Here is a 56,740-nt window from a genome sequence, read left to right as displayed (position 1 = left end):
ACAGCGTTAGCACACCAAAAGATGGGCTAAGTGGTGAGGTAGTTTTATTTGAAACTCTCGATGAGCTGATTGCCGCGCCAGACAATAGCTTAAAAGGTAAAATAGCTTTTATTAATTACCGCATGAACCGCGACATTGATGGTAATGGCTATGGACCTGCGGTAAGAGCTCGTAATAGCGGCGCCGTAGAAGCGGCTAAAAAAGGCGCTATCGCCTATATGATGCGCTCGGTCAGCACCAGCCACCACCGCTTCGCGCACACTGGCGGCAGTCACTATAAAGCGGGCGTGACAAAAATCCCGTCCACAGCAGTTGCCAACCCAGATGCGGATCAGCTAGCACGCCTTATCAACTCAGGTCATGCCGTTAAAGTCGCGCTAAATATTCAAACCGAGGACTTAGGTGAAGGAACCAGTTACAACGTCATCGGTGAATTCACGGGCACCGAATTTCCAGAGCAATATGTCTTAATTGGTGGTCACTTAGACTCTTGGGATCTGGGTACTGGTGCACTCGATGATGGCGCTGGTGTTGCATTAACGATGGCAGCAGCAAAGCACATTGCCGATGTAAAACGCCCTAAACGTAGTGTCCGCGTAGTCCTATTTGCAGCAGAAGAACTCGGTCTCTGGGGAGCAAAAGCTTATTTTAAAAAGCATCAGGCAGAATTAGACCGCATTGTGGCCGCGTCAGAGTCCGATTTTGGTGCAGATGTAGTGTATGCGTTTGAGTCAAACGTAAATGCCGCCTCTTTACCAGTTGTGCGCGAGATTGCAAAGCAGCTAGCGCCGCTCGGCGTTACTTATATTGGCAAGAATAGCGCACATGGTGGTCCTGACTTAATTCCGCTGAAAAATGCCACATCGGCGCCAATCTTCGCTTTACACCAAGATGGCACGGATTATTTTGATTATCACCACACAGCTGATGACACGCTTGATAAAGTCGATCCGGCAAAGTTAAAGCAAAATACCGCTGCATACGCTGTATTTGCCCTAATGGCAGCCGACGCCAAAACGAAAATGGCAGGGAAATAAAATCTTACACTTATGGGGACAAGTACACTTGTCCCCTACACTCAAGTTGCCTACCTTAGACATACCCACACCTAACTAACTAATAGAATATGGAAATCAAAAGCGTATTTTTTTCCTTTTACGACACAATATTCAACGTTATCAGTAAATATAAAGTTGCCGTGTCGGCACTGATTGTGGTCACTATTGCACTTTACTTTTATAACCAACATCAACAACAAATCGCTAGTTATCAAACATACTTAGCATCCCCACAAATCGATGACCTGATTATTTTCGATGCTGGTAAAAACATAGGGCAAGCTTATGATCCGGCTTTTCAGGTCTTACAAATTACTGAGCTGACAGATGACAACATTGAAGTAAAGGAAAGCGCCTACACTTACCGTACGATGCGTAACATCACCCGAGATATCCGTGTCAGCATGCTAATGACCGATCACTATTTTAAACCACAAAGGCTGACGCTAGAAAAAGATAACCTATTAGACTTACTTGACGATGACACCATAGTCTCAGTCTACAGACCCGTCGGGATCCATGTGCTTGGCGGCGTTGTTAGACAACGATTTAAAAAGCCGAAGCCGCTATACAATGGACCTAAAATTTCAGCACAGAATCAAGAAGCAATTCACGCTTACAGCCAAGGAAACTTTGAAGAAGCAAAAACGGGATTTGCAGCAGCGGCTAAAACCGGCAACCCTTGGGCACAATATAACTATGGGACAATGCTTCGCGATGGTGAAGGCGGTGCAAAAGACATTAAAAAAGCGATCCACTGGCTTAAACTTGCTGCCGAGCAAGGTAATCATAAAGCACAAACGGCTCTGGCTAAGTTATGCCAAGACCACCCTTGTTAACTGTGACTTTGCTTGTGATACTGCATAGTCAAAACGTTTGCTTCAAACTCTTGTTGTGCCACAGGCTTAGAATGAAAATAGCCTTGTGTCATATCACACAGTAAATTCTTTAAAAACATGCATTGTGCAGGGGTTTCAACCCCTTCCGCAATGACCCTTAAGTTCAATTTATGCGCCATCAAGATAATCGCACTGACGAGCGCTTTATCTTCTTCATCTTCAGGTAAATCACGAATAAAGGTTCTATCAATCTTCAATTTAGAAAGCGGGAAGCGCTTGAGGTAACTCAACGATGAATATCCAGTACCAAAGTCGTCAATTGCCAGTTCTACGCCCATTTCTCTTAATGCTTTTAACTGTGACAATATTTTGTCTGAGTTTTCAACCAGTACCGACTCTGTGATTTCCAATGTCAGATATTTTGCTTCCAGTTTGGTATCTCTAAGTACCTTCCTTACTAGCTCGACCATATCTTGGCGTTTAAACTGGATACTAGAAACGTTAACTGCAATAAATAAGGGTCTACCGTAGTTGTCTTGCCAGGCTTTAACTTGAGAACAAGCGTGATACAGCACCCACTCTCCAATGGGTAAGATAAGGCCTAGTTCTTCGCAAACGGGAATAAACTGCTCGGGTGAAACATGGCCCAGCAACTCACTTTTCCATCTTAACAACACCTCGCAGCCAACGAGGTCGCCGCTGCCAAGCTGTGAAAAAATGGGCTGGTACACCAGTGATAATTCTCGATTAGACAGGGCTTTATGCAAAGCACTTTCTAACACACTACGCGCTTTGGCATGTTGATGCATCGCTGAAGTATAGAATTGAAAACAGTCGCGACCATGTTCCTTGGCTTTATACATTGCACTGTCGGCATTACGGAGCAAAATTTTTCGATCGGTGCCGTCATCTGGGTAAAGCGTGATCCCCATACTACCGGATACATAAGCTTCGTGCCCTTCCAAATGAAAAGGATTGGCTAACGCACGTAAAATCTTCGTCGCAACCAGCTCTAAATCACTGATAGAACTTATATCTTGTAACAATAAAGCAAATTCATCCCCACCTAACCTTGCAACGGTATCAGAGCTGCGCACGCACTCATTAATACGGTTTGCTGCTTCTTTGAGTAATAGATCACCAATATGGTGCCCAAGCGTGTCATTCACTGCTTTAAAGCGGTCAAGATCGATAAAACAAATAGCAAAGCGCTCTTCTAGCTGAGCTGCTCGTTTTAACGCTAAATCAAATTTAACGTGATAATGATGGCGATTTGCAAGGCCCGTTAAACTATCAAAGTTGGCTTGCTGCCACATCAACTGTTCATTACGTTTTCTCGAGGTAATATCGCTGAATAGAGCTACATACATATCAATTTCCCGAGCTTCATTAAATACTGCGGATACCTGCAGCCAACTCGGATAAATTTCACCATTTTTGCGCTTGTTCCAAATCTCTCCTTCCCAATGGCCTTTATTAACCAAGTCATCATATAACGCGTTGAAAAAGCGCTCATCGTGACGTCCAGAATTCAGGATTGCCGGCGTTTCCCCAATCACTTCATCCATGCCAAAGCCTGTAATTTCGCTAAATGCGCGATTTACCATTTGGATTTGATTATGTTTGTCGGAGACCAACACGCCTTCCGTGGTTGTCGCAAATACCGTACTTGCCAAGCGCTGTTCTCTTTCGTTCTCAAGCTCTTCCGTAATATCCTGAATAACATAGATAAAACCAAGCTTTGCTTGCGTTTCGCTTACGACAGGGGCACAAGAAACCCGAACATTGCGATAGCCAAAACGCGCATCAAGTTGACACTCAAGCGTTCCTTCCGTTAGCAGCTTTTCACTATCAAGCACATCAAATAAGGTATAAATAGATTTTGATTTTAACGATTCTAAACTATCAAAATCCTTTAACACTGAGCCATTAGCGGCTTCAATGTGATGAGTTTCATCCGTAAACACCAGATATGCTTTAATACCATCAAAAATGGCACTAAGTTTCGCACCTTGGTCTTGTGCTCGCTGATTGGAGCGCCTTAGCCTGACCAAAACGGTCATCAATACCGCCATAGATAGAATAAGCACAGCAATTACCGCAGTTAACAAAATGACCTGTACCATATTGGCTTGCTTGATTTTTTCAGTCTGCAGCATGACCTGTTGTTCAAGATTGGCTTGGTAATGCCAAAGATCTTGCTGTAGCTTACGCTGCTCACTCATATCTTGAATGATAGAAAGTAACCTAGGTTTGCCATCGCTATCTTCAAATGGTGTCGAGTGAACACTTACTGTTTTCACACTACCGTCTGCAGTTTGATGTTGGAAGATAAAATAGTTACGGCCTTCATTTAAAGCCGCTTGACGCTCATTGGCAACCTGCTCGGCAGTAAATAAGTTGATATCTTGAATGACTTTTGATTCTAGTACCGCCTCGCTATAACCATAGAATGCGGCAGCAGCCTTATTGGCATCCAAAATTTTTCCAGACGTGGGCTCGATGATCAACATCACCGCGCTATGATTAGAAAAAGTATAATATGGTAACTCGTTAGCTGGTGCTGAAATACAAAACAGCAACAGCAGCCCCCCGAGCAATTTTGACATCAACTTCAAACTCAGACCCCTCAGGATATCGTTTTATGCAACCGCGGCGACTATAGCGCAAAGGGTATGTGAGCTACATCGAAAGTCGATTTTTGCTTGTTTCATATCAAAACAACTCAACACACACATCTTTTTATAACAATTTATACACTTGCTCCGGCGTACTGACAAGCCGATAAGTTCTGAAAGTGTAGTCTATTTCAAAATACTGTAGACGTAAAAGTGAGTCACTAAACCTTTTTACCATCCCATCCGTACAGCTAGGAAAAATATGCCTAGTTGATATACTAGGCCAAACTCAACTCATAGTGCGCCGATGAAATACCAAGACTTACGAGATTTTATAGCCCAGCTTGAAAAACAAGGAGAACTTGTTCGCGTCAAGCAGCCCATTTCCACCAAACTAGAAATGACTGAAATTGCAGATCGAACGCTGCGAGCAGGTGGACCCGCTATCCTATTTGAAAACCCTGTAGGTTATGACATTCCGGTACTGGCTAACCTATTTGGCACACCAAAGCGCGTTGCAATGGGGATGGGACAAAGCGATGTCAGTGAGCTAAGAGAAGTCGGCAAGTTACTCGCTTTTTTAAAAGAACCCGATCCACCGAAGGGAATTAAAGAAGCCATTGGCCAGCTACCGGTATTCAAACAAGTGTTGAATATGCCAGCCAAGGAAGTGAAAAAAGCGCCATGCCAAGAAGTCGTATTGAGCGGTGATGAGGTCGATCTCACGACACTACCTATTCAACATTGCTGGCCTGGTGATGCCGCACCTTTAATTACATGGGGGTTAACGGTAACCAAAGGTCCTTATAAAAAGCGTCAGAACCTAGGGATTTATCGTCAGCAGCTATTGGGTAAAAACAAAATTATTATGCGCTGGCTATCACATCGCGGCGGCGCGCTTGATTTTCAGGAGTGGTGCAAAGAGTATCCGGGCGAACCGTATCCGGTATCGGTTGCACTTGGCGCTGATCCGGCGACGATTTTAGGTGCGGTAACCCCTGTTCCCGATACGCTAAGCGAATATGCATTTGCAGGTCTACTGCGTGGTAGTAAGACACAGGTCGTTAAATCTATTTCTAACGAACTGCAAGTACCAGCGAGTGCCGAAATCGTCTTAGAAGGATATATTCAACCGGGCGAGCTTGCGCCAGAAGGTCCATATGGCGATCACACAGGCTATTACAATGAAGTTGACGACTTCCCTGTAATGACTGTCACGCATATAACGCATCGCAAAGATCCAATTTATCACAGCACTTATACTGGCCGCCCACCTGATGAGCCAGCCATTCTTGGTGTTGCCCTCAACGAAGTATTCGTGCCGATTTTACAAAAGCAATTTCCGGAAATCGTCGATTTTTACCTTCCACCAGAAGGCTGTTCATACCGCATGGCGGTCGTCACCATGAAAAAGCAGTATCCGGGGCATGCTAAACGCGTGATGATGGGCGTATGGTCTTTCCTTAGACAATTTATGTACACCAAGTTTGTCATTGTTTGCGATGATGATGTAAATGCTCGCGACTGGAATGATGTGATTTGGGCGATAACCACACGTATGGATCCCGCAAGAGACACCACCTTAGTTGAAAGCACGCCTATCGATTATCTCGATTTTGCTTCTCCTGTGTCCGGCCTTGGCTCTAAAATGGGTATGGACGCAACCAACAAATGGCCGGGTGAGACCGACCGTGAATGGGGCGAGCCTATCGTTATGGATCCCGAGGTTAAACAACGCGTTGACGAAATTTGGGATACCCTAGGGATCACCATCAAATGACATATATCATCTAACATTGTGCACTCAGCTATGCTAGAGTGCACAGACTTTAGCCACGTGCTTAATAAAGGTAACACATGCAAGTATTAGCAGCAGAGGTTGTCTCAATTACACCTCTTACGGAATTTGTTCACAAAGTTATATTAAAACCTGAAGAAGCGGTGCAATTCGAAGCCGGCCAGTATCTGCAATTGGTACTTGGTGAAAAAGACAAACGTGCTTTCTCAATTGCCAGCAGCCCTTCAAAAACAGAGCAGTTAGAGCTACATATCGGTGCTTCTGGCGCTGACTCTTATGCCATGCAGTCACTAGATCACCTACGTAACGCTTTTGATACAAAGCAAACCGTTGCATTAGAAGTTGGTCTTGGCGTATCTCAGATCCGTGTTGATCAAGCGCGTCCACTAGTACTCCTTGCCGGCGGTACTGGATTTTCTTATGTCAAATCTATGGCCGATCACTTGGCTGAAACAGGTTACGACCAACCAGTATTATTTTACTGGGGTGTAAAAGAAGAAGCTGCGCTATATGCAAAAGCGGAGATGGAAGCTTGGGCCGCCTCAAATAAACACTTTCAGTTTATTCCTGTGGTAGAAAATGCCAGTGAAGCATGGAAAGGCCATCGTGGTTTCGTTCATCAGGCTGTGATGAAAGATATCGTTTCTTTAGAGCCGTACAGCATTTATATGGCAGGCCGCTTTGACATGATTGGCATTGTGCGTGATGACTTTATCAATCATGGTGCTGAGCGCGACTTTATGTACGCCGACGCTTTTGCGTTTATTAAATAACCTCGGCTTCAGTTAAGTAGCCAGAGCGTTATTCAATGTGTGGCAGGTCTTTGTCACACATTGAAAAAACAGAACAAACCAATCAAAACAATCCATTTTACCAAAACACTTTCACCCGCTACTCTCATATTACACACAGACACCGCGAGAAGTATGATGAGTAAACTCTATGTTCGTGACATCATGTCACCTGATTTCCCACTGTTAACCGCCGAGACCGAGCTAACCGACGCGATTAGTTTGCTACAAAAGCATCATTTAATTGGTGCACCAGTGATAGATGCGCAGCGTCATCTTGTTGGATTTATTTCAGAGCAGCAGCTACTCAAGCCTTTGCTTAATTCCAGCTACTTTTGTGATGGTAAAGTACAGCTGAGAGACTTACTGGCTACGCCTGCCCTCAGTATCGAAGCTGCAACAACCGTTGTCGACCTTGCACAACGTATGCAGCAAAATAGTCCTAAGGTTTATCCCGTACTCAATGAAGGCAAAGTGATTGGAATTGTGACACGCAGCCAAGTCGTTGCGGCGCTAAAAGAGAGTTATCTTAGCTGTGCGGGGTGATCCCACACAGCAATTTCAGCCTACGCTTTCTTTGCAAGCAACGCTTTTTTATCAGCTTCACTTAAAAAGGCAATCTCAACCGCATTGCGCTGCGCTTTATGGATATCACTCAAATCTAAACCTGCCGCCGCAGCTGCATGGCTATACTCGTTATCCAACTCGATACCTTGAACCGCTGGGTCATCAGTATTGATGGTTGCCAATACACCATGATCTAAAAATGCTTTCAATGGATGCGTGGTTAAACTTTCGACAGTGCTTGTTTGGATGTTACTGGTTAGGCAAGACTCGATCCCGATACGATTATCACGTAAATAGTCCATCAAAGCTGGGTCATGGATTGCTTTAACTCCGTGACCGATACGTGTTGCACCAAGTTCTTTAATGGCTTGCCAGATACTTACCGCGCCCTCAGCTTCGCCAGCATGTACCGTCACCCCAAGGTAAGCATCGCGAACCTGCTTATAATGTTCAATAAACAGCTCGCCAGGGAAGCCCAGCTCGTCACCCGCGAGGTCAATCGCAACCAACTGCTCTTTAAAGGCAAGTAGCGCGTCTAGCTCATATTGGCATTTCTCAACACCAAATGTGCGTGACATAATCCCGATCAGGTTAACCTTAATGTCTTGGCCTTTAACTGCACTTTGTACACCGTCGACTACGGCTTCAACAACGCCCTGCGGGTGTAGATTATGGGTTTTTGCCATGTAGTAAGGACTAAACCTTAGCTCTGTGTAATCAATACCTTGTGCAACTGCGTCGGCAACATTTTCAATCGCAATACGGCGACAAGCATCGTAGTCACCTAGTACCTTTACGCCCCAATCTAGTTTTTCAAGAAACGCCATTAGATTAGGTGCATTGTCCAACACTTGAACATGTGGGCGTAGACCTTCGAGATCCGTTGCCGGTAAATCCATATTAAACTGCTGGCCAAGTTCTAAAATCGTTGTAGCACGAACGTTACCATCTAAGTGGCGATGTAAATCTAATAGTGGGAGTGTGTTATTGATCATAAGAGACTCGATTTGCAGTTAAAATTTTTGGGATCATACGCACCTAAACTGAGATAGCAAGGACATATGTCAGAATTGAGTATAGCTAACTTTAATGCAAAAAAGCCTGCACATTGCTGCGCAGGCTTTTCGTTACGATTTTGCGATTAAATACGCTTTCTCGTAGGTATGCATTTTTTCGTAGGCAAGCTGTGCTTGCTTACTCCAGCGCGCTTCCCAAGGGTTTGCGCTTAAGGAATCAAAGATCTTCGCAGCAAGCTCATAATCCCCCTCAGCATTGCAAAGGCAAGCCAATGAGAACAGCAACTCCTTGTCATCTGGATGTTTTTTCAATTGCTGCTGCAGTGCTAATTTGAGTTCATTACTACTTTGCGTGCTGTGTTGCAGATAGTCCGCTAACTGGTGATATTGGCCTTGTTTAAGCAGCTTCTTGAGCTCGCCCAACACTTCCGCTATGCGTCCCTGTTGCAGCTTCACTTTATTAAGGGCTGGTATTGCATGCGCTTTTACTGCCTTAGGTAGCATATTAAACAAAGTGTCTGCTTGCTCTGGGGCTATTACAAACATGCGCTCGAACACACTCTGCCACTGCGTATCACTCCAGTTGAGCTTTTTGTGCCACTTCGCGATTTGTGCAGCGGCCAGCTCGGGTTGCTTAGCCTGCAGGCAAGCTAAAATGTAACCGCTAAGCACCGCTGAAGTTGGTTTAGCCGCAGACATTTTATCATCAAGTAAAGCCAACGCCTGTTCACTATTATTTGCCTCTAGCCATAGTGCCGCGAGCTGCCCTTGGTTGTCATCCGATATAGCTTCTAGCTCAGTATTTGCTTTGACAACATCTCCTTGCTTTAACGCCGCTTTGGCTGCGATGGCACGCACATAGTCTTGGCGTTCATCCGGCTGCGGCGTTTTCGTCAACAAGGTTGCTGCTTGTTCCACTTCGCCGTTAATAAATAGCCACAAACTTTCGTTCCATGCTTGTTGCGCTTTTAGTTTACGCTTTCTGGAAAAATGACCTTTCGTATTGACAAGGCGATGCCACGACCAACGCACTACCTTACCCAACAACACTAAAGCGGTGATGACAAGCAACAACAAGATAGTGAAAGACACTATGCTGCCTTCAATCGTGGTTTGATTGAACGAGATCAACACATAGCCTTTCTCATCAATGAGCAAATGACTGGCGGCTAGCGCGATAAAGATAAGCGCGAAGGTGATGATTTTTGCCATCATTTTAGCCACCCTTTTACTGCTGCAGGGGTGGCAAGCTCAATCGACTCTTGGCGCTGAACTTCACTGCGGCTCAGCTTGTTTAAAGCCTGCTGCATCGCGCTCACAGGCGCGTGTTGCGTATCAAAATAACGCGCCAATGTGTCGGCTGCACTATCAAGCGCACTGAAGTAAATGCTCGCCTGTTGATCCATTAATGCGGTTTGTGCTTGGGTTAAATAAGCACGCAGCTGCGTGCGTATAAGCAGCTGCTCGTTTTTATCGAGCAGTGGGTCTATCACCACTTCATCATGGTGACGTATGGTAATAAAGTCATCAACCAATCCCTGCCAAGAGCGCTTTAAGTTCGCTTGCCAATCATCAACCTGTTGCGATAGCGCAGCATCTTCACTCGCTGCTTTTTGCGGAATTTGCTTAGTTTTGATCGTTAGCGTATCAACTTGAGACAATAAACCATGAAGCTCAAAGTAAAGTGACTCCGTTTGCGGCTTAGGCAAGGCCTTCAAAGCGGCAATGTCTTTAGCAATCGCCTGCTTAACAGCTGCCGTGTTGGACTCAGACTCTAAGCTCTCTTGCAAGCGCTGCAGGATAGCAATTGCGCCAAGATAATCTTGCTCTGCCGCAACTTTAAATGCAGCAAGGCGCTGTAAATACAATGCCTCAGAGGCCACTGCACCGCTTACTTGCTGCTGCGCCTTGGCAAGCGTCTGCGTTAACTGGGTTTCCACATGTTGCTGCTGCTCAGCCAATCGCTTTGCGACATTGTCTTGCAGCGAATCAAGCACATTTTCTACTCGTTGAAGTTGCGACTTAGCACCACTCAGCTGCGTGTTTAATAGCTGATTTTCAGCGTTAATCGCTTGGTTAGCTAGCAACGCTTGCTGCAACTGTTGTTGCTGTTGCAAATAAACATAGCCAGCACCAGCACCACTACCCAGCGCCACTAATAATGCAAGGAGCGCAACCTTACTCACACCAGCCTTCGCGTGATGTGGCGTTACGGTTTGCTCTGCTGCTTTTGCAGCTTGCGGGGTATTTGTATTCTTTGTTTGCGATTCAGACTGAGTCATTTTGCGCCCTTGCTGCTTGGTATAGTCGATGATACTCCCTGCGATGGCACGATTATCAGGGCCATGACATACCACAATTTGAGACTGTTCGATGTTATAGGATTGCTGTACATGCTCAGCAATACGTTGGCTCACAACAAAGAAAGTGCGCTGAGCCAACCAATCTTTACTTGCTGACGACTGCGTATTAAAAATCGCATCCGCTGCACTATTACTGGTAATGACTATACCTTCAATCTGCTGGCTTCGCCAGTGGTCTAACCAGCCATCTGCATTGTCTTTTACGGCAACACGTTCATAAACCACTAGACTGTCAAGGATGGCACCTCGCGCTTTTAAAGTTTGCGCAATGACGGGACGCCCGCCTTTCCCTTTGACCAACAATACACGCTTGCCCTCAACAGAGGACAGCTGCGGGAGTGCAAGCAAGCCTTCGGAATCAGGTTGTTTAGGATATTTAGCCTTGATATTTAGGGTCTGCTGGATAGCATCGGCCGTGCCCTCGCCAACAGCAAAAGCTGCGCAATGTCCGGCTAATGGCACTTCTAGTTGGTGAAAGTATCGCACCGCATCTGGCGAGACAAAAATAGCTAACTCGGCTTCGCTTATCATTGCTTTGGCGGTGTCACTCACCGCCACTTCATTAAGCTGCAATACAGGGCAAATCACTGAGCTAATTTGCTGCTGTGTCAGTAACTCAGATAAAGGTTCTGATTTGCCAACGGGTCGAGTTAGCACAACTTTCATTTAAGCGTCCCTATAAACCTCAGCAAGAATTTTATCTGCACCTTGCGCAAGTAAGGATTCTGCCAATTGAATTCCAAGTTGCTCAGCCTCTGCAACCGTACCAGAGCATTCGCCGCGCAAGATTTCGCTGCCATCGACAGCACCTACTAAGCCGCGCAAGTGCACCTGATCGCCCGAGACTTCTGCATAAGCGCCGATTGGAACCTGACATCCCCCTTCCAAACGGCGGTTCATTGCGCGCTCGGCAAGTACACGAATACGTGTATCAGTGTGTTCCAGTGGTGCGAGGAATGCTTTGGTTTGAGCATCATCGCTACGACATTCGATACCGACAGCGCCTTGGCCATTGGCCGGTAATGAATCTTCAGGTTCAATATAACTTGCGATTCTATCCACCATTTCTAAACGGATAAGTCCCGCCGCGGCCAAAATAATGGCATCAAACTCACCCGCATCTAGCTTGGCTAGGCGAGTATTCACATTACCGCGTAAGTCTTTAATGATTAAGTCCGGACGAGCCGCTCGAATTTGACATTGGCGACGCAGGCTTGAAGTGCCAACCACAGCGCCCTCAGGCAACTCTGCAAGTGAGGTATAAGTATTTGACACAAACGCGTCTCTTGGGTCTTCGCGTTCGCAAATAGTATGCAGCTCGAGCCCTTCAGGGAAATCAACAGGTACATCTTTCATTGAATGCACTGCAATATCTGCGCGCCCTTCTAACATGGCCTGCTCAAGCTCTTTGACGAACAACCCTTTACCGCCAATTTTTGCCAGTGGCGTATCTAAGATCTTGTCGCCTTTCGTCGACATCGGCACGAGCTCTACTTTTAGATTCGCATGGTGTTTTTCAAGCTCTGCCTTCACAAATTCGGCTTGCCATAGCGCTAAAGCACTTTTGCGCGTTGCAATACGTAATATGGAAACTTGTTCTGTCATGATTTGCCTTTCATTTATTGCAGCGTTATTGCCGCTGCAAATAGTTAACTATGTGGTGATGGCAGTCGGTCACATGCTGCCATACACAATACTGCGAGTAAGATTATTGCTGACTGTTATCCACAATGCGGAACGTCTTTTGGGCAAGCAGTTGTCCAGACTGCGTCACCACCTCAACACGCCAATCTCCGGTTTGACTCGGCATGACGTTCTTACTTGAATAAGTACGATAGCGCGCGGCTTGGATCGGCAGCTCCACTTCTGCCATCAACTCGTCTTGATGGAACCACAGGTGCGACACCACTTGATCTTTAAGCGCGTGTACTTCAGTGAAAAAGTAAAGCTTGTCACTAAACTGAGTGGTCGCAATCACGTCTTTCAACACGTTCGTTGGTTCGCGGTCGTCAATCATAGTAGTGAGTACAGCGCGGCTGATAAATTGCGTGTCGATTTTTGCCCCTAGCGCGACACTGGCTATGCGCGCTTCAGCATCAAATTGATTTTTAGCTTCAGCCCTTGTTTCTGTTTCTGTTTCTGTTTCTGTTTCTGTTTCTGTTTCTGTTTCTGTTTCTGTTTCTGTTTCTGTTTCTGTTTCTTCAGAAGCTTGTTGCTGTTCCTGGTCTAACGCAATGACTTGAGCGACCTCTATTGAGGTCGTCGCGGCACCAGTAGGGGTGAGTTCGGGCGTCGTTAACACGCTATCGGGTGAGGTATCCGCACTTAGCAGCCCGACTTCACGATCCACATTAGAGTCTACTGGTGCAGGAGAGTCATTCAGTGATGTATCGGTTTGCGCAATGGTAGCATGTATAGGTACTGCCACTTGGACATCGTCTTCATCTGCGTTGACGTTATCCACAACACCGTAAACCCCCGCGGTTGCAATGCCAGCAAATGCTGCCGTTGCCATAAAAATGCGTTTCCAGTGCCATTGATAGGTCACCGCTGAGGGCTCTGAGGGTTGCTTACTCACCGACGTTTTTATGACAATCTTTTGTGACATTGCTTTGCTCCTGTATCTGTCACCAGTACCTTATACCACTTAATATTAATCGCTCAGTCTCGTAATTAACCAAGCGCGAATGGCTTTTAACTCTTCAAGACATACCTGATGCTCCATTGGGTAGTCTTGCCAGCTCACTTCATAGCCTTGCTGTTGTAACGTGTTAAATGCGTGCTCACCTGCAAACATAGGCACGACAGGATCAGCACTGCCATGCGCCATAAAAATAGTAAGCTCGCTTTGCTGTGCTTCTGCACTGAGCTTTTCAGGCACACACATATAAGTTGATAGTGCCATGACACCAGCCAATTTAACAGTTAAACGCGGTGCAAGATGGAGCGCAATCACGCCCCCTTGAGAAAATCCGGCTAGGATAATACGGTTAGCTGGAATACCTTTATCTAACTGTGCCTGAATTAACGCTTCAACCTGAGCTGATGAGTCTCGCACACCTTGCTCATCCGCTCTTTTATCCAGATCAAATGATTTAATGTCATACCATGCACGCATCACCATACCACCATTTATAGTGACCGGCTGCTCTGGTGCATGTGGAAAAATAAAGTGTGCACCCAATTCGTCAGGCAGGTTTAACTCAGAGGCAATGGGTAAAAAGCCGTTACCTGAATCACCTAAACCATGGAGCCAAATAATACTCGCTTTATGCTGTCCTTTGGCAGGATAATCTACAAACTCCAACATTAATCGTGCTGCCACTCTATTGCGATATTTGCCTGTTTAGTCGCCGCGTCGCTCATAAATTGCCAAAACTCAGCACCTGAACGATTATCAATCCACTGATCGCCACGCAACTCAAAGTGATGACCATTAAACTTAGTCGCCACCCAGACTTGGTGCAATGGTGCTTGTTTATTGATAACAATTTTGCTCTTGTCAGGGAAAATAATTTCTAGAATTCCCGATGCTGATTCGTAATCTAAATCAGCGTCACAATCATCGATCTGCTCTTCAATAGTCAACATTAGCGCATCGGCTAACTCATGATATTCACTTTCTGTCATCGTGATTTCCTCTTACTGACGCACTGCGGCATGGTGCCTAAGCTTAACTCGCTATTTGAGCAATTTGATGAAGACGAAATTTCAATAGCGAAAAGCTGCTTTTTTTATCAATTCTGTTACTCTGCGATTATAAAGGCACTGACACGAATTATCTAATGAAAGCGACACCTTATAAATTTAGCGTAACGGCACTTGTTTTTACTACTTTAATCGGATTATCGGGTTGCGGTCAAAGCGGTCCGCTTTATTTGCCTGAACAACAGGCTAAGAAATCAAACCAACCGAAAGCAGCACAAGCAAACCAGCCTGAAGCAGAACAACAGGAGCGTTAAAATGGATTATTTCAATTATCAAGATGGCGAACTATTCGCTGAAGATGTCGCCATAACCACAATCGCCGAGCAATATGGCACTCCTTGCTATGTCTACTCGAAGAAGACTTTAGCACGGCATTATCACGCTTTTACGGATGCCGCAGCCGGTCATCCCCACTTAGTGTGCTACGCAGTAAAGGCGAATTCAAATATCGCCGTGCTGAACGTCTTGGCTCAGCTTGGTTCTGGTTTTGATATCGTGTCGAAAGGTGAACTTGCGCGAGTGCTAAAAGCAGGGGGAGATCCTCAAAAAGTGGTTTTTTCTGGTGTTGCGAAAACGGAAGATGAAATCGCGTTTGCGCTTGAGACTGGGATTAAATGCTTTAATGTTGAGTCGATTGCAGAGCTTCATCGGATCAGTGAAGTGGCAACCAGACTGGATAAGATTGCGCCAATTTCATTGCGCGTAAATCCTGATATTGATGCAAAAACTCACCCTTATATTTCAACTGGGTTAAAAGAAAACAAATTTGGTATTGATATCAAAGCCGCATTTGATGTTTACCAGCTCGCTTACGCCTTACCGGGTTTAAAAGTGGTTGGGATTGACTTCCACATCGGCTCTCAGTTGGTTGAGGTTAATCCATTTTTAGCGGCGTTAGATAAAGTGCTGGCTCTAATTTCTCAACTCGAAAAGGCGGGAATTTACTTGCATCACCTCGATATCGGTGGCGGTCTTGGCGTGCCTTATGACGGTGAAAAGCCGCCGCATCCGAGTGCTTACGCTGCAGAGATTAAAGCGCGATTGGCGCAGTTCAATGATCTAGAACTCATTTTTGAGCCTGGTCGAGCGATTGCTGCCAATGCCGGTGTGCTGGTGACTAAAGTCGAATTTATTAAGCCAACCGAGCATAAGCATTTTGCCATTGTTGATGCTGGCATGAACGACATGTTACGACCATCGCTTTATCAGGCTTGGCAAAATATCGTACCAGTCACACCGCGAGACGACGTTGACGCGATAAATTACGACGTGGTTGGTCCAGTATGTGAAACGGGTGACTTTCTAGGTAAAGACCGAGTACTTAAAATTAAGGCTGGTGACTTATTAGTACAGCGCAGTGCAGGCGCGTATGGCTTTACCATGAGTTCAAATTACAACTCACGCCCCCGCTGTGCAGAGGTCATGGTTGATAACAATCAACACCATCTAATCCGCCAAAGAGAGCCGTTAGAATCTCTGTGGCAATTTGAGCAACTACTGCCACAATAATCGACTTGGATACGTCCTAGGGATGCAAAGCAAGGCTTAATGCCAAGCCGCTTCCCTAGTCGAGGTATCCATGGCAAAGTATTAGCAAAGTGAGGCCATGGTTTTATACCAAAAGATAACCACTCTATGTTTATAAACTTTTCAAAAATGCATGGTTTAGGCAACGACTTTGTGGTGATAGATAATGTCACCCAAAATGTGTTTTTGTCTCGAGACCAAATTAAGAAGTTAGCAGATCGCCACTTTGGAATTGGCTTTGATCAGCTGTTGATGGTTGAAGCGCCTTATTCCCCGGACTTAGATTTTCATTATCGTATTTTCAATGCCGATGGTAACGAAGTAGAGCAATGTGGTAACGGTGCTCGCTGTTTTGCTCGCTTTGTCCGCATGAAGGGCTTAACGAACAAACACAAGGTTTGTGTCTCAACAAAGGGCGGCAATATCACCCTGTATACCGAAAAAGACGGCCAAGTTACCGTGAATATGGGCAAACCGAACTTTAACCCACAAGCCATTCCGTTTCGTGCAAACAAACAAGAAAACACCTATATTTTAAGAGCCGACGAACATACGGTGTTTTGTAGCGCGGTTTCTATGGGCAATCCTCATGGCGTGATTATTGTCGATAGTGTAGAAACCGCCGAGGTAGCTACACTTGGGCCACTCCTTGAACACCATGAACGTTTCCCACAAAAGGCCAATATTGGCTTTATGGAAGTAGTTTCTCGTGAATACGTTAAGCTACGTGTTTGGGAGCGCGGCGCTGGCGAAACGCTTGCCTGTGGCACAGGAGCATGTGCTGCCGTAGTTGCAGGCATAATGCAAGGCAAGTTAGAAGAAACCGTTAGGGTCGACCTACCAGGTGGCAGTCTTCAAGTGCGTTGGGGCGGTCAAGGTCAAGTAGTGAAAATGACCGGACCGGCGGAGCATGTTTTTGATGGGCAAATCGCAATATGACCATAAAAGAAGCAAATTCAACTGAACAATTAGTCATTGAGTACCTGCGCAAGCATCCTGATTTTTTGCTCAGGCACCCTTATGTGCTATTGGATTTGCAGCTACACCACCAGCAGCAAGGGCTTCCAAACCTTGCTTTGCACCAACAGCGGATGCTCCGCGATGAAGTCAACTCACTACAGCAGCAGATCAAAGACATGGTCCATTATGCAAAAGCCAACGAGCTGGTTTTCAAGCAATTGAGTGAATGCCAATTGGCTATCATGCGTTGTACTGAGTTGAGTGCAATCAATCATACGTTAGCACAGCGCTTTGAGGACCACCCGGACATCCAAGCATGTAAACTCATCAACATCGATGATACGCTTTTGGAACTAGTGTCAGCTAAACTGAGCAGTAACAACTGCTACTTAGGACGACTCAGTCAGTCACAAGCTGAACTCTTGTTTGCCGATATTGAAGTAGGATCGGTAGCACTTTACCGCGTTGATGCGTCAGACAAAGGTCGCTTTATTCTGGCCTTTGCCAGCCGCTCACCAGAACACTTTTCGCCACAACACGACAATATGTTGATCACCGCTTTTATTCAAACATTATCGCTTAAGCTCGAAGCGCTGGCATGAGCCTAACTCCACTATCGGAAGATTGGACGCAACCAGTAACCGCCTTTATGGCACACTTGCGCCACGAAAAGCACTATTCAGAACATACACTAACCCAATACAACACTCAGCTTATTCAAGCAGCGCAGTATTTTTGTGACCACGCCTCTTCTTGGCTAGAAGTCAGTGGCGAGCAAATTCGCCGCTACAGCATGAAGCTTCGCGGTCAAAATTACAGCCCAAGAACTATCAACCTTAAGCTCAGTTGTATTCGGAGCTTATATAAATTTCTCAAACTCAAGTCACAATCACAACAGGCTGTCGTCAATCCCGCACAAGGGATCCGAGGCCCTAAGTTTCAAAAGCCACTCCCAAAGAACCTTGATGTTGACCAAATGGGGCAACTTCTGGAAATTCAGGCAGATGACGCGCTTGCCATTCGTGATAAAGCCATGATGGAATTAATGTACTCTAGTGGTTTGCGATTAAGCGAGTTGGTTGGCGCAAACCTATTGGATGTCAAAGACGGTGAAATACGCGTGCTTGGTAAAGGCGGCAAGGAGCGTGTTGTGCCTGTCGGCGGCAAAGCGCTAAACGCACTAGCTGATTGGCTCAAAATAAGGCCGCAATTTGCAACATTGGAAGAACCTGCGCTTTTTGTGAGCAAATTAAAGCGCCGGATCAGCCCTCGCCATGTCCGCGCAAGAATGAAAGAATGGGGGTTGAAACAAGGGGTTAGTACACCTATTCACCCCCATAAACTGAGGCACTCGTTCGCCAGCCACATGCTAGAATCCAGCGGTGACTTGCGCGCGGTACAAGAGATGCTTGGACATGCCAGCTTATCAGCCACACAGGTCTACACCCATTTAGATTTTCAACATTTAGCAAAAGTGTATGATAGCGCTCACCCAAGAGCGAAAAAGCAAAAAGACGAGTAACAATGCGATTCAATAAGCCCATTTCAGACATTGCCGCCATCAGTTTTGATTTAGACGATACGCTATACGATAACAGGCCTGTTATCATTGCGGCCGTTAACGCCATGACAGCGCACCTGAATGCTATTCCCGAGTGGCAAGCGAAAGGGGGATCATTCTGGTCTCAATGTCGAAACGAAACACTCAAACAAAACAGTGCGCTTGCAGAAGATGTGACAAAGTGGCGTCAAGTGGCACTTGAGTGGGGCTTCACAGCACTGGGGTTTGATACCGCAACAAGTAAACAGCACGCGCTACAGGCCTATCAAGCCTTTGCCGATGCCCGCAGTAATATCACGGTCAGCGACGCCGTCATCAACCTGCTTGCTCAGTTACGCAGTCAATATCACATCATTGCTATCACTAATGGTAATGTCGAGATAGATAAATTTAATCTTCGCGATAGTTTTGATTTAGTGCTTCGCGCCGGAATTGATGGCCGCGCCAAACCTCACCCTGAGCTTTACCAGCTTGCCTGCCAGCATTTTAACCTTGCACCACATCAACTTCTGCATGTTGGCGATAGCTTAGATACCGATGTGCAAGGAGCACACCGTGCCGGCTGCCCTAGTGTTTGGCTTCGCAATCAATTTGCGCCATACCAGTACAAAGGATTGGCTAATGTGGAAATCGATGACATACAAATGTTAAAAAAGATGATGTAATGTTTCCTTTCATGCGGTTGCATTCGGTGCTTGAATAACGTACTAATATTGACTTCCAAAAAACGATAATAATGGAAGTGAAATATGTCATCACAGGACACAACAAGTGATACAGGCTTTTTTGGTCATCCAAAAGGCCTGCAAACTCTGTTTCTCACCGAGATGTGGGAACGAATGAGTTATTATGGCATGCGCGCCATGTTAGTACTTTTCATGACGGCCACCTTACAGCAAGAAGGCCTTGGCTTCACCGTTGCCTCCGCTGCTGCAATATATGGCCTCTATACTGGCTCGGTTTATTTCTTAGGTCTACCGGGAGGTTGGATAGCAGACCGTTTATTGGGTGGCCAACGTGCGGTTTGGTACGGCGGCATTATCATCATGTGCGGCCACATCATTCTTGCCATCCCAAGTCAATTTTCCTTTTTTGTTGGCCTTATCTTTGTTGCCAGTGGCACTGGTTTATTAAAACCCAATATTAGCGCTATGGTTGGCCAGCTTTATAACGATGAAGATAACCGCCGCGATAGTGGTTACGCGATTTACTATATGGGGATCAACCTAGGGTCTGTGATCGGCTATGCGGTATGTGGCTACTTTATGGAAAACGTTGGTTGGCATTGGGCCTTTGGTGCAGCCGCGGTGGGCATGGCAATCGGTTTAGTCAATTATCGCCTAACAGACAAACACATCGCTACCGTTGGCAATGCGCCAACTAACCCAATGACGGGGAGTCAAAGTGCTAAAGCTTGGGGTGCGATTGTTTTAGTCATTGCGGCTGTTGCAGCAATAACGGCAGCGGCGTTTGCAGGTGTTTTTGTGATAAACCCCGTAGAGCTCGCAAAATATGTCGCGATAGCTTTTACTGTCACTTTCTTTTTGTATTACGGTTATATCTACTTTGGCGGTAATCTTGATGCCGATGAAAAGCGCCGGATGTGGGCACTCTTTTTGGTTTGCGTTGCGTCCACTTGTTTTTGGTCTGGTTTTGAACAAGCAGGCTCATCGCTTAATCTATTTGCCCGTGATTACACCGACAGATTAATCGGCAGTTTTAGTATTCCAACCGCTTGGTTCCAATCGGCCAACGCTTTTTTCATTATCGTGTTATCCCCTTTCTTTGCTGCGCTTTGGATTAACTTGGCTAAGCGCATGATCACGCCAACCTATAGCGTGAAATGTGCGATAGGCCTTATCATCATGGCGAGCGGATTTATTGTGATGTTTTTCGCTTCCCAATATGCAGCTCAAGGCCTACAAGTAGCACCAATGTGGTTGATCACCACTTACTTTCTGCACACCGTGGGTGAACTTTGTTTAAGCCCAGTGGCGTTGAGCGCAGTAAGTAAGTTATCTCCCAAACGTTTTGCTGGGCAAATGATGGGGGTTTTCGTACTCACCTACTCCATTGGTAATATCTTCTCGGGTCTGCTCGCTGGTAGCTTTGATCCTAATAATATCGAAGACTTACCAAATCTATACCTACAAATTGCGCTATTTACTATCGGTATTGGTGTATTTGTCGGTGTACTTGGTCTAAAAACCAAGCATTGGGAAAAGCAATCTGAAAAGCCGCTCACAGAGCAAACGGCTTAAATGAATTGAAGATGTAGGAGTGATGGCTTCTACATCTTCTCAAACTCAGCAGAAACAAGCTGGCCGTCATAAGATTTGAAGTGGCCAACCCAATCAGAGTTTACTACTTCTATCATGCCATATAGATTTTCAATCGAGCCTATTTGAGATGCGCGACTTTCAGGGTCAAGATAATTTACCCCATAGAATTGCCAAGGAGTAAGTACATTCGATATCACGCTCAATCCAGATAAATTAGCATTGCTTAACGACCAACTCTCTAGCAGCTTAACTCCTATCACTCGGCCAAATTGGCTTTGTTCAATTAACTGATTACACCCGGTGTAAAATAGCGTTTGTTTATCTATGCCACGCCATTGCATTAAGCCGCCCTGATGCTTTGTAATAAAAGCTTTGATGTCTTCTTGACCACTCCAGCATGCAGGAGCAATTGGTTTCGCAATCTCTGTTTTGCCTATGGTTAGGGCAGATAATTTGGTCTTCGGATCGGTAGTATATCTTCCCTCGACAAAAAACTTAATGTCAGGAAACTTTTCCTTAAGTGCAGAAACTGTCATCTCATCCAAGTCACGGTTTGCAATTTGAGTTTGCTGGTGACTTAGTGGTGTCGCAAGATCAACATCATAAATATCAATTAGATTTGCAAGACTGATAGGAAGAAGATTGAATGCATATTGGTACCCGACGAGCTTATCATGTTCAAATAAAAACGCGTTATTGCGACCAATAAATGCAAACTTTTGATAAGCATTAATAGGCCATTGCATCGTAAAACGGCCTATTTTTTCTTCCGCTTGTGAAAAAGAGTCTCCGAGCTTAATACCAAATACTTGGTCAGTAGTAACAGAAGTATCAAGTACCTCTGTTAGCTTTGGCTTGAGTCGACTTTTGTTCGGATCAATCGTTGTGTTATAAGTAATTGAATGGGTCGTTGGTTTGGATGAAAAAACAGCACCAGATATCAGCTCAGTGTTTTTTGCTGTAAGTACTTCAGTATAATGACAAGATAAAACGGGCTGAGCTACAACTTTCCCGGATACAACAGCTCTTTTCGACCACCCATCAGCCGTTCTTTTGAATGAAGCATTTTTAATAATTATACCTTTCTCAAACGCTTTAGCTTCTTCAGATAACGCGTCAAATAGTGACAATCTAACATCGTCAAACAGCGCTGTGACAACATCCGATAACTCACCATTACTCGCCTCTTGTCCCCCCAACAAACGCATTGACTTTGAGCTTTGCTTGTATATTTCAATGGGCGCTTTACTTTCATCAATGACACAATCACTATTTTTCGCAAATATTTGGGTCGCACTCACTTGCACACTCACCGCAAACAAACCAGCTAGCAAAATATTTTTTTTCATTTTATTGTCCCTTTTTTAGCCTTATCTCAACCTTAGCGTAATCCGATACAAATCTGTAGTTTTTCTTCCGACTTTGCTACTGTACTGACTCTTTTAAAAAAGGATGCTGTTTTCTATGTCTAAAGTCATGATCACTGGTGCAACGGGCTTGCTTGGCCGCGCACTTTGCCAAGAGCTAAGTAGTACCCACGAGATTTTAGGATGTGGCTTTAGCCGAGCAGCCGCGCCACTTCACAAACTTGACTTGGCTGACCACAGTTCGGTTTTAGATTTCTTAGATAACCACGGGCCAGAGATACTTATTCACGCAGCAGCAGAGCGCAGGCCAGAACAATGTGAGCGAGACCAAGCGGCAACGCTTACGCTCAATGTTGCGGCAACCGAGTTCTTAGCCCAAGCCTGCCGCGAAAGAGATATTCGATTTTTCTTTATTAGTACTGACTATGTGTTTGACGGCACCTCAGCACCTTATGTTGAAACAGATATCACTAATCCTGTGAACTTCTACGGCCAAACCAAGCAAGCTGCGGAGCGCGCAATCCTCGCAGACAGCGCATCACATACCATAGTACGAGTGCCTGTATTATACGGGGAGGTAAAAACGCTGGAAGAATCCGCGGTAACCATTATTGCAAAACAGCTGTTAGCCAACCCCGCTTCAAGTCACGATAATTGGGCCATTCGCTACCCCACCCATGTTAATGATATTGCCCTAACGCTCAAAGATGTTATCGCACAGCCTAGCCTTGGTGGGATTATTCATATCAGTGGCAATCAAGCATTCACTAAGTATGAAATGGCGCAGGTCATGGCGCAGGCTTTGCGGCTACCGACCCAAGATCTCATGCCGCTGAGCCAACCGAGTGACGATGCCACAAGGCCACAAAATTGCGCTCTAAAAGACACGAGGTTGATTATTTTGGGGATTTCTCACCACCGCGATTTTGCAACCGCTGTGAGTGAAGTGCTCACAAAACACAGATAACTTTTAAAACAGGTTATTACGACCAAAGGGCACTTCTAATGTATTGTCATTGGCTGATACTGGGTGCCCTACCATCTCGCCATAAGCGCTTTGATGCCTAATCACCATTTCCATGTAGCTAATATCAAGCAGGCGTTTTTGAATTTGCAGCGGGTTATGTGCTTTTAAAAACTCGCCATTTTCTTCCGTGACATAATATTCCACATTATTAATAAGCACACTGACTTGATAAAGCGCTAAATCGATGGAATGCACTATTACCTTTTGCAGCGGTTGATGTTGTTTTAACTTTGAAAACGCAATGGCCATTGATATTCCCCATGCATAGATCCAAACAGTCTGTTGCCCTACAATACGCGCTGTTATCTCTTTTTGATCATGTGAATGTCTATGTCCTATCCGATGCGTTTGGCCAAATATCTCAGCCACTGCGGTGTTTGCTCTAGGCGACAAGCGTCTCGCTTAATTGATAGCGCAAGAGTGACCGTAAATGGCCGCTTGGCAAACCATATAGATCACATCAATTTGACCGATTGCATTATGGTCGATGGTGAACCGGTCGCGCCGCCACAAACGAGAAGACTCTTTGTTTACCATAAACCCGTGGGTATAGACTGCAAAGTGAATCCAGATGACCCTGCCAGTATCTACCATGTACTACCAAAATCGTGTCGTGTGTATCCAATAGGTCGGTTAGACAAAGACAGCAGGGGGCTACTACTACTCACCAATGATGGGGCACTGTGTCAGCAGTTAATCCACCCTGACCATCATCAAGAGAAAGAATATGAGGTGCAAGTTGACAAGCCTCTAGACCCAGATTTTTGCCTTAAAATGGCAGCCGGCGTGCCAGTGAAGGGCCAAATAACCCTCCCCTGTACCGTTGAGCAAATCGCACATGACCGCTTTAGAATAGTGTTACGCCAAGGACTCAATCGCCAGATCAGAAGAATGGCACATTACTGTGGTTATCGGGTTATCGACTTATACCGAGTGCGTATCGCAAACTTAGCATTGACACAGCTAGAGGTTAACTCCGCTGAAGTGAAAGAGATTTCAGCAGAGTTAATTCAGTTGACCTAAGTGTAGAGTCACGCAAAGGACGACTATAAACCACACACCACAATAATGGCGATAGCACAGCCGAGTCCTAGCGCCCAGACAATGGAGCGCAGCACGTCAATATTCGCCCAATACAGCACACAATATAATGCTCGAGCGACAATATGGCCTATAGCTAGCCATTCGACCAGAGGAGTGTAGGTTTGGGTGCCAAACGCAACGGCCAAGGCGACAGCAAACACGGCTAATGACTCAAAACAGTTTTGATGTGCGGCCAGCGCTCTTGCCCCCAGCCCAGTTAGTTTCTTTTGCTGTTCACGCGGGTGCTTGTTGTCGTAGCCCCCTTCTTTATTCATCGCCACTGCCACAGGGATTTTGGCAAAATAAGGTAGTAAGATGGCAAGAATTGCACAGATGATTAGTATACCCACAAGATACTCCTTCAACCTTTTGATTATTCAACTCAGTAGAGCAGAATAGCGTTAAAAAGAAAAGCCATAAGTGAATACGTAATACCCTAACCTATGGCCCAATCTTGTAGCATCGACGTTAATCATATCGTGATACTGAAAATTGAACATGTGGCAAATTGCCGCAGTACGCCAACCACAAGAATGCTTCCGTAGCACCTTGAATACACATTGAATTATTTTCACTATCACGATAATTCATTTATTCAGACTCGCTCCTATCCGGTATGCTGATACACATTCGAGCATTGTAGAGTCACCTCTCATGTGGATTTTGTTCACCTTACTAGCTGCTTTTTCTCAGGCTTGGCGAAATGCTTTTCAAAGCAAATTGAGTGAAAGCGCCTCCACAGCCAGCGTCACCTTAGCAAGATTTATTTTAGCCAGCCCACTTGCGGGGCTATATCTTTGGAGCCTTTATCAGATCGCTCCTGCAGAATCGCTCATCATTAACGATGACTTTTTAGCCTTTGTGCTGGGTGCCAGTGTCATGCAAATCATCGCGACGGGGTTAATGGTGGTGCTATTTAAGCAAAATAATTACGCCATAGGCGCTGGACTTGCGAAGAGTGAGGCACTCGTGGCGGCAATTTTGGGCGTACTCTTTTTTGGCTCAAGCTTAACTTTACTCGGTTGGTTTGGTGTCTTTATCGGTGCTATCGCGGTGTTGTTATTGAGCGGTTTTAGCCTGCGTGCTTTCAATGGCAAAACTGCACTAGTGGGACTAGCCTGTGGAACAAGCTTCGCGCTTACTTCTCTTTGGGTGCGTGAAGCCAGTATCGCATCGGGCCTACCTTTCCCCCACAGTGCAGCCTGGGTGTTATTATTAGTGCTGGTTTGCCAAACTGTGATGTTGAGTATGTATTTGACAATGCGCGAACCACACTCTTGGCGCGTGCTGTGGCAACGCCGCAAACTGACGCTGGCCATTAGTGTTAGCAGTTGCATCGGTTCTATAGGTTGGTTTAGCGCAATGAGCCTTGAGCATGTCGCCTACGTGAAAACACTCGGCCAAATCGAAGTGTTTTTCACTTTGCTTATCTCATTCTTGTGGCTCAAAGCACCAGTAAAGAAGCGCGACTCAATGGGACTCTTACTCATCGCCGTCGCGGCTATTTTGGTTATGCTAACTTAAGTACCACAACCCCACTGATGATAAGTAACACGCCCAAGTAGCGCATAAAACTACTTGGGTCACCGTAGAAAAAGATACCCACTAAGAATGTGCCTGCCGCGCCAATACCTGTCCACACTGCATACGAGGTACCCAGTGGAATTTGCTTTTGCGCCAGCCATAACATCCAGCCGCTCAAGGCCATAAAACCAACGGCTATCACTATGCCTAACCAACGAGTATCGGCTTGTTGCGCCATTTTCAGACCAACGGGCCAACCTATTTCAAACAGGCCAGCCATAATTAAATAAACCCACGCCATACTATTTTTGTTTCAACTCCACAGAATACAGGTCTTTTCTTCGGTCTCGTAAATTACGCACCGTTCCTTCACTATGCAATATTTTGAGTTTATCTAAATCTAAGTCACTAAATAACAGCATTTCCGTATTTGGTGTTGCTTCGTTGAGCGCGGCATCATGAGGAAAAGCAAAGTCCGATGGCGTCAACACCGCTGACTGCGCGTACTGCACATCTAGGCTTTCTACCTGTGGTAGGTTACCAACGCTTCCAGCGATAACCACGTAGCATTCGTTTTCAACCGCACGGGCCTGCGCGCAATGCCTTACCCTTAAATAGCTGTTTTTCGTGTCAGTCCAAAATGGTACAAACAAAATATCCAGCCCTTTTTCAGCCATGATCCGCGATAGCTCTGGAAATTCCACGTCGTAGCATACTTGGATCCCTACTCGGCCCGCATCTGTATCGAACACCTCTATTTTATCACCGCCTTTGATAACCCAATCGTAGTCTTCGTGAGGGGTGATATGAATTTTACGTTGTTCATCCACTTTGCCAGAGCGATGACATAAGTAACTGACGTTATAGAGCTTGTCGCCCTCTAGTAGCGGCATAGAGCCGGTGATAATATTGGCATTGTACTCAATCGCCATTTGCGACATAGCGGCTCTAAACTGCTCGGTATACGTCGCCAACGCACGAATTGCTTCGGTCTGATTTCTATAGCTTCCGAGACCCATTAGTGGCGCGTTAAAAAACTCAGGGAAAAGGATAAAGTCACTTTGGTAATCCGAGACCGTGTCCACAAAATACTCAACTTGTTTCATTAGCTCCTCTACCGATTCCACCCGGCGCATTTGCCACTGAACAGCCCCCACTCTGACGATGGTTTTCTTGCTTTCGATCACGGTATCGGTGGGCTCAAAGAGAATGTTATTCCACTCAAGTAGGGTCGCATAGCCTTCGGAGTCCTGATCTTCCGGCAGATATTGCTTAAGCAATCGCTTTACTTGGAAGTCGTTGGCAAGTTGGAAGCTTAGAATGGGGTCGTGTAATTCTTTATGGTCGACTTTGTTGATATACTCCATTGGCGACATACTGCCACGGAATTGCTTATAAAGCGGAATACGGCCACCTGCTAAAATCGCACGCAAGTTGTACTGACGACAAAGCTCTTTACGGGCATCATACAGTCGTCGACCAAGACGTAGACCACGATGGCTTTTGGCTATCACTACGTCCAGCCCGTAAAGCGCATCAGCATTACTATCACTAAAAATTCGGCTATGCGCGTCAACAATGTCTTCATAGGTATGCGGGTTAGAAAAGGTTTGATAGTCAACTTGAACACTCAGCGCGATACCGACGAGACGCTCACCGTCTTTGACACCGATCTGTCCCTCAGGAAACTGGTCAATCAACCTAAATATCGTATGACTAGGCCACGCACCACCGAGATCTGGGTAGGCTTCATCCATTAATGATTTAACCTGATCGTAGTCAGACTTTTCTAGGTTACATAGCGTGATCCGCGCTTTTTCTACAGACATATCAACTCCAAAGCTTTTATTATCTACCTATCTCTCACTCTACTACAGCCAACCTTGCTGGATGCTGAGCGAATAACCTGAGCTTAGGTCAAATAGACGGCAAATCACAATAGAGCTTCTATACTTATTTTATTGTGAATACCACAAGAGCTTACGTTTGACTAAATACCACCCTTATAGCAAACCAGACCAAGTAGAAGCATTAAAATTTGCATTATTACGACGTGTGGCCGCGTATTGCATGTGGCTACACGCAGGCCTCATTGGCGTCTTTTGGCATTTAGAGGTGAACATACTTGCTTTGGTAAACGTGGGTAGTGTGCTGATGTGGTACGCTGGCATTAAACTCATTGATGCGAGTAAACCCTCGATTGCACTGCGGGTTTTCTGCCTTGAAGTCGCCATCCATGCGACGCTGGTGTGTGCCTATCTCGGCATGTCACTCGGGTTTCAGTACTATCTCTGGACAGTGTCTTGCCTCATGCTGCTAGATTACCAACTCAGGTTACGTAATGCCGTGATTTATTCCGTTGTGTTGATCACGCTATTCGCAGTCTTAGAATTATTGTTTGGTGATGTTGCCTATCAATATCGCTATCAACAGTTAATTCCCTATGTCCATTTTGCCAATGTGCTCATATGTGGTATTCCAATGATCTACACAATCAGCCACATACGTAAAATGACAGTGCAACAAAGAGACAAATTAGAAGAACTCGCTGCACACGACCCGCTCACACAAATGTTCAACCGTCGCTATGCGCGCGAGTTAATCACCCATGCTAAAGAAAACTGTATCTCTACTCACTCTCCTTTATGTTTGGTGATGGCGGATATCGACCACTTTAAAAAAATCAATGACACCTTTGGCCATGACAAAGGAGATCAAATTTTAAAAAGTGTGGCCGAAACAATCAAAGCACATATTCACCCTGCAGACATTGCAGTTCGTTGGGGTGGTGAAGAGTTTTTAATCGTGCTCGCGCCTTGCTCTAGTGGAGAAGCAATGCAGCGCATGGAAAAACTACGACGAGCCGTCGAGACCACCAGTTTTGAAAACGACATTCTTAAAGTCACCATGAGTTTTGGCGTTGCAAATTGGGATCCTAGCCAAACTTTTGAGGTCGTCATTCAACACGCGGATGCCGCACTTTACGACAGCAAACATTCAGGTCGTAACCGTGTTACCGCAGCACCGATTTTGCGTGTATCGGAGGGCGTAAGTTAACCCCCTCCGATACGTTCAGTGCAAAGCATTACTTAGGTGAAATGACTATCTGGTGAGTTAATTCACCAGGTAGCAAGGGGGTATTCTCTCCTTCGGCATAATCTGCAAATCCAGATCGATAAAACGGCGATAACGGATGTCCACTTTGGCCACCAGCAACCGTTAAAATTGCATTTTGTAAATGACCTGGTTGTGCGATAAAGCGTTGCGATGCGCCGAATGATTTACCCTGCACCGCAGGCATAAAGGTATCACCAAAAGCTTGTGCGGTTGGCATATCTAGCAAACCACTCAGCATTGGCATTTGTTTTGAGAAAGGATGCTGCACCTTGAGTGCATTAACATCCCCCCAGCGCCAAGCGGCCATATTACTGCCATATTTTTCGCTAAGTTGCTGCTTGGCAAGCTTGTAAGCAGCCAACTCTAACTCAAGCCAAGAACCATGCTCGCCCAACCAACTATTTGGCTGCTCGGTTAAGAGCTGCCAGAGTGAGGGCTCAAGATAACGCTTAACCGGCTTCATCGACAATTTTTGTGTGTTTAAGTGCTGCTCCAAGGGTGCGAAAAGAGTGTCGATCAGTGCGTTGCGGTAGGCTTTTACTAAGGTGTAACCGACTGAATCTGCACAAGCACAAGCCTGCCAGTCATTAAGGAGCGAAATATCATTTTCAAAAGATGCGGAATGTTGGTTTTGCAATAGGGATACTAAGTGCTCGTGCCACGGCGCTAAAAACTTGGCGCGATTGTCCAATTGCAGCTGATAGAAATCCGCTTCCGTAAATTGTTGCTGACCTAACAGTCCATCGCGGATCTGCACGGCACGTGCACCTAACGCATAGCCGCCATCACCAAACCTTTGATTATCTGCAACTGAAACCACGCGAGAGTTAGCCGTCCACAATTTACCGTTTTCAGGGTTTTGCACAACCGGGCGAACTTGTTCGTTGTGCTGCCACGCTTGCTCATATTGCTCTGTATTCAACGCCGTGTCATGAACCATTTTGCGTGCAGGAATAGCCCCCATCGGCGTCCAAGCAGCTGCGCCTTTACTGTCTACCACCATCAAGTTTTGTACAGGGATCCCTACCTTTTTGGCATGTTCTGTTGCTTGCTGAACTTCAGTTAATCGCTCAAGTTGCACAAGCTCTAGGTTTACGGCATAGGGTTGATGAGCAACCCAACTCAGCGCTAGCTTCTTATCTCCAAGTTGTTTAACGGGACCAAATGTACTCATTTCCAATTGATAGGTATGGCTTTTGCCATCAGGCAATTTAATTTCTTCAGCAATGAACTGCGTCTTGGCGTCTGCGTCAAGCTCAATCCAATCAGCTGTATCTAAATAACCATTGGTGAATCCCCACGCTATGCGATTATTGCTTCCAACCACAATGGCTGGAGCGCCCGGTAACGACACCCCAGTTACCTGAATTGCATGGCCCTGATCCTGATAATTAAGCTGGGCACGATACCAAATCGACGGCACATTTAAGCCAAGGTGCATATCGTCGGATAACATTGCCGAACCTGTCTTTGTAAGCGCACCTGTTACGGCCCAATTATTACTGCCGTAAAGCGGCACATCAGCAATATGTGATGGCTGAGCTTGCACGATTTGTTGCTGTAATGCAGGAATAGTAACTGGGGATGCCGTAAGTATACTGTTATCCAAAGCAGCCTGATATTGACTAGGCTGCAAGATAAAATCGAGCATATCTTGACCATATTGCTGCTTAAGCGCAATTAAGGTTTCATCGCGCTCATAAGTACCTGCTTGCAAGTCTAGATACATGCTAAAAATAGTGAGTAAGCTGTCTTCTGGCTGCCATGGTGCAGGAGTTGCACCTAGAAGCAGGTATTCAAAACTGGTGAAGCCAGCTTGTACTCGCCCATCGTTCACCCCTTGTGTATAACGCTCAAGGATTTGCCTATGCGCCTCAGGTAAGGACATCACGATAAGCTTTGCCCGTTTTCTGAATTGATGGAATCGCATGCTTTCATCAAGGCCAATGGCCGCCGAGCCAAATAACTCACTCAATTCACCTGCGGCATTGCGACGCAGTAGATCCATTTGAAAAAAGCGGTCCTGACCATGTGCAAAGCCCAATCCATACGACGCATCTGCTCGGGTGTCAGCCGACACCACAGCTTGCCCCATGGCATCGCGCGCTACCGTTACTGTATTATCAATCTCCGATGTACTACCTTTACCATCCAGTGCGGGCAAACTTAGCGCAAGTAAGCCATATATACTTGCAGTACCAAGCAATACCAGTAACAGCAGAGCGACAACAATTCGTTTAATCCAAGTAAGCATGACCATCCCTTAACAATGTATCCAGTGCTAATTTATGCCTAGAAGATATAGCATGTCATTGGCTAATAAACCAATATTCTCGACTTTGTCACAGTTATAAGACAATCAAGTTAAAGCATTTTATTTTGGTTAATTAGATTTCGCTTTGCGAGGACTGAACTATAGTTAAATCATCGTCTTCAACACAGAAGCACCATGATCTCTGAACTATCGACATCACCACTTAAATTTCGCTTTGTGAAATATAGCTTCTGGCTTTTGCTAGTCGTTATCATCGCAGTGGCATGGTATGTTGATCAAGTAAACTATCGCCGCTTAATCGCGATAGAAAAGAGTCGTTCGACCGAAGAGGTGAATGTCTATCGCACCAAAATAGAAGGTATTCTGGCAAAAAATGTTCAACTGGTCAGAGGGCTAGGCATTGCCCTTTCTGGTCAATCCGAACTCTCTCAAGCTCGCTTCGAACAGCTCGCAAAACCCCTATTCGATAGTAGCCAAATTCTTCGTAATATCGGAGCGGCTCCAAATATGCGGCTCGACTATATTTACCCATTGAAGGGCAATGAAAAAGCCTTAGGCTTAGACTATCAAACCCATCCGACGCAAAAATACGGCGCGTTACTCGCCAAAGAAAGTCGCGAAATCGTGATGGCAGGTCCACTAGAGTTGCTGCAAGGAGGCACAGGTTTAATCGCAAGAGTTCCCGTTTACACTGACAAAACTCATTTCTGGGGATTACTCTCTGTTGTGCTCGATATGGATAGTCTGTATCAACAAGCAAACTTTACCGCATTAGAAAGTCAATATCTGATCGCGATTCAAGGCGTTGATGGTAAAGGCCAAGACGGAGATTACTTTTATGGCAATAGTAATATTCATTCGCTTGCCCCCATCGCATTTAGTGTCAACGTGCCCTCCGGTGAATGGGAACTCTACGCCGTGCCTCGCATTGGTTGGCAACCAGCGGCAACTGCAGTGTGGCCTTTTCGCTTAGCTATCATCGCGTTGATTATCATCTTTATTGCCGCATTTATCTTCATCACTCGACTGCTATCGCAACTGCAACGAAATGCTTTGTCACTGACCAATATGGGCATACTCGCAGAAGTTGGTGCATGGGAAATTAACGTCAAAACACGCGATATTATTTGGTCGGACGTCACTCGTAGTATTTTCTGCGTGCCGAGACAATTTCAGCCCACTTGGATGAATACAACAGAGTTTTTCAAAGCGGGTTTGCACAGAAAGCGTTTGCAAGACTGTGTGGATGAACTTATAAAAACAGGCCATGAGTTCGAAGAAGAATTTATTATCCAAACCCAAAATCTAGACGACTTATGGGTGCTAGTGAAAGCGCGTTCTATTCGCAATGGCAAATGCACTAGCCACATTTTTGGTTCCATTCAAAACATCCATAAACGCAAAATCATGGAAATGGAACACGATAAATTCGCCAAGAATAATGAGCTCCTTGCCCATTTGAGCTCTCACGAAGCCATCTTAAATAACCATCTCAACAAAGCACTCACACTCTGTGCAGATACCTGTAGAAAAGGAGTGGAGGTTAATAAAGTGAGCATTTGGCAATTTAATGAGGATAAAAACCAGCTGATCCCAGTGTGTTTTTCAAATGCAGCGATGGATAACTTAGAGCACTTTCCTCCTTGGCGAAAAGCAATAGCGCCTGCATTCTTTAGTGAAATTGAGAGTGGTCAAATAATTGCGGCAGAACAAGCTGAAAACCACCCTGCAACCATGGCCCTCACTACAACGTACCTTGAACCTTTTGAAATTAAGGCGATGCTTTGCTGCCCCATCAGTCATAAAAACCAAACCTTAGGCGTTCTTTGTGCAGAGTACGATGTTGTAAGTCCAGGTTGGGGTCAAAGCGACCTCCGTTTAATGAAATCTATCGCCGCCATGCTAGGAAGCCTCTTTATCAATAAAGCCCATCAAAAAGCAAAAAATCAAGCCATCATTGATAAAGACTTAGCAGAACAATCCGCTAAAATGAAAGCAGAGTTTTTAGCCAGTATGAGTCATGAAATACGCACGCCACTCAATGGCGTAATGGGTATGATTGAGCTCGTTATGCACTCACAACTCACTTCGACTCAACACCACCAGCTCTCTTTGGCACATAGTTCAGCGAAGTCCTTGCTTACCATCATTAATGACATTCTCGACTTTTCCAAAATAGAGGCTGGTAAGCTAACGATCGAATTTGTTGAGTTCGACCTTATCGAGATGTTAAGTAATATGCTATCTGGTTTTGTGCGCGCCGCTGATGCCAACAATAATCGGCTACATATCGATTTATCAGGTATGAAAGTCCATACCGCACAAACAGATCCTAATCGCCTCAAACAAATCCTTAATAATTTGTTAAGCAATGCGATTAAGTTCACCCATGATGGTTCAGTGACATTAAGCTGCCATACCGAACAAACGGGCGATCAAACTCGGTTATGGTGCAGTGTCGAAGATACCGGTATCGGTATTTCAAAGGAAAAGCTCAATAAAGTTTTTGATTCATTTACCCAAGCAGATTTATCAACCACTCGACAATATGGTGGTACTGGGCTTGGTCTCACCATTGCAAAGCAATTGTCTCAATTGCTCGGTGGCGATCTACAAGCATTTAGTAAAGAACACGTTGGCAGCACGTTTTCCTGCAATGTGCTTTTGACAGCAGCTAAACCCATTACCGTACATGAGAAATCAGATAACTCAACGTTATATATATTAAGCGAAATCAATGAAGACTACGGTAAACTACTGAAGCCCTGGCATATCACGTGCTTACACGTGCAGCAACTAGATATGCTCATGACACAACTGCAACAACCATCCTCACATCTTGCTGTTATTTTGGATGCCAAGTTACTCAATGCCACGCCGCGGAAAAAACAACAAGCACTCAAAGCGCAGCTAACACAGCAGCAGATCGTACATATGGTTGCCGTTGAAGAGCAAAGTAGCGAAACGCTCTCGCTATTTTCCTCCTGTGAGCGGGTGTACTATCCCATTACGCCATATGCAGCACTTCAGGTGTTCAACTCTGATTATCAAGACCCAGACAAGCCGACATCCGTCAAAACCGACTCACAGGTCAATGCTGAACCCCTGTTAGCACGCTCAATCTTATTGGTGGAAGATAATCGGATAAACCAAACCGTTGCGATGACGATGTTAGAGCGTTTAGGTGCAAAAGTCGTCTGCCAAGAAAATGGAGAGTTAGCACTTGCACACTTACAATCAACTAACAAACCTTACGATGTAATTCTAATGGATTGTCAAATGCCGGTGATGGACGGTTATCAGGCAGCACAGCAGATCCGCCAAGGTGTTGCCGGAAAAATCCATCAGCATAGCGTGATCGTTGCACTCACCGCCAACGCGATGCAAGGTGATAGAGAAAAATGCCTTGATGCTGGAATGGATGATTACCTCACCAAACCCATTGACTTTGATGAGCTAAAAGCCAAGCTGCTGCAAATAAAACCGCAGCAAACAATGCAAGCACCTTCGTCTACGGCCCAACAAAGTTAGCTCACACACTTTGCTACAGTAAATATTGGTATTATATTGCTACTATCAAGATGATGTTATACATCTCATCAGCAACAACAAAAATAAGGAAAGTGATGCAATTAGATACTCAAGAGCAACGCGTACTGGGTAGCTTAATCGAAAAGCAAGTCACCACCCCAGAACAATACCCCATGTCACTCAACGGCCTCACCAATGCGTGTAATCAAAAGTCGAATCGCGAGCCGGTGATGGAACTCTCTCAAAATGATGTGCTAGACACACTGACTCGCCTACAAGAAAAACGCTTAATTACCTGCGACGAAGCACTCTCTGGTCGCGTCGACAAATACAGCCAGCGCTTTTGTAACAGTGATTTTGGCCACCTGAAAGTCAACGCGAAACAAAAAGCGATTATCTGTTTGTTGTTACTGCGTGGACCACAAACTCCAGGTGAACTGCGTACCCGCAGCGGCCGCCTCGCAGAGTTCAGCTCCGTACAGGACGTTGAAGCGACATTAAGTGCGATGCAAGAACAGGATTATGTAGTTAAGCTTGCCAGAGAACCAGGAAAACGAGAAAGTCGTTATCAACACTTGTTTGGTGACCAAGTCGTTGAATCAACAGCGCCTGCAGAACCCATAACCGGCACCCAAAATGACAGCGAAATCGAAAGCTTAATTGCCGAAATTGAGCAATTAAAGCAAGAGCTCGCCACCATCAAAGCACATTTAGGGCTTTAAAAAGCGCGTCAGCACCAACATAATAGAAGTTTATCGCCCCGATAGTATTGAGGAACCAGTATGCGTGAAGCAATCATGGCCGAAATGAAAGTTCAGCCAATTATTGACCCGGAATTTGAAGTCAAACGACGTGTCTCATTTTTAAAAGCACGATTACAAGCCTCTGGCTGCTTCACCCTTGTGCTTGGCATAAGCGGAGGAGTTGATTCGTCAACTTGTGGACGTCTATGCCAGCTAGCTATCGATGAACTCAATGCTGAACATGGTACTGGGGCTTATAAATTTATTGCCATGCGCTTGCCGTATGGTGTTCAAGCTGATGAAGATGAAGCGCAACTTGCACTTGAGTTTATCCAACCGAGTCAGCGCTTAACAGTCAACATCAAGCCTGCGGCCGATGCCATGCACGAGCAAGCACTTGCTGCCATGGCGGGTGGAAGCGTGCCACTGCCTTCACAAGCCAGCGTGGATTTTATTAAAGGAAACGTAAAAGCACGCCAGCGCATGGTCGCGCAGTACGAAATAGCAGGCCTGACTCGCGGTTTAGTCGTCGGCACCGATCACAGCGCTGAAAACATCACGGGCTTTTACACCAAGTTTGGTGACGGCGCCTGCGACTTAGCGCCCTTGTTTGGCCTGTCAAAACGCCAAGTTCGCGCACTAGCGGCTTTTCTCGGGGCACCTGCGGGACTAGTACATAAAGTACCGACAGCCGATCTCGAATGCGACCGCCCAGGCCTTTCCGATGAAGAAGCGCTGGGACTAAGCTATGACAATATTGATGACTTCCTTGAAGGTAAGCCTGTTAGCAGTGAAGTAAACGACAAACTTATTGCCATTTATCAGCGCACCCAACACAAGCGTCAACCAATTCCTACGGTATACGACGAACAATAGTATTGTTGGCAGGAGATAACCAGTTATTCATCCTGCCAACCTTAATTTCTCAATTCACAAGGTGATTAACGTATGAGCCCCGCAGCTGCACCTATTTTAATTACTGGTGGCGCACAGCGCATTGGACTTGCTTTGGTGAAACACTTTCTCGCTAAACAGCAAGCCGTCATATTGACGTATCGCACCAAACATCAAGTTATCGATGAACTAGCATCGCTAGGTGCCATTTGTATCAAGGCTGATTTTGACGAGCCAGAAGCAATCACGCAACTCAACAACCAAATTCGTGCCCATACCGACGCACTCAGTGCTATCATCCACAATGCATCGAGCTGGGATTGTGAAGCCAACAACCCTGATTTTTCAGCATTATTCGACAATATGATGCGGATTCACGCTAAAGTCCCCTATTTGATCAATCATGCCTTGAGCGACTTATTGACAGCCAACAATAACGTCAGCGATGTGATCCATATTACTGACTATGTAGTAGAAAAAGGCAGTCCAAAACACATTGCCTATGCCGCAAGTAAAGCTGCATTAGATAACTTAACTCGGTCATTTGCCGCTAAGTTTGCACCTAACATCAAAGTGAATAGCGTTGCACCTTCACTTATCATCTTTAATCAAGACGATAGTGATGAGTACAAGGCAAAAACCTTGAAAAAGTCTATTATGGGAATTGAGCCTGGTAGCAAAGAAGTTATCAATAGTGTCGACATGATACTCTCTAGCAACTATATGACAGGACGCACGGTACAAATCGACGGTGGCCGCCATTTGAGGTAACGCATTATGCAAGACAAATTACAACAGAGTTATAAAACAATTATTGACGCCGTGGGTGAAGATGCAGACCGCGAAGGATTATTAGATACGCCAAAGCGCGCAGCGAAAGCGATGGAGTATCTTACTCAGGGCTACCGTCAAACACTGGATGAAATCACCAATAACGCGGTATTCAGCTCGGATGCCGATGATATGGTGCTGGTCCAAGATATAGAGTTGTACTCTATGTGTGAGCATCACCTTCTACCTTTCGTTGGCCGTTGTCACATCGCTTATATACCTGACGGTAAAGTGCTTGGCTTGTCTAAATTTGCCCGCATTGTTGATATGTTTGCCCGACGTTTTCAAATCCAAGAGCAGCTAACTCATCAAATCGCCAAGGCCGTTGAGGAAGTCACCGGCGCAAAAGGCGTTGGCGTGATCGTCGAAGCCAAACACATGTGTATGATGATGCGTGGGGTTGAAAAACAAAACTCTAGTATGCGAACGTCTGTCATGCTTGGTAATTTCAGAAGCGACCCCAAAACCCGCAACGAATTTTTACAGTTAGTGAAAGGATAAGCACGCTATGTCGAATGCCATTATTAAGGTGACGAATTTAAGGCTACGTACCTTTATTGGTTTTAATCCCGAGGAGCGGGAAAAAAAGCAAGATGTCGTGATCAATATTGAAATTCACTACCCAGCGGATACGGCATGTTTAGATCATGATAACGTGGCTCACGCGCTTAACTACAAAACGGTGACCAAAGCTGTCATCACACTGGTAGAAGAAGGGCATTTTTTGTTACTTGAGAAATTAGTGGCTGACATACTTGCTGAATGTCACCAACATCAAGACGTGACGTATGCAAAAGTCACCGTAGATAAACCGCACGCTTTACGGTTTGCTGACTCAGTGTCACTCACGCTTGATTGGTACAGAAGCTAAATTAAGCGATAAGACCCTGATATGCACTTCCTTGCCTTCTGGTATTAAGAAATCACCTGTAAGGCAAGGTAAATCACCAGTGCGTAACGGGCGCCTTTACCGAGCGCGACTAACACAAAAAACCACCCAAAAGAGGCCCGTAGAGACCCCGCTACCACAGTCAAAGGATCTCCGACTATGGGTAGCCAAGCAAATAGCAATGAAAACTTACCGTAACGATTAAATAGTCCACAAGCCTTATCATATTGCTGTTGAGAAACCGGAAACCAGCGCTTATTCCGCCACTTAGCGATAAACCAGCCAAGATAATAGTTGACACAGCTACCTAGTAAATTACCTGTTGTCGCAGCCAGCCATAACCAAACCAGTTCGCCTTGCTGTTTCACAACGAACCCACTTAGCGCCAGCTCCGACGACGCAGGTAATAAGGTTGCGGCAACAAAAGCAAGCCCAAATAAAGAAAGATAAATCATATCAACGGCTATAAGAAATTGGACTTTAAGAAATCATCTAAGTCGGGCAATATACTGAAATGTGCGCAAGACTTCAAAAACACCGACATGGAATCAAGGGATAGGCATGAAAACAACAATAAAAATGTTACTACTTAGCACCGTACTCGCTACCGGATTAAGTGGCTGCAAGGCCTCTAACGAAGCGCTACCACAAGCAGACGATGGCTATCAGACCTATATCCACACTGGCGACACCTTTAAACATTTGCAATTTACGGATATCAAAAACCAAGCCGTTAGGTTCGATGCTAATCACAAAAAGTTGGTAATTTTATTCGCGACATGGTGCTCCGATTCGCAACGCTTATTGAGTGAACTAAAACAATCTGAATTACTCACCCAAGCCGAGTTAACCATCGTTGCCATTGGTCGAGAAGAAACTAACACTACACTTGAGCAATTCAACGAAACCATGCAATTGCCCATCCATTTTGTTGCCGATCCCAATCGAGATATGTACAACACGTATGCCAATAAAGGCATTCCTAGAGTCATCTTGCTTGATGAACGCAACCAAGTGATGCAAACCCTCATCGGTGAGCAACCCAACACCTTATCAAAACTAAACTGGAATTAACGAGGTAACTATATGAATCCAGAAGTCGTTAGCATTCTCACGATGGCCAAAGTTATCCAAACCGCCGTTGCCCCTGTATTTTTAATTACGGGTATTGCTGCGACCTTAGGGGTACTATCAAACCGCTTAGCACGGATCACGGATAGGGCGCGTTTACTCGATCGCAAGATTAATACCACGCAAGATGAAGAACTCAAAATGCACTTTAGCCGTGAAATGCGCGCACTGTTAAAACGGTCTCGTTTTATTCACGTTGCATTTAGCATGAGTGTACTCAGTGCGTTGCTTGTGTGTGCAGTGGTTATGCTGCTGTTCATGTCGCACTTGTACAGTATGCCATTGGGTATTACTTTATCGTCTTGTTTTATCGCGGCTATGGTGCTGCTTATTGGCGCGTTTGTCTCTTTGCTTGGAGAAATCTTTCTGGCCACCCGCAGTATGCGCAGGGGCATGATATTCAAAGACATCGAGAGTTGATTATTTAAAACTAGTTGCTTCCGTCACAGGGCACTTATCGCAATTGTTTGATTATATTTGTAATTTACATTGAAAATAGGGAAAAATATTAGGGGTTTACTATGAAGAAACTACTTACCGTCACACTATTTAGCTGTCTTGCAGCAACAGCACAAGCTAACACTATGTTTGAATCGACTGAAGATGCAATTGAATACCGCCAAGCGTCTTTCCAATTGATCCGTTTCCAGATTGGCAATATGGGCGATATGCTAAAAGGCAAAGTACCATTTGATGCTGAAGTATTTAAGCAACGTGCTCACAATGCTGCGCAATTATCGCAAATGCCTTGGGAAGCATTTATCGACGGTTCTGACAAAGGCAATACTGATGCCCTACCAGCCGTTTGGTCAAACAGAGCTGAGTTCGATGGTAAAGCCAAGCAATTTGCCGAGTATGCTCAAGCACTGGCTGTTGCAGCTGACTCTGGCGACAAAAAGCTGATTGCTTCTGCATTTAAAGATTGGGCAAAAGGCTGTAAAGACTGCCATAAATCTTTTAAAGATTAATACCAATCGTATAAAAACAAAACAGCCGCATATTTGCGGCTGCTTACTATCTGAATATCTCGTCACTTGCTTGGCTATCACCAACGACACAGTAACTCAGACATCGCACTGAGTAACCCACAGCCCTGCTTAATCACACAGCCAAATTGAATTACTGTCAGTGCTAGACTCGTAGATGACGTCTAGTGATCAATCATCAATATAGTCGAAATCATCATCGCCTAGATTTCTACGTAGGCGTTTTTGCTCTAAGTAGTCGTCTAGCTTTCTTTTGACTTTACGCTTTTGCTTGTCATGTTGGTTACGACCCAACTTTTCAAATTCATCGTCTGCAAAATCATCATCAAGCGCATCGTAAGAGAATGTCTTACCCACAACTAACTCCAAAATAAAATAGTCATTAATAAAATGAGAGCCGTCTCTCAAGATCACTATTTAGCGCTAAATTGTCATTCTGAAAAGTGAGAGTTTCTTATCCTTACAATAAAAATTTTTTATTACCCAATTCATTTTGACAAAAACAACTATATTTTAGTCAATTTCATCACTTTTAGAGCACATTAACTTTTAACAATAAAACATAATATATTGATTTTATTTGAGTTTATATTTGGCATTGTTCTTGTAACAACAATCATGCAACTGAGCCAATAAGGATCGACCATGAATAAAATTTTACTACTAACAGCAGCAACAATGATGACAACCACCGTCGCTGCACACGAAAAAAATAACATCACGTTTAGCGGTGACAATTGTGAAGTAGAATTTCAAAATGACGTTAGGATCACGCCTGATAACTTGGTGATCACAACGGCCAAAAACAAAACAGCTGAGATCAACAATCTTGGCGAACTGACACTCAATGGCGAGCGCATCGCACTTAATACACAGCAAAAAACGATGCTCACGCAATACGGTGATGAGCTAAGAGGCCGCCTACCACAAGTGGCTGATATTGCTTTTGAAGGCATAAAACTAGCGGGCGTTGCCCTTAATGAAGTGGCACAAACCTTTAATTTAACTAGTTTAGATAGAATCCATGCTGTGATCGATGACCTCGAAACAGAAGTGCAAAATACGTTTTATCAGCAAGGTGCGTTTGTGATGGGCAAGCAAACCTTTGATGAGTTTGGCCAAAATTTTGATAATCAGTTTGAAGAAAAAATCGAGACCGCAGTACAAGGTGCCATGATGCAATCGATAGGTAGCTTACTGGTTGCGATTGGCAACGAAATGTCAGATGCAAACGGTGATATGAGCAGCTTTGAACAACGTATGGAAAACTTCGCAACGCAAATCGAAACCAAAGTTGAACAACAGGCAGAATCTATTGAGAAAAAAGCCGACGCACTGTGTGGCGACTTTGAACAAATCGCGAAAAACGAAGCCATTGTCGCAAAGTCTATCCCCGCCATGTCAGAGTACCAACTGTTTAAATTTAAATAATCTGACCTTGGCATAACTTACATTTAATTAAGGGTACGTTATGCCAACCCTTTCCTTTGTGCATCAGCCAATTCCCCCAGCGTTTTAATCGCTTGCTCTACCGACGCATCCCACGGCAAGCCATAACTGATCCGTATACAATTTTGATACTTTTTGCTGGCACTAAATAGCGTACCAGGCGTAATACTGATCCCACACTCCAAGGCTTTTTGGAACAACAAGGCACCATCGACGTGCTTACCTAAGTCTAACCACAGCACACAACCGCCTTGCGGGCGACTGACTCTTACCTCACTACCAAATGCAACATTCACCGCTTGGATCATACGGTCTCGATTCTCAATTAACCGTTTACGGACCAACTTTAAATGGCGCTCGTAGCCTCCGGAGCTGAGAAAGTCCGCCAATGCCCATTGGTTCATTAAAGATGACGAGCAACTCAACGCACGTTTTATGCGCTTTGCTTTTGCACTAAATTGACTGGCGACCATCCAACCCACTCGATAGCTGGGCGCTGCGGTTTTTGAAAATGACGCACATGTGATCACTAAACCCTTTTGGCTAAATGCTTGTGCCGGTATGCCGCGCTGCTCGGTAAAATATAAATCGCCATACACATCGTCTTCTATCAACACCACGTCACGTTGCTCTAATAGTGCCACCAGCTGCGCACGTCTCGTATCTGGCATAAAGCTACCAAGCGGGTTACTAATACTGGTAGAAAACACACACGCTCGAATATCATGCTTTTCAAGTGCCCGTTCAAGGTCGCTCAACCAAATGCCATCATCCGGGCAAACAGGTATTTCAATGGCCTTTAACCCTAAGTTTTCAGCCAGTTCAACAATGCCAAAATAACAGGGGGATTCAATCGCTATCACGTCTCCGGGCTTGGTCACCGCTTGTAACGCAATCGCCAATGCTTCTTGCGCGCCATTGGTGATCACCACTTCATCCATATCTATTGCTAAGCCCATATCCAAATAACGCCGCACGATTTGCTTTTTTAAACTATCTAAACCATCCATAGGACCATAATTAATGAGTTCATTCCCTGCTTCTTTCATTGCGCGGCGCATAATTTTGGCAAGAACCTGCTCGGTACCAGCAATGGCAATGGGGTTAGCGATACCTAAGGGGATTGCATGTGGCTGATGGATCCCCTTATACACTTGTTCAATCAACGCCTGCTTGTTAACCACTACAGGTTTGGCGGGCAATCGTGCACGCTTCGGAGAGTCGTTGTGCGAAGCTCTGTGGCATAAAAAGTAGCCGGACTTCTCTTTGGCAACCACTTTTCCTTGATCTTCAAGCGCTTGATAGGCCTGCTTTACCGTTGGGATACTGACATTTAAGTTTTGCGCCATAACACGCAATGAGGGAAGCTTTTCGCCCGGTAAAATAGACTCTTGTTCTGCCATCGACAAGATCATTTGGATCACCTGCTGATAGAGAAAGGCGGAATGTTGGCGTTGAATAACGGTACTCATAAGCAATAATCTGTATAGGTATAAATTAGCAAATTCTGTATATAGCTTATACAGAATAACAGCGTAAACTACAGACTTCCACTGCTGTTTGAATCTAGAGCCGATCATGAAAAATCTATTTCTTTACGCCATCACTGTGTTGATTTGGGGATCAACATGGCTTGCCATTGAATACCAACTTGGCAGCATCAACGAGTTTGTGTCGCTGTTTTACCGCTTTGGCCTCGCCGCGGTTTGTATGTGGGCGTTTGTCATCTATAAGCGTGTGCCAATGCGATTTTCTCGCCGAGATCACGGCTTTTTCATCCTCTTAGCGCTGTGTAATTTTGGTGCTAACTATCTCTTCTTGTATTGGGCTCAGGCACATTTAACGTCAGCGATGGCATCAATTGCGTTTTCATTATTATTGGTCGTTAACATCGTCAATACTAAGTTATTTTTTGCCAAACCTATTGCAAAGCGAATTTACTTTGGCGCATCACTGGGCACGCTTGGGATAGTCAGCTTGTTTTGGCACGATTTGGTCGCATTTGATTTGCAAAGCGAGGCCTTCTTGGGATTATCATTAGCTCTATTAGGAACAGTGGTCGCGTCACTCGGTAATATGGTGAGCGTACGCAATTCCAATCAGCAAATTGATGTTATGGCGGGAAATGCGTGGGGTATGCTTTACAGCGCTGTCATGTTAGCAACCTATGTCGCCTTTAGTGAACATCAGTTTATCAACCAAGCGCCGGCATCATATTGGTGGTCTCTGATTTACCTCAGCGTGTTTGGCACCGTTATTGCCTTTGGTTGTTATTTCTCACTACTCAAGAATATTGGTCCTGAGAAAGCGAGTTATTTGATAGTGTTATTTCCTTTTGTTGCCGTGGCCTTGAGTACCTTATTTGAAGGCTTTGAGTGGCAGCAAAACACCTTTATTGGATTTATTTTGGTCATCCTAGGTAATGCGATTGTACTCACGCCTTTAGATCGCATCTACGCTTGGTTGTCCATTCGGTCCCCAGTTAGAAGTTGAAGTCTTACCAATGCTTTAGCTTCTTACTTTTCAGCGCCATTTTATAATGGCGCTTTTTTTATGTTCAGAGCTCGGCGGCAGCAAGTTATCGTCGCAGGCGTGCGCCCAACAATCTCACCATCAGCCTCGATGTCATATCCCTCTTGTGCGATATAAAGCTCTGTAATGCGACCGTGGTGCACATTTCTTGTGCCCATATGACGTTTAAGTAGCATATTGACAAACAATACCACCCGCTGCCAATGCGTTTGCGGCGTGAACCACAGCAGCTCCAACTGACCGTCATCAAGACAAGCCATAGGAGCAGGAGTTAACCCTGCCCCAAAGTGTTTGCCATTCGCAAGTAACAACATCATACCCTGCTCAGGCCACGCATTGCTGTGATAGCGAATGAGCTTGGCAGTAAACAGCGACATTAATCCCGCATAGGTATAGCTCAGCTTTCCTAGCCGTTTGGTTTGTCCTAAGTTATTCATGACATGCGCGTTAAAGCCAATCCCAGCAACATTGACAAACCAACGCCCGTCCACTTTACCCAAATCAATACTCGAGATCTTGTCTGAAAATACAGCTGCTCGCCACTGTGCTTTGGAATAATGAAACTGCCGAGCAAAATCGTTGCCAGTCCCCGCTGGCAGCAGCGCAAGCGTGTTATCCCGTTCAGCAATGGCATTGGCGACTAGGTGCAAAGTGCCATCCCCCCCAATCACCACCACGCTCACTTCCGCCGTAGCTGCTTGAGCAATTGCGTCCCTATCTGTGACAAAGTTTCCAGTGGTATTAAACCAAGTTGCCGTCAACTGTTGTTGTTTTAATTGTTGCTTTAACCATGCAATTTGCGCTTTCCCCTCAGCACCCGCTAAAGGGTTGACTACCACCAGCATAAAAACCCTTAAATACAAAAACTCAACTTATATGAATAAAAAACCAAAACTAAAACCAAAAATAAAAAACAAAAACCACAAACACTCATATTAATTGGGATACAGCCTAATAAAGACAATCACACTTATGCATAACCATGCAAAAAAGCCATTAAAATAAAAATGAATAAACCATTAATTCATTAGTTATTTTTATCCGAAAACATCAATTTTTATCGTTTTAAATTTAAACAAATCGCGTGCAAAATAGCCTTGTTTTCAATCATAGCTTATTAGGAGCCAGACATGCTTAATTCAGCTGCACCTTGCAGCCCATCACAAAACACGTTTAACCAAACACAACCAACTAAACAACGTCGTATCAATTGGACGAAGTGGTTGGCAGTATGTGGTCAACACTTAGCGTTAAAAGACGTGATTATGTATAAGTAAGTCTGCACAGAGCATGGCGTCCCAACCCGCCATGCTCTCGTCAGCATTTGTTTCAATAGACCATAAAAGCACCACTTCAACCAGCATTTTTGTACAAAACCTCTTCGTCAAACCGCTAATTTCTAGCACAATTTTAAAAAAACCTTACTTTTAGCACATTTTTTAAGCAAACAGTTTAAAAACGGTTTACAGCGCCTAAATCGCTAAGTATTATCTTTGCCCATGGAGAGATGGCTGAGTGGTTGAAAGCACCGGTCTTGAAAACCGGCATACGTTAATAGCGTATCTAGGGTTCAAATCCCTATCTCTCCGCCATTTTTAAAGTATTGCGTCGGAGAGGTGGCCGAGTGGCTGAAGGCGCTCCCCTGCTAAGGGAGTATAGGGTTTGTAGCCCTATCGAGGGTTCGAATCCCTCCTTCTCCGCCATCACTTATAAGAAAACCGCTTAATTGCGGTTTTTTTATGTCTGCGATTTATCACTTCCACACACAACTGGTCAGATGTCTTCAACCTATGCTATGTTGAGATCTGATTGGGGAAATGAGTGTGACGAATGAAAATCCATATCTTAGAAGGCTATATTCAACATATTTATCTGGTTGAGCACGAAACGGGCCTGCTGTTACTCGACGGTTGCTGTCGTGCCGATGTTGAGTTGGTCTGCAACTACATCCTGCAACTGCAAAAGCCACTAAGCGCACTCAAGCTGATTGTGGTCACGCATATGCACCCAGATCATGCCGGTGGCGCGCACAAACTCAGAAAACTCACGGGCGCAAAGATTGCGGCCGCAAATGCCCCCAGTCAGTGGTATCGTGGTATTGATGGTGTCATGATGCACCTCTCCGATATGGCGCTGGCACTTTGGGTTGCAGGGAGAAAGCGCAAGGCCAAGCGTAACCTTTGGTATCCAAGACAATTATCACCAGACTTTTACCTAGCCGACGGTGATAACTTACCCTACTTTAACGAATGGCAAGCGATACACACACCCGGTCATACGGATAGAGATTTGAGCTTGTATCATCTCCCCAGTAAGCGCATCTATGTGGCGGATTTGACGGTAAAAGTGAAAGGGCAATTTGTTGCGCCTTTTCCGGTATTCTATCCACGCTTGTATCGTCAATCTCTTGCCAAAGTAAAGGCACTACAACCCCACTCCGTGATCTTGGCGCATCAAGGAGAGGTACTTGCAGAAGAAATTGATTTTAACGCATTGATAGCGCGCGCGCCCAAGCAACCAATGACACATTGGCGCTCGGTGAAGAAGAAGACCAAAAAAGCACTAGGATTAGGAAACTAGCTTTCGTTGATAACCCGCACCAACTGCGCGATGTCCTCCTGACTATTATAAATATGTGGTGAGACACGAATACCGTAGCGACGATTATCCACAGCAATGTCTGCGTGCTTAAGCTGCTCCATCACTGCCTCATGCTGCGAGCCAAAATGCAAAATAGCGGTCCCAGAGCAAGCACTCTGTGCTGTAGGAGAGCGATAAAATTCAGGCAATGCCGCTTGTAACTGAGATAACAAAGCAAAGTTGTACGCTCTTACTTGCTCAATCCCAAGCTCGGCAAAATAGCCAAGGCTGTGCCCCGCATAGATATAAGGTGCCACACTTGGAGTACCGCCCCAAAAACGCAGCGCACTTTCACTCAGCGCAAAATGATGAATATCAAACTCGAATGGATTTTGATGCGAAAACCAACCAACGTCTTTTGGTTCGCAATAAGGCAAGACATCCTCATTCACCCAGATGAAACCTGCGCCAGGGCCACCGCAGCTCCATTTCACACAAGAGCCGATAACGCAACCCGCGCCCCACTCGCTTAAATTTATTGGTAATACACTAAGTGACTGAGCAATATCAATAATGCTGCGACAACCATATTGGTTAGCAAGGCTAATGATGTCAGCGACAGGCGCCTGCTGACCGCTGTTCGAATAAACATGACTGACAAATACCCAGTCAATTTGCTCGTCAATATAGTGCTGCCACACACTTAGGTCGTGCATATTCATCGCTTCGGGAATATAAACAATCTCAATATTGTCCAGCGCATTTTGTAACGCAAATCCCATGCTGGGGAAGTCTTGCTCACTCATCAATACGCGTACTTTGCGAATGCCACTTTCGGGCAAACTCATCGCCCATTTCGTTAAACCACTGGAAAGGTTTGTTTGCGGACAAAACAGGCGCGCATCAGTGTGTAATAGGGAAGCTAGGGCTGAGGTAAAGCGATCAATACCGCTTAGCCACTGCTGCCAAGGCTCTTGATTTTGTTGTTGCCACGGCACCATAAATTGCTGATGGAAATCTTCTTCTGCAGATTTTAACATACGACCAACGGAATGACTCAATAAATAGCGACCCGTAGGCAAGTGAAAATCATCCCTATATTGCTTCATGCTTAACCCCTATTGCTTGACGTAATCGTTTTAAATCATGATGCCGAGTAAAGATATCAGCGCGCTCGGCAGCGGCTCGCCTATCTCTTAAGTCTGCGAGTTCTTTGAGTAACACTTCAATCGGTGGACCACTGGCGGTCACTTTGCTTAAGTGCTGTTGCTGCATTGCTTGCGAAGGTTTGGCGATATACTTTTCGACGAGTTGATTGTGATGTTGTATGGCCGTATCTCCATGCAGCTTACACACTTGTATAAACAAGCTACAGGCAGGGCCAAACCAATCACTTTTCGGCCCTTTCGATGCACTCAGAAACGCATCCATTAAATTAGGCGTGCGCATGCATTCACGCAGTGTTGCTTGGTCTTCTGGCATCATATAGAGGAATTTTTCCACCAGCATTTGACCGTAACTAATGTCGTTCGCCGGGCATAACCCCAACATCATATCGATAACATTGATACCCGCAAAATCTCCAGCGTTTGCACCACGATAGACCTCTTTACCAACTCGGTATGGTTTGTAATAGGGTCGTACAACATAAAAGAATGCCTCGGTATCTAGTTCCTTAAATAACTCTCGATTAGACTCTATCACCTCAAGCAGCGCTTGCTTAACTTGTTTGAGTAGCACCAATGACATGGGATGAGAAATTCCCAAATGATGCACCTTCATTAACGATTCGGACGCACGTTTATAGGCAAGAATGGCCTGAGTATTATAGTCGATGAATAAGCGCTCTGCCGGATGAGAAGTAAAGCGCTTATACACGCCGTTGATTGCGCGGTTATGTGTGGTGAGATGAGCCGTTGCGAAGCGCGGCGTAACCCCCAAAGAGGCACCAATGTGCATGGCCAGTGCCGATGCTTGTGTCAGCGGAGACACCCTTTCACGGCTTGGCTCGGTAATTTCGTGGCGTCTGCATGCAGCCATAAATAGACCAACGTTACCGAGTAAGTCGAATGCTTGCTCAAAGCCTTCGTCGGTATTGCCTTCTTCTAGCAAGGCTTGGATCAGTTGATTACCTTCTTCTAATAACTGTGCTTTTAGCGTTTCACCAACGCCTTCAACGTTTGCTTTATCCTGCTGCTGCCAATAAAGATGTTCAAGCTTGTCGTTAAGGTCGACAAACGGACCTCTAATCCAAGCGTCAAATTGTACGGCTAATGGACTCATGATTACTTCTCGTGATTATTCCACAGTTAAGGCTAGCAAATCACCACGAGCATAATTTGCCAATTTTCTCTAAAAGTTTAATACTGATTAGCAAGAATCACTCTTTTATTTCGTTTATGTCGGTAAATCTAGATGCCAAGGACAAATTGCTCCTTAACGCCTTGCAACATAATGCACGTTTGAGTAATGCCTCACTCGCCGAAAAGGCAAACCTTTCTGATACTCCCTGTCTTCGACGCGTAAAACGCTTACAAGATACAGGAGTAATTTCAGGTTATCATGCGGCACTGGATAGAGCACAAGTTGACCTAAGCATTTTGGTTTATGCACTTATAAAGCTCAGTGAAAATACCGCAACCGCAGCGTATTTATTTGAACAACACGTGGAATCTGAAGATCAGGTGATTAGTTGTTCGGTGATCTCCGGAAGTCATGATTACCTATTGGAAATCGTAGCAAAGGATTTGCCCAGCTATGAACAATTTGCCAAACATCAACTGGGCGCCTGTAAGGTAATTAGCGGGATTGAATCAACGATTGTCCTAAAGCAAACTTTTGCAAAACGCACATTACCGATCCGCTAACCATTTTTATCGTCATCTGTTCTCGCTATACTGCATGTGATTTTATGCTCATAAGGACCGACTATGCGCCACTACCTTACCTCCACAGTATTTGCTTTTAGCCTGCTTGCCTCACCTTTGGTCATCGCACAAGACTGTGTTACCCAAGTGAGTGATATGTCGCTATTCACCAAGAGCAAAGCGTCGGGATTATTCCGCGAAGCAATCGATAAAGGCCCCGTCACCGTCGATGTAGGGAATATAAAAAACTATAACGATTATATTCGTTCTACCAAGCAAATTATTGAAAGCCGCAATCCCCGCGCTACACTGCCATGCCCGTTAATGACACCCACTGCAACATTACTCAATCTGACAACCCCCAAGGTAAGTGACTTAATCGCGCCATTTTCACTTGAGCATGACAACAAAGATCACGCCATTTTACTTATCCATGGTCTGACCGATTCTCCTTTTACTTTTCACTACCTTGCGGCAGCGCTCTATGAAGCGGGATACAATGTCAGAACCATGTTACTGCCAGGCCACGCGACTGCACCAAGCGATTTAACCGAAGTTGATATTGACGATTGGCAAACCCATACGGATTATGCCATCGCACAGACGAGCCAAGATTTTAAGCATTTTTCCGTACTTGGTTACTCCACTGGTGCCGCCATGGTGCTGAGTAGCATAGCGAAGCACAAGCCCAATAATTTAGGCTCTGTTGCACTTATCTCACCCGCCACAGAACCACATAATAAGAACGGTTGGCTAGCCAAATGGATTGATTACGTGCCATTTGTCAATTGGATAGATGAAGACGCCGATTTGGATTTCGCCAAATATGAATCTTTCCCATGGCATGGCGCAACGTTAGCCCATCAGGCTATGGCGCCACTCAAATCACTCACCACTTTGCCAGATGTACCGATGTTTATCAGCTATAGCGATGTCGATACCACCATAGACAATCATGCAACGGCAAAGCTGCTAGAAAAATGGCAACCTAAATCAACATTGACCCAATTTATCTACTCGGAAACGCCATCGACTAAGCAAGGTGTGAATTATCGGAGCGTGAAAGCCGACAACATTGTCGATATGTCTCATATTGGTATTTTGCAGCCACCTGAACATATTTTTTACGGCAGCAAAGGGCCTTATCGTAATTGCACCAGTTACCACTTAGAAGACCAAGCCTTCATTAACTGCCGCACAGGTAAAACCGTCCATTTTGGCGAGCGTCACGAGAAAAGCATGACGCAATACACCGCTCTTGCGCGGATCACGTTTAACCCTGATTACAGCAACTTTGAGCAAGCACTGCTCGCATTTTTTGACGGCCACAATGACTGAGTACCAACACAGGTTTATTCATTCTCTAACTGAAGTGACAGAAGCACAGTGGGACTGTGTTTCACCATCACATGTATTTACGAGCTACGCGTGGCTGCTTGCATTAGAGTTGAGCGGCTGCACCAGCAAAGAGACTGGCTGGATACCGCATCACCTAATGATTGAACGCCAAGGCGAGTTGATTGCCATTTTACCAGGCTATATAAAATCGCACTCTTATGGCGAGTACATTTTTGATTGGGCTTTTGCTGAAGCCTACGAGCGCCATGGATTAGATTACTATCCGAAATGGCTGTGTGGCGTCCCCTTTACGCCAACTCAAGGACCAAGAATATTAACGAAACGTCTATCTTCTTGCTTGCTTGAATATATTGACGCTACGCTCACGAGCCTCGCCCAACTAGGCATTAGTGGAGTCCATATAAACTTTTGTCGTGAAAGCGATTTTCTCACTCAGAGTCATTTAACGATGCGCCGCAATGTGCAATTTCATTGGCATAATCAAGGTTACGCCGAGTTCGATGATTTTCTCGCACGACTCACATCAAGAAAGCGTAAAATGGTCATGAAAGAACGCCAAGCTGTGACTGCCCAGGGTATTAACATAAGCTGGACTGTTGGCAGAGAAATAAGCACAGCACAACTTGATGCCTTTTTTCTCAGTTACCAGCTCACCTATCTTAAACGCTCGCGGCACCACGGCTATCTCTCTCGCGACTTTTTTCAGCAAGTTATCACCTCAATGCCAGATAAGCTTCTTCTTTGCTGCGCTTACTTAAACCACGAAATTATTGCCACCAGTTTATATCTTGTGGATGGTGATACCATGTATGGTCGCTATTGGGGCGCAATTGAGGATAGTTACGACTTTTTGCATTTTGAGCTGTGTTACTATCAAGGCATAGAGTACGCCATTGCTAATCAGCTTGCTGTCTTTGACGCGGGAGCTCAAGGCGAGCACAAGTTAGTGAGGGGTTTTGAGCCGGTGTGGAGGCAATCGTATCACCGCTTATTTCAACCTGACTTTCAACACGCGCTTGAGGATTTTACCAAGCGCGAAGCTGACGCACTCGGGCATTACTTTACCGAGTGCCAAGCAAAACTACCGTTTAAACACCAATAAGCGATTATTAGCCGGCATCGCATAGTCTTGCTGTAGTGTAAGTCCTTGCTCTACCGCAAGCGCCAATACCCATTCTTGATCGCGAATACCACTTTCTTTGTCTTGCGATTTTAAATATGCATCAAACTCTCGGTTACTCTCGCTGGTAAATTCACCTTGATAATTAAACGGCCCATAAACTATCAGGTAGCCGCTTTCTTTAAGGTGTCGTCCAACTCCTGCGATTAAGCGCTCAACGAGTGTTGATGACACAATGTGCAAGGTATTAGCGGTATAGATCACATCATAACGCTGATTAACAGGCCACCCATGGTACAAATCTAGCGCCAATGGCGGTAAAGCATTTTCTAACTCCGCGTCATCAAGCCACGCTTGAATACCTGCGTGATTAACCTCCCTGTCCGCCGTCTGCCACGTTAAATGCGGTAACGCCGCAGCAAAGTGCACCGCATGTTGACCCGTACCAGAGCCTACCTCTAGCACTTCCAAAGGTTTATTTAGATAGGGAGTGAGCTTTTCTAATATTGGCTGTTTATTATTTTCACACGCTTGAGAGTATGGTTTTGTCATCTCGTTTGCACTATTTTGATCGATTTATGCGCCCCATTGAGGCAAGAATTTATCTCAATTGCAAGGCAAATAGCTAAAACTTCCACTAAGCAATTAAAATTAGAAAAGAAATTTATTTTGGTACAACTTCTGCTAAGTTTAAAGAGTACTAAGAGGAGAAGCGAGCATGAAAATTTCAGAGATCACCCAAATGCCAAGCCAACTTAAAAGCGAAGGACTTGTCCTGAAGAAGCGTAAAAATACCTTCACGAAAAGTCGCGCTTACCGACAAGAAGTCGCTAACCTGATGCAACTCGAAGAACAAGAGAAAGAGCATTCAGAGCAGCAATATCTCCTCGGCTATAATTAAGCTCAATCACACTTTCTTAAATTCATTTCAGACTCATAGTGAGCTGCTATGGTGAATGCTAAACAAATTGTTTGGCAGTGCGAATACTAAAGCTTGAATTGCCAACCAAACGATGTAATGATAACCATTATCATTACATCGTTTGGTTTTGTATTTATGCAGCTAGCTACTTTATTACAAACTTATCGTGCGAAGCTTAATCGCCACTGCCAGCGACCACAACTCGAGGCGCCGCTCTTGGTTGCGGAATATATTTCGGCAGGCATAGGCATGGCGAAATGGTACGAGCGCCATAATAACCCGCTGCTGCAAGAGCTTTATCTTAAAAATACATTGTCCGAACTGTTAGAACAGATTGCCGATCCACTCGTTGATACAGCCATACGTAAACAATGCATGGATCAATTATTTAAACCTTTGTTGGCACTAAAACGGTTTTATAAACATCATCATACTTCGTCACGGCAATTTTTGAAGCTACAGCGAGATGCGTGCCAAACCTGCCAGCAGTTTAACCCTTTTTATTAGGAGCAACGATGACTACATTTCGTCAAGAATCCGATAGTATGGGAACATTAGATGTTCCTGAGCATGCGCTCTACAAGGCGCAAACACAACGCGCTGTAAATAACTTTCCTATTAGCGGGATCACAATGCCAAGTAGCTTTATCAAAGCATTGGCCTATATCAAACAAGCCGCAGCTGAAACCAATCAATCCCTTGGCCATCTATCAAGTGATAAAGCAAAAGCAATTGTGAGTGCCTGTCAGCAGCTCATTGATGGCAAACACTTAGATCAATTTCCGGTAGATGTCTTTCAGACTGGCTCTGGTACCAGTTCAAACATGAATGCCAACGAAGTGATCGCCACGCTGGCGACTGAATTAAGCGGTGTCGCAATTCATCCTAATGATGACGTTAACATGGGCCAAAGCTCAAACGATGTGATCCCAACAGCGATTCACGTGAGTAGTGCAATCACAGCAGTGTATAACCTTCTGCCAGCACTAAAACACTTATCTAGTAGTATTGAACAAAAAGCAGAGCAAGTTGGTCATCACGTTAAAACTGGTCGGACGCACTTGATGGATGCAATGCCGGTGACCTTTGCACAAACATTAAGTGGCTGGCAAGCGCAAGTAGATAACGCCTGTCAGGGCATTGTTCATTCCTTAGAAAAAGTTTACGAGTTAGGTCAAGGTGGAACAGCGGTAGGCACAGGTATTAATGCCGATCCTCAGTTCGCTAAATTATTTAGCCAAAACCTGAGCACTAACATCGGGATCCGTTTCAGTAAAGGCAATAACTTTTTCTATCATATCGGCTCACAAGACGCGATAGTGGGACTGTCAGGCCAACTTAAAACCTTTGCAGTAGCACAAATGAAGATAGCCAATGACTTGCGCTGGATGAATTCAGGACCGCTTGCTGGCCTAGGTGAAATCGAGCTTGAGGCGCTACAGCCAGGCTCTTCAATCATGCCAGGTAAAGTAAACCCAGTTATTCCAGAAGCGGCTGCAATGGCCAGTGCTCAAGTGATAGGTAATGACGCAACGATTAGTGTTGCAGGCCAGTCTGGCAATTTTGAGCTGAATGTTATGCTGCCGGTGATTGCATTAAATATTTTGCAAAGCATTGAGATCCTCTCAAATACCGCGAGGCTACTTGCGGACAAAGCTATTTCAAGCTTTAAGGTGAATGAGCAGAATATTCAAAAGGCACTGGCTAAAAACCCGATTTTAGTTACCGCATTAAATCCTGTGATCGGGTATGAAAAAGCAGCACAAATTGCCAAGCTTGCCTACAAAGAAGGGCGCCCAATCATAGAGGTCGCTGCCGAGCAAACCGATCTGAGTGAAGAGGAGCTCCAATCATTACTCGATCCACACAAACTCACCAAAGGCGGTCTATAACGCTGTCCTTCACAGCCTGCGATCACATATAGTGTATGCAGGCTGCAGAGCTTGCTATTCCTTAAGGACTTGCGTAGTTTAATTAGCAAACATTAGGAGAGCATATAATGAACAAGATGATCCCCACTTTACTTGCAACCTTTTTGCTGTTTGGTTGCCAAGAAGAAGTAACTAAAAAAGAAACCACAGAACAAAAAGCACAGGAAACCAAAACTGTAAGCGAAAAGCACACCGAAGTTAAAGAATCAAAAGAAGCAAGCTTACCTATTCAACAAGATGGTAAAAAGCTCGATACCTCTGACATCAAAACCCATAAACAGTCATTGGAAAGCGTGGTGGCCGACAAAAGCTGTGATAACGATACCCAGTGTAAAGTCATTGCCGTTGGCGATCGTGCCTGTGGTGGCCCCTCTTCTTATCTAGTGTATTCAACAAGATCAGCAGATGAGGCCCAAGTTAAGCAGTTAGCGGAGCAAATTACTACATTAGAGCGCGCCTATAATATGCAAAATCAGATGATGAGTATCTGTCAGCATTTAATTGAACCCGCAACACAATGCGTTGAAAATAAGTGTGTTAAACTAGAAAATAGTCGTCCTACATACTAGAGGCAATAATGAAGTTAGCTATTTCTCTCGCTTGCATCGGCACACTAATTGCGGCGTTATCTGGCTGTGAAATGACATCAGGCGATGCAGCAAGTCGCTCTAATACTGCGCATACACTCAGCGATATAAGAGCAAATATAGGATGTGATGCAAGCTATCAGTGTAAAGTAATTGGAGTAGGTGAGCGATTAACCTGTGGTGGACCAAGAGAATACCTGATCTATTCAACGAAGCATACTGATGAGCAAGATGTAGAAGCTGTCGTTAGCGCCATTACAGAGCAAGAAAAGCTGAATAACAAAGGAAAAGCGCCAGCGGTTAGCTGTGAACCTGTGATGCCAATACAAACACTATGTATTGCCCATACCTGTCAGGCTGTGCCTCTATAGACTGATGAGCACTCAGGTTATCGGATAAGCTCATTGATCACTGAGATCACCATCACTAACAGCGCACAAATACTCGCATTAATAATGTACTTCACTTCAAGCTGCTTCTTAATCCAATAGCTATACATAAAGCGAATTAAGTAAGTGGCTGAAGTACCAAACAATGCAAATATTACCAACAGTGCAATTAAATGAAATGACACGCTAAATCCCCGGTTTTTAGCCCATCATATCGTTAATTGACCCTTCCTTATAGCCCTTATTGCATAAAACCACATAGCAGCTTCTCGCTTGCAACCTATCGGCGGGTAAACCATCTCCTACCATGTTGCACTGTGCTGATACTGTGGTAGGAGCGAGTTTACCTCGCGATGTGTTGATTGGCTTGCGAGGTTTTATATCTCTCAAATCTCTATACCCCAAACAGCAAAAAACCCGTCGCATTGCTGCAACGGGTTTCTCTTATTTTGCCCTGGCTCGCTACGAAGTAGGATGTTCTACTTTCACATGGGTAATCCACACTATCATTGACCGGG

At 45.1% G+C, this 56,740-nt stretch carries 59 protein-coding genes and 2 tRNA genes (1 of these 61 cut by a window edge); 39 read left to right on the top strand and 22 right to left on the bottom strand.

Annotated features, from left to right (window positions below; genetic code table 11):
• Nucleotides 1-1,037, top strand: partial view of a M20/M25/M40 family metallo-hydrolase gene (locus EXT47_RS00300; RefSeq protein WP_039491032.1) — the 3' portion only. It extends 358 nt beyond the left edge of the window; only the last 1,037 of its 1,395 coding nucleotides appear in the window; the start codon falls outside the window, past its left edge; the stop codon is at nt 1,035-1,037.
• Nucleotides 1,038-1,126: 89 nt separating this feature from the next.
• Nucleotides 1,127-1,897, top strand: a complete 771-nt coding sequence (locus EXT47_RS00295) for a tetratricopeptide repeat protein (RefSeq protein WP_130125690.1) — start codon at nt 1,127-1,129, stop codon at nt 1,895-1,897.
• On the opposite strand, the gene EXT47_RS00290 is transcribed toward EXT47_RS00295, so the two are convergent.
• Nucleotides 1,894-4,506: an EAL domain-containing protein gene (locus EXT47_RS00290; protein WP_130125695.1), complete on the bottom strand. Its 2,613-nt coding sequence runs from the start codon at nt 4,504-4,506 to the stop codon at nt 1,894-1,896. The genes EXT47_RS00295 and EXT47_RS00290 overlap by 4 nt on opposite strands.
• 316 nt (nt 4,507-4,822) lie before the next feature.
• Here EXT47_RS00290 and ubiD point away from each other — a divergent pair, with 316 nt between their 5' ends.
• From ubiD to EXT47_RS00275, 3 genes are all read left to right on the top strand, one after another.
• Nucleotides 4,823-6,295, top strand: a complete 1,473-nt coding sequence (gene ubiD / locus EXT47_RS00285; protein WP_039491026.1) for a 4-hydroxy-3-polyprenylbenzoate decarboxylase — start codon at nt 4,823-4,825, stop codon at nt 6,293-6,295.
• Nucleotides 6,296-6,372: 77 nt separating this feature from the next.
• Nucleotides 6,373-7,086: an NAD(P)H-flavin reductase gene (gene fre / locus EXT47_RS00280; protein WP_010378155.1), complete on the top strand. Its 714-nt coding sequence runs from the start codon at nt 6,373-6,375 to the stop codon at nt 7,084-7,086.
• Nucleotides 7,087-7,242: 156 nt separating this feature from the next.
• On the top strand, nt 7,243-7,650 hold the full coding sequence (locus EXT47_RS00275) for a CBS domain-containing protein (protein ID WP_039491023.1): 408 nt from the start codon (nt 7,243-7,245) through the stop codon (nt 7,648-7,650).
• Between the two features lie 20 nt (nt 7,651-7,670).
• Here EXT47_RS00275 and add read toward each other — a convergent pair whose 3' ends face one another.
• From add to cyaY, 7 genes are all read right to left on the bottom strand, one after another.
• Nucleotides 7,671-8,666: an adenosine deaminase gene (gene add, locus EXT47_RS00270; protein ID WP_039491021.1), complete on the bottom strand. Its 996-nt coding sequence runs from the start codon at nt 8,664-8,666 to the stop codon at nt 7,671-7,673.
• Between the two features lie 132 nt (nt 8,667-8,798).
• Nucleotides 8,799-9,902, bottom strand: a complete 1,104-nt coding sequence (locus tag EXT47_RS00265) for a heme biosynthesis HemY N-terminal domain-containing protein (RefSeq protein ID WP_039491018.1) — start codon at nt 9,900-9,902, stop codon at nt 8,799-8,801.
• Nucleotides 9,899-11,716: a uroporphyrinogen-III C-methyltransferase gene (locus EXT47_RS00260; RefSeq protein WP_130125689.1), complete on the bottom strand. Its 1,818-nt coding sequence runs from the start codon at nt 11,714-11,716 to the stop codon at nt 9,899-9,901. Before EXT47_RS00260 ends, EXT47_RS00265 begins: the two co-directional genes overlap by 4 nt.
• The gene (gene hemC, locus EXT47_RS00255; protein ID WP_045989735.1) at nt 11,717-12,655 is read right to left on the bottom strand and encodes a hydroxymethylbilane synthase; all 939 of its coding nucleotides are present in this window, start codon (nt 12,653-12,655) and stop codon (nt 11,717-11,719) included. It lies immediately after the preceding gene.
• Nucleotides 12,656-12,758: 103 nt separating this feature from the next.
• Nucleotides 12,759-13,658, bottom strand: coding sequence for a DUF2914 domain-containing protein (locus EXT47_RS00250; protein ID WP_130125688.1), 900 nt, complete (start codon nt 13,656-13,658; stop codon nt 12,759-12,761).
• Nucleotides 13,659-13,703: 45 nt separating this feature from the next.
• Nucleotides 13,704-14,360, bottom strand: coding sequence for an alpha/beta hydrolase (locus EXT47_RS00245; RefSeq protein ID WP_010604231.1), 657 nt, complete (start codon nt 14,358-14,360; stop codon nt 13,704-13,706).
• Complete coding sequence (cyaY, locus tag EXT47_RS00240) at nt 14,360-14,680, bottom strand: iron donor protein CyaY (RefSeq protein WP_010378141.1); 321 nt, start codon at nt 14,678-14,680, stop codon at nt 14,360-14,362. Before cyaY ends, EXT47_RS00245 begins: the two co-directional genes overlap by 1 nt.
• Nucleotides 14,681-14,835: 155 nt before the next feature.
• Between cyaY and EXT47_RS00235 the strand changes: the two genes are divergently transcribed.
• From EXT47_RS00235 to EXT47_RS00205, 7 genes are all read left to right on the top strand, one after another.
• Nucleotides 14,836-15,012 carry a lipoprotein gene (locus tag EXT47_RS00235; protein WP_010604229.1) on the top strand — a complete coding sequence of 59 codons (177 nt, stop codon included), beginning with the start codon at nt 14,836-14,838 and terminating at the stop codon, nt 15,010-15,012.
• Nucleotide 15,013: 1 nt separating this feature from the next.
• Nucleotides 15,014-16,267, top strand: a complete 1,254-nt coding sequence (gene lysA / locus EXT47_RS00230) for a diaminopimelate decarboxylase (protein ID WP_010604228.1) — start codon at nt 15,014-15,016, stop codon at nt 16,265-16,267.
• A gap of 126 nt (nt 16,268-16,393) precedes the next feature.
• On the top strand, nt 16,394-17,224 hold the full coding sequence (dapF, locus tag EXT47_RS00225) for a diaminopimelate epimerase (protein ID WP_039491011.1): 831 nt from the start codon (nt 16,394-16,396) through the stop codon (nt 17,222-17,224).
• Entirely contained in the window at nt 17,221-17,847 is a 627-nt protein-coding gene (locus EXT47_RS00220; RefSeq protein WP_039491010.1) for a DUF484 family protein, read from the top strand. Before dapF ends, EXT47_RS00220 begins: the two co-directional genes overlap by 4 nt.
• Nucleotides 17,844-18,767, top strand: a complete 924-nt coding sequence (locus EXT47_RS00215) for a tyrosine recombinase XerC (protein ID WP_039491009.1) — start codon at nt 17,844-17,846, stop codon at nt 18,765-18,767. The genes EXT47_RS00220 and EXT47_RS00215 overlap by 4 nt, the downstream gene beginning before the upstream one ends.
• Before the next feature lie 2 nt (nt 18,768-18,769).
• A complete protein-coding gene (locus tag EXT47_RS00210) occupies nt 18,770-19,471 on the top strand; it encodes an HAD-IA family hydrolase (RefSeq protein WP_039491008.1) in 702 nt (233 codons plus the stop codon).
• Nucleotides 19,472-19,555: 84 nt separating this feature from the next.
• A complete protein-coding gene (locus tag EXT47_RS00205) occupies nt 19,556-21,067 on the top strand; it encodes a peptide MFS transporter (protein WP_039491007.1) in 1,512 nt (503 codons plus the stop codon).
• A gap of 29 nt (nt 21,068-21,096) precedes the next feature.
• Here the strand turns inward: EXT47_RS00205 and EXT47_RS00200 are convergent, their stop codons facing one another.
• Complete coding sequence (locus EXT47_RS00200; protein ID WP_039491006.1) at nt 21,097-22,437, bottom strand: hypothetical protein; 1,341 nt, start codon at nt 22,435-22,437, stop codon at nt 21,097-21,099.
• A gap of 115 nt (nt 22,438-22,552) precedes the next feature.
• Between EXT47_RS00200 and EXT47_RS00195 the strand changes: the two genes are divergently transcribed.
• Complete coding sequence (locus EXT47_RS00195) at nt 22,553-23,422, top strand: SDR family oxidoreductase (protein ID WP_039491005.1); 870 nt, start codon at nt 22,553-22,555, stop codon at nt 23,420-23,422.
• A 3-nt stretch (nt 23,423-23,425) separates the two neighbouring features.
• On the opposite strand, the gene EXT47_RS00190 is transcribed toward EXT47_RS00195, so the two are convergent.
• A complete protein-coding gene (locus EXT47_RS00190; protein WP_039491004.1) occupies nt 23,426-23,731 on the bottom strand; it encodes a DUF6482 family protein in 306 nt (101 codons plus the stop codon).
• A gap of 81 nt (nt 23,732-23,812) precedes the next feature.
• Between EXT47_RS00190 and EXT47_RS00185 the strand changes: the two genes are divergently transcribed.
• Nucleotides 23,813-24,505 (top strand): pseudouridine synthase, encoded by a 693-nt coding sequence (locus EXT47_RS00185; protein ID WP_039491003.1) that lies wholly within the window; start codon nt 23,813-23,815, stop codon nt 24,503-24,505.
• Between the two features lie 23 nt (nt 24,506-24,528).
• Here the strand turns inward: EXT47_RS00185 and EXT47_RS00180 are convergent, their stop codons facing one another.
• Entirely contained in the window at nt 24,529-24,915 is a 387-nt protein-coding gene (locus EXT47_RS00180; protein WP_039491002.1) for an MAPEG family protein, read from the bottom strand.
• 304 nt (nt 24,916-25,219) lie between these two features.
• On the opposite strand from EXT47_RS00180, the gene EXT47_RS00175 reads away from it, so the two are divergent.
• Entirely contained in the window at nt 25,220-26,089 is an 870-nt protein-coding gene (locus tag EXT47_RS00175) for a DMT family transporter (RefSeq protein WP_039491001.1), read from the top strand.
• On the opposite strand, the gene EXT47_RS00170 is transcribed toward EXT47_RS00175, so the two are convergent.
• Together EXT47_RS00170 and EXT47_RS00165 are read right to left on the bottom strand one after the other, a co-directional pair.
• A complete protein-coding gene (locus EXT47_RS00170; protein WP_010604216.1) occupies nt 26,076-26,390 on the bottom strand; it encodes a multidrug efflux SMR transporter in 315 nt (104 codons plus the stop codon). The genes EXT47_RS00175 and EXT47_RS00170 overlap by 14 nt on opposite strands.
• A 1-nt stretch (nt 26,391) precedes the next feature.
• Entirely contained in the window at nt 26,392-27,918 is a 1,527-nt protein-coding gene (locus tag EXT47_RS00165) for a carbon-nitrogen hydrolase family protein (protein WP_010378119.1), read from the bottom strand.
• 157 nt (nt 27,919-28,075) lie between these two features.
• Between EXT47_RS00165 and EXT47_RS00160 the strand changes: the two genes are divergently transcribed.
• Nucleotides 28,076-29,146, top strand: coding sequence for a diguanylate cyclase (locus EXT47_RS00160; RefSeq protein ID WP_039490999.1), 1,071 nt, complete (start codon nt 28,076-28,078; stop codon nt 29,144-29,146).
• 28 nt (nt 29,147-29,174) lie between these two features.
• Here the strand turns inward: EXT47_RS00160 and EXT47_RS00155 are convergent, their stop codons facing one another.
• A complete protein-coding gene (locus tag EXT47_RS00155) occupies nt 29,175-31,460 on the bottom strand; it encodes a penicillin acylase family protein (protein WP_039490997.1) in 2,286 nt (761 codons plus the stop codon).
• Between the two features lie 195 nt (nt 31,461-31,655).
• Here EXT47_RS00155 and EXT47_RS00150 point away from each other — a divergent pair, with 195 nt between their 5' ends.
• From EXT47_RS00150 to folX, 6 genes are all read left to right on the top strand, one after another.
• On the top strand, nt 31,656-35,012 hold the full coding sequence (locus tag EXT47_RS00150; RefSeq protein WP_039490995.1) for an ATP-binding protein: 3,357 nt from the start codon (nt 31,656-31,658) through the stop codon (nt 35,010-35,012).
• Between the two features lie 95 nt (nt 35,013-35,107).
• The gene (locus tag EXT47_RS00145; RefSeq protein WP_039490993.1) at nt 35,108-35,734 is read left to right on the top strand and encodes a YceH family protein; all 627 of its coding nucleotides are present in this window, start codon (nt 35,108-35,110) and stop codon (nt 35,732-35,734) included.
• Nucleotides 35,735-35,794: 60 nt separating this feature from the next.
• Nucleotides 35,795-36,631, top strand: a complete 837-nt coding sequence (gene nadE, locus EXT47_RS00140; protein WP_039490991.1) for an ammonia-dependent NAD(+) synthetase — start codon at nt 35,795-35,797, stop codon at nt 36,629-36,631.
• 72 nt (nt 36,632-36,703) lie between these two features.
• Nucleotides 36,704-37,420, top strand: coding sequence for a dihydromonapterin reductase (folM, locus tag EXT47_RS00135; RefSeq protein ID WP_039490988.1), 717 nt, complete (start codon nt 36,704-36,706; stop codon nt 37,418-37,420).
• Nucleotides 37,421-37,426: 6 nt separating this feature from the next.
• Nucleotides 37,427-37,981: a GTP cyclohydrolase I FolE gene (gene folE / locus EXT47_RS00130; protein ID WP_039490987.1), complete on the top strand. Its 555-nt coding sequence runs from the start codon at nt 37,427-37,429 to the stop codon at nt 37,979-37,981.
• Between the two features lie 7 nt (nt 37,982-37,988).
• The gene (gene folX, locus EXT47_RS00125; RefSeq protein ID WP_010378103.1) at nt 37,989-38,351 is read left to right on the top strand and encodes a dihydroneopterin triphosphate 2'-epimerase; all 363 of its coding nucleotides are present in this window, start codon (nt 37,989-37,991) and stop codon (nt 38,349-38,351) included.
• A gap of 44 nt (nt 38,352-38,395) precedes the next feature.
• Here folX and EXT47_RS00120 read toward each other — a convergent pair whose 3' ends face one another.
• Nucleotides 38,396-38,824 (bottom strand): YqaA family protein, encoded by a 429-nt coding sequence (locus EXT47_RS00120; protein WP_039490985.1) that lies wholly within the window; start codon nt 38,822-38,824, stop codon nt 38,396-38,398.
• 106 nt (nt 38,825-38,930) lie between these two features.
• Between EXT47_RS00120 and EXT47_RS00115 the strand changes: the two genes are divergently transcribed.
• The 3 genes from EXT47_RS00115 (at nt 38,931) to EXT47_RS00105 (ending at nt 40,468) form a co-directional block, all read left to right on the top strand.
• Nucleotides 38,931-39,443: a thioredoxin-like domain-containing protein gene (locus EXT47_RS00115; RefSeq protein ID WP_039490983.1), complete on the top strand. Its 513-nt coding sequence runs from the start codon at nt 38,931-38,933 to the stop codon at nt 39,441-39,443.
• 12 nt (nt 39,444-39,455) lie between these two features.
• On the top strand, nt 39,456-39,920 hold the full coding sequence (locus tag EXT47_RS00110) for a DUF2721 domain-containing protein (protein ID WP_017219384.1): 465 nt from the start codon (nt 39,456-39,458) through the stop codon (nt 39,918-39,920).
• 101 nt (nt 39,921-40,021) lie between these two features.
• Nucleotides 40,022-40,468: a cytochrome c gene (locus EXT47_RS00105; RefSeq protein ID WP_039490981.1), complete on the top strand. Its 447-nt coding sequence runs from the start codon at nt 40,022-40,024 to the stop codon at nt 40,466-40,468.
• 189 nt (nt 40,469-40,657) lie between these two features.
• Here the strand turns inward: EXT47_RS00105 and EXT47_RS00100 are convergent, their stop codons facing one another.
• Nucleotides 40,658-40,843, bottom strand: coding sequence for a PA3496 family putative envelope integrity protein (locus tag EXT47_RS00100; RefSeq protein ID WP_010604204.1), 186 nt, complete (start codon nt 40,841-40,843; stop codon nt 40,658-40,660).
• Nucleotides 40,844-41,131: 288 nt separating this feature from the next.
• Here EXT47_RS00100 and EXT47_RS00095 point away from each other — a divergent pair, with 288 nt between their 5' ends.
• Complete coding sequence (locus EXT47_RS00095) at nt 41,132-41,917, top strand: YggN family protein (RefSeq protein ID WP_039490979.1); 786 nt, start codon at nt 41,132-41,134, stop codon at nt 41,915-41,917.
• 38 nt (nt 41,918-41,955) lie between these two features.
• Here the strand turns inward: EXT47_RS00095 and EXT47_RS00090 are convergent, their stop codons facing one another.
• Nucleotides 41,956-43,515 (bottom strand): PLP-dependent aminotransferase family protein, encoded by a 1,560-nt coding sequence (locus EXT47_RS00090; protein WP_039490976.1) that lies wholly within the window; start codon nt 43,513-43,515, stop codon nt 41,956-41,958.
• Here EXT47_RS00090 and EXT47_RS00085 point away from each other — a divergent pair.
• Nucleotides 43,514-44,428, top strand: a complete 915-nt coding sequence (locus EXT47_RS00085) for a DMT family transporter (protein WP_039490974.1) — start codon at nt 43,514-43,516, stop codon at nt 44,426-44,428. The genes EXT47_RS00090 and EXT47_RS00085 overlap by 2 nt on opposite strands.
• Nucleotides 44,429-44,469: 41 nt before the next feature.
• Here EXT47_RS00085 and EXT47_RS00080 read toward each other — a convergent pair whose 3' ends face one another.
• Nucleotides 44,470-45,312 carry a diacylglycerol kinase family protein gene (locus EXT47_RS00080; protein ID WP_130125687.1) on the bottom strand — a complete coding sequence of 281 codons (843 nt, stop codon included), beginning with the start codon at nt 45,310-45,312 and terminating at the stop codon, nt 44,470-44,472.
• A 285-nt stretch (nt 45,313-45,597) separates the two neighbouring features.
• Here EXT47_RS00080 and EXT47_RS23775 point away from each other — a divergent pair, with 285 nt between their 5' ends.
• From EXT47_RS23775 to EXT47_RS00065, 4 genes are all read left to right on the top strand, one after another.
• Nucleotides 45,598-45,744 carry a hypothetical protein gene (locus tag EXT47_RS23775; RefSeq protein WP_017219379.1) on the top strand — a complete coding sequence of 49 codons (147 nt, stop codon included), beginning with the start codon at nt 45,598-45,600 and terminating at the stop codon, nt 45,742-45,744.
• 224 nt (nt 45,745-45,968) lie between these two features.
• Nucleotides 45,969-46,059 (top strand) — tRNA-Ser (locus tag EXT47_RS00075).
• Nucleotides 46,060-46,077: 18 nt separating this feature from the next.
• Nucleotides 46,078-46,170, top strand: a tRNA-Ser gene (locus tag EXT47_RS00070).
• A 127-nt stretch (nt 46,171-46,297) separates the two neighbouring features.
• Nucleotides 46,298-47,047 carry an MBL fold metallo-hydrolase gene (locus EXT47_RS00065; protein ID WP_130125686.1) on the top strand — a complete coding sequence of 250 codons (750 nt, stop codon included), beginning with the start codon at nt 46,298-46,300 and terminating at the stop codon, nt 47,045-47,047.
• Here the strand turns inward: EXT47_RS00065 and EXT47_RS00060 are convergent.
• Nucleotides 47,044-48,156: an aminotransferase class V-fold PLP-dependent enzyme gene (locus EXT47_RS00060; RefSeq protein WP_130125685.1), complete on the bottom strand. Its 1,113-nt coding sequence runs from the start codon at nt 48,154-48,156 to the stop codon at nt 47,044-47,046. The genes EXT47_RS00065 and EXT47_RS00060 overlap by 4 nt on opposite strands.
• Nucleotides 48,143-49,330, bottom strand: a complete 1,188-nt coding sequence (locus tag EXT47_RS00055) for a monodechloroaminopyrrolnitrin synthase PrnB family protein (protein ID WP_130125684.1) — start codon at nt 49,328-49,330, stop codon at nt 48,143-48,145. The genes EXT47_RS00060 and EXT47_RS00055 overlap by 14 nt, the downstream gene beginning before the upstream one ends.
• A gap of 116 nt (nt 49,331-49,446) precedes the next feature.
• Here EXT47_RS00055 and EXT47_RS00050 point away from each other — a divergent pair, with 116 nt between their 5' ends.
• From EXT47_RS00050 to EXT47_RS00040, 3 genes are all read left to right on the top strand, one after another.
• Entirely contained in the window at nt 49,447-49,914 is a 468-nt protein-coding gene (locus tag EXT47_RS00050; protein ID WP_130125683.1) for an Lrp/AsnC family transcriptional regulator, read from the top strand.
• Between the two features lie 63 nt (nt 49,915-49,977).
• On the top strand, nt 49,978-51,252 hold the full coding sequence (locus EXT47_RS00045) for a carboxylesterase (protein ID WP_039490962.1): 1,275 nt from the start codon (nt 49,978-49,980) through the stop codon (nt 51,250-51,252).
• Nucleotides 51,245-52,375, top strand: coding sequence for a GNAT family N-acetyltransferase (locus EXT47_RS00040; RefSeq protein WP_130125682.1), 1,131 nt, complete (start codon nt 51,245-51,247; stop codon nt 52,373-52,375). The genes EXT47_RS00045 and EXT47_RS00040 overlap by 8 nt, the downstream gene beginning before the upstream one ends.
• Here EXT47_RS00040 and EXT47_RS00035 read toward each other — a convergent pair.
• The gene (locus EXT47_RS00035) at nt 52,355-52,945 is read right to left on the bottom strand and encodes a DUF938 domain-containing protein (protein WP_130125681.1); all 591 of its coding nucleotides are present in this window, start codon (nt 52,943-52,945) and stop codon (nt 52,355-52,357) included. The two genes, EXT47_RS00040 and EXT47_RS00035, sit on opposite strands and share 21 nt — an antisense overlap.
• Before the next feature lie 166 nt (nt 52,946-53,111).
• On the opposite strand from EXT47_RS00035, the gene EXT47_RS00030 reads away from it, so the two are divergent.
• The 5 genes from EXT47_RS00030 to EXT47_RS00010 all read left to right on the top strand — a co-directional run bounded on the left by EXT47_RS00030 (nt 53,112) and on the right by EXT47_RS00010 (nt 56,204).
• Nucleotides 53,112-53,294 carry a hypothetical protein gene (locus EXT47_RS00030; RefSeq protein WP_010378070.1) on the top strand — a complete coding sequence of 61 codons (183 nt, stop codon included), beginning with the start codon at nt 53,112-53,114 and terminating at the stop codon, nt 53,292-53,294.
• Nucleotides 53,295-53,411: 117 nt separating this feature from the next.
• The gene (locus tag EXT47_RS00025) at nt 53,412-53,822 is read left to right on the top strand and encodes a hypothetical protein (protein ID WP_010604192.1); all 411 of its coding nucleotides are present in this window, start codon (nt 53,412-53,414) and stop codon (nt 53,820-53,822) included.
• A gap of 8 nt (nt 53,823-53,830) precedes the next feature.
• On the top strand, nt 53,831-55,207 hold the full coding sequence (locus EXT47_RS00020) for an aspartate ammonia-lyase (protein ID WP_130125680.1): 1,377 nt from the start codon (nt 53,831-53,833) through the stop codon (nt 55,205-55,207).
• 107 nt (nt 55,208-55,314) lie between these two features.
• Nucleotides 55,315-55,815: a hypothetical protein gene (locus EXT47_RS00015; protein ID WP_039490954.1), complete on the top strand. Its 501-nt coding sequence runs from the start codon at nt 55,315-55,317 to the stop codon at nt 55,813-55,815.
• A gap of 8 nt (nt 55,816-55,823) precedes the next feature.
• Nucleotides 55,824-56,204: a hypothetical protein gene (locus tag EXT47_RS00010; RefSeq protein ID WP_039490952.1), complete on the top strand. Its 381-nt coding sequence runs from the start codon at nt 55,824-55,826 to the stop codon at nt 56,202-56,204.
• Nucleotides 56,205-56,221: 17 nt separating this feature from the next.
• Here EXT47_RS00010 and EXT47_RS00005 read toward each other — a convergent pair whose 3' ends face one another.
• Nucleotides 56,222-56,407, bottom strand: a complete 186-nt coding sequence (locus EXT47_RS00005; RefSeq protein WP_010378060.1) for a hypothetical protein — start codon at nt 56,405-56,407, stop codon at nt 56,222-56,224.
• Between the last annotated feature and the right edge of the window lie 333 nt (nt 56,408-56,740).

This window comes from Pseudoalteromonas sp. CO342X, assembly GCF_004208915.1.
Classification (GTDB): Bacteria; Pseudomonadota; Gammaproteobacteria; order Enterobacterales; family Alteromonadaceae; genus Pseudoalteromonas; species Pseudoalteromonas maricaloris.
This window is presented reverse-complemented; position numbering and strand designations above follow the sequence as displayed.

What these genes read in the sequence shown, in the direction of transcription:
- EXT47_RS00155 (WP_039490997.1), bottom strand. Translation starts at nt 31,460, where the DNA reads ATGCTTACTTGGATTAAACGAATTGTTGTCGCTCTGCTGTTACTGGTA.
- add (WP_039491021.1), bottom strand. Translation starts at nt 8,666, where the DNA reads ATGATCAATAACACACTCCCACTATTAGATTTACATCGCCACTTAGAT.
- EXT47_RS00150 (WP_039490995.1), top strand. Translation starts at nt 31,656, where the DNA reads ATGATCTCTGAACTATCGACATCACCACTTAAATTTCGCTTTGTGAAA.
- EXT47_RS00080 (WP_130125687.1), bottom strand. Translation starts at nt 45,312, where the DNA reads ATGCTGGTGGTAGTCAACCCTTTAGCGGGTGCTGAGGGGAAAGCGCAA.
- EXT47_RS00040 (WP_130125682.1), top strand. Translation starts at nt 51,245, where the DNA reads ATGACTGAGTACCAACACAGGTTTATTCATTCTCTAACTGAAGTGACA.
- lysA (WP_010604228.1), top strand. Translation starts at nt 15,014, where the DNA reads ATGGATTATTTCAATTATCAAGATGGCGAACTATTCGCTGAAGATGTC.
- nadE (WP_039490991.1), top strand. Translation starts at nt 35,795, where the DNA reads ATGCGTGAAGCAATCATGGCCGAAATGAAAGTTCAGCCAATTATTGAC.
- folM (WP_039490988.1), top strand. Translation starts at nt 36,704, where the DNA reads ATGAGCCCCGCAGCTGCACCTATTTTAATTACTGGTGGCGCACAGCGC.
- EXT47_RS23775 (WP_017219379.1), top strand. Translation starts at nt 45,598, where the DNA reads ATGCTTAATTCAGCTGCACCTTGCAGCCCATCACAAAACACGTTTAAC.
- EXT47_RS00020 (WP_130125680.1), top strand. Translation starts at nt 53,831, where the DNA reads ATGACTACATTTCGTCAAGAATCCGATAGTATGGGAACATTAGATGTT.
- EXT47_RS00210 (WP_039491008.1), top strand. Translation starts at nt 18,770, where the DNA reads ATGCGATTCAATAAGCCCATTTCAGACATTGCCGCCATCAGTTTTGAT.
- EXT47_RS00055 (WP_130125684.1), bottom strand. Translation starts at nt 49,330, where the DNA reads ATGAGTCCATTAGCCGTACAATTTGACGCTTGGATTAGAGGTCCGTTT.
- hemC (WP_045989735.1), bottom strand. Translation starts at nt 12,655, where the DNA reads ATGACAGAACAAGTTTCCATATTACGTATTGCAACGCGCAAAAGTGCT.
- EXT47_RS00050 (WP_130125683.1), top strand. Translation starts at nt 49,447, where the DNA reads ATGTCGGTAAATCTAGATGCCAAGGACAAATTGCTCCTTAACGCCTTG.
- EXT47_RS00245 (WP_010604231.1), bottom strand. Translation starts at nt 14,360, where the DNA reads ATGTTGGAGTTTGTAGATTATCCTGCCAAAGGACAGCATAAAGCGAGT.
- EXT47_RS00200 (WP_039491006.1), bottom strand. Translation starts at nt 22,437, where the DNA reads ATGAAAAAAAATATTTTGCTAGCTGGTTTGTTTGCGGTGAGTGTGCAA.
- EXT47_RS00115 (WP_039490983.1), top strand. Translation starts at nt 38,931, where the DNA reads ATGAAAACAACAATAAAAATGTTACTACTTAGCACCGTACTCGCTACC.
- EXT47_RS00220 (WP_039491010.1), top strand. Translation starts at nt 17,221, where the DNA reads ATGACCATAAAAGAAGCAAATTCAACTGAACAATTAGTCATTGAGTAC.
- EXT47_RS00235 (WP_010604229.1), top strand. Translation starts at nt 14,836, where the DNA reads ATGAAAGCGACACCTTATAAATTTAGCGTAACGGCACTTGTTTTTACT.
- folE (WP_039490987.1), top strand. Translation starts at nt 37,427, where the DNA reads ATGCAAGACAAATTACAACAGAGTTATAAAACAATTATTGACGCCGTG.
- EXT47_RS00085 (WP_039490974.1), top strand. Translation starts at nt 43,514, where the DNA reads ATGAAAAATCTATTTCTTTACGCCATCACTGTGTTGATTTGGGGATCA.
- dapF (WP_039491011.1), top strand. Translation starts at nt 16,394, where the DNA reads ATGTTTATAAACTTTTCAAAAATGCATGGTTTAGGCAACGACTTTGTG.
- EXT47_RS00095 (WP_039490979.1), top strand. Translation starts at nt 41,132, where the DNA reads ATGAATAAAATTTTACTACTAACAGCAGCAACAATGATGACAACCACC.
- EXT47_RS00010 (WP_039490952.1), top strand. Translation starts at nt 55,824, where the DNA reads ATGAAGTTAGCTATTTCTCTCGCTTGCATCGGCACACTAATTGCGGCG.
- EXT47_RS00175 (WP_039491001.1), top strand. Translation starts at nt 25,220, where the DNA reads ATGTGGATTTTGTTCACCTTACTAGCTGCTTTTTCTCAGGCTTGGCGA.
- fre (WP_010378155.1), top strand. Translation starts at nt 6,373, where the DNA reads ATGCAAGTATTAGCAGCAGAGGTTGTCTCAATTACACCTCTTACGGAA.
- EXT47_RS00105 (WP_039490981.1), top strand. Translation starts at nt 40,022, where the DNA reads ATGAAGAAACTACTTACCGTCACACTATTTAGCTGTCTTGCAGCAACA.
- ubiD (WP_039491026.1), top strand. Translation starts at nt 4,823, where the DNA reads ATGAAATACCAAGACTTACGAGATTTTATAGCCCAGCTTGAAAAACAA.
- EXT47_RS00110 (WP_017219384.1), top strand. Translation starts at nt 39,456, where the DNA reads ATGAATCCAGAAGTCGTTAGCATTCTCACGATGGCCAAAGTTATCCAA.
- EXT47_RS00045 (WP_039490962.1), top strand. Translation starts at nt 49,978, where the DNA reads ATGCGCCACTACCTTACCTCCACAGTATTTGCTTTTAGCCTGCTTGCC.
- EXT47_RS00190 (WP_039491004.1), bottom strand. Translation starts at nt 23,731, where the DNA reads ATGGCCATTGCGTTTTCAAAGTTAAAACAACATCAACCGCTGCAAAAG.
- EXT47_RS00215 (WP_039491009.1), top strand. Translation starts at nt 17,844, where the DNA reads ATGAGCCTAACTCCACTATCGGAAGATTGGACGCAACCAGTAACCGCC.
- EXT47_RS00185 (WP_039491003.1), top strand. Translation starts at nt 23,813, where the DNA reads ATGTCCTATCCGATGCGTTTGGCCAAATATCTCAGCCACTGCGGTGTT.
- EXT47_RS00250 (WP_130125688.1), bottom strand. Translation starts at nt 13,658, where the DNA reads ATGTCACAAAAGATTGTCATAAAAACGTCGGTGAGTAAGCAACCCTCA.
- EXT47_RS00065 (WP_130125686.1), top strand. Translation starts at nt 46,298, where the DNA reads ATGAAAATCCATATCTTAGAAGGCTATATTCAACATATTTATCTGGTT.
- EXT47_RS00195 (WP_039491005.1), top strand. Translation starts at nt 22,553, where the DNA reads ATGTCTAAAGTCATGATCACTGGTGCAACGGGCTTGCTTGGCCGCGCA.
- EXT47_RS00295 (WP_130125690.1), top strand. Translation starts at nt 1,127, where the DNA reads ATGGAAATCAAAAGCGTATTTTTTTCCTTTTACGACACAATATTCAAC.
- EXT47_RS00060 (WP_130125685.1), bottom strand. Translation starts at nt 48,156, where the DNA reads ATGAAGCAATATAGGGATGATTTTCACTTGCCTACGGGTCGCTATTTA.
- EXT47_RS00035 (WP_130125681.1), bottom strand. Translation starts at nt 52,945, where the DNA reads ATGACAAAACCATACTCTCAAGCGTGTGAAAATAATAAACAGCCAATA.
- folX (WP_010378103.1), top strand. Translation starts at nt 37,989, where the DNA reads ATGTCGAATGCCATTATTAAGGTGACGAATTTAAGGCTACGTACCTTT.
- EXT47_RS00205 (WP_039491007.1), top strand. Translation starts at nt 19,556, where the DNA reads ATGTCATCACAGGACACAACAAGTGATACAGGCTTTTTTGGTCATCCA.
- EXT47_RS00030 (WP_010378070.1), top strand. Translation starts at nt 53,112, where the DNA reads ATGAAAATTTCAGAGATCACCCAAATGCCAAGCCAACTTAAAAGCGAA.
- EXT47_RS00090 (WP_039490976.1), bottom strand. Translation starts at nt 43,515, where the DNA reads ATGATCGGCTCTAGATTCAAACAGCAGTGGAAGTCTGTAGTTTACGCT.
- EXT47_RS00265 (WP_039491018.1), bottom strand. Translation starts at nt 9,902, where the DNA reads ATGATGGCAAAAATCATCACCTTCGCGCTTATCTTTATCGCGCTAGCC.
- EXT47_RS00275 (WP_039491023.1), top strand. Translation starts at nt 7,243, where the DNA reads ATGAGTAAACTCTATGTTCGTGACATCATGTCACCTGATTTCCCACTG.
- EXT47_RS00165 (WP_010378119.1), bottom strand. Translation starts at nt 27,918, where the DNA reads ATGTCTGTAGAAAAAGCGCGGATCACGCTATGTAACCTAGAAAAGTCT.
- EXT47_RS00145 (WP_039490993.1), top strand. Translation starts at nt 35,108, where the DNA reads ATGCAATTAGATACTCAAGAGCAACGCGTACTGGGTAGCTTAATCGAA.
- EXT47_RS00120 (WP_039490985.1), bottom strand. Translation starts at nt 38,824, where the DNA reads ATGATTTATCTTTCTTTATTTGGGCTTGCTTTTGTTGCCGCAACCTTA.
- EXT47_RS00025 (WP_010604192.1), top strand. Translation starts at nt 53,412, where the DNA reads ATGATAACCATTATCATTACATCGTTTGGTTTTGTATTTATGCAGCTA.
- EXT47_RS00260 (WP_130125689.1), bottom strand. Translation starts at nt 11,716, where the DNA reads ATGAAAGTTGTGCTAACTCGACCCGTTGGCAAATCAGAACCTTTATCT.
- cyaY (WP_010378141.1), bottom strand. Translation starts at nt 14,680, where the DNA reads ATGACAGAAAGTGAATATCATGAGTTAGCCGATGCGCTAATGTTGACT.
- EXT47_RS00015 (WP_039490954.1), top strand. Translation starts at nt 55,315, where the DNA reads ATGAACAAGATGATCCCCACTTTACTTGCAACCTTTTTGCTGTTTGGT.
- EXT47_RS00290 (WP_130125695.1), bottom strand. Translation starts at nt 4,506, where the DNA reads ATGTCAAAATTGCTCGGGGGGCTGCTGTTGCTGTTTTGTATTTCAGCA.
- EXT47_RS00170 (WP_010604216.1), bottom strand. Translation starts at nt 26,390, where the DNA reads ATGGCGTGGGTTTATTTAATTATGGCTGGCCTGTTTGAAATAGGTTGG.